The following is a 56,106-nucleotide window of genomic DNA, read 5'->3' as shown; positions in this document are numbered from 1 at the left end:
GTGGGTGTCCCGCGTACAATGCGCGGTTCCGCTGATCGATCTACAGGCTGGAGAGCCCATGGCCCGCATCACCGTTGAAGACTGCCTGCAAGTGGTGGACAACCGCTTCGAGCTGGTCCTGATGGCGTCCAAGCGCGCCCGGCAGCTGTCCAAGGGGGCCGAGCCCACCCTCGACAACAGCGAGGCCGACGACAAGCCGACCGTCCTTGCCCTGCGCGAGATCGCCGCCCGCACGGTCGATCAGGCCCTGATCGACGCGGTCGAGAAGGCCGAGCGCGAGCGCGCCGAGCGCGAGGCGATGGAGTGGGCCGCCGCCGAGGTGGTCGACGACGACAAGGGCGGTGACGACCTGTAAGCGCCCGTCCGGGCCCGTTGCCCGCTGTGGCAGCCCCGCGTAGGCTGCCTGCATGCCTTCCGCCGAGTCCGCACCCAGTGGCTGTAGCGACGTCCTGCCGCAGGACGTCGTCGCGCTCGAGCGCAAGCTGGCCGACTACCTTGACGCCGAGCAGATCGGCAAGGTGCGCCGCGCCTACCGGCTAGGCGCCGAGGCGCATGCCGGCCAGACCCGCAAGTCCGGCGAGCCCTACATCACCCACCCGGTGGCCGTGGCCGGCATCCTCGCCGACCTGAGACTCGACTGGGAAACGCTCTGCGCCGCCATCCTCCACGACGCGCTGGAGGACACCCCCTTGCCGCGCAGCGCCATCGCCGCGGAGTTCGGCGAAACCGTGGCCGACCTGGTCGACGGCGTCACCAAGCTCGACAAGCTGCGCTTCGGCAGCCGCCAGGAAGCCGCCGCGGAGAGTTTCCGCAAGATGCTGCTGGCGATGGCGCGCGACCTGCGCGTGATCCTCATCAAGCTCGCCGACCGGTTGCACAACATGCGCACGCTCGACGCGATGGCCGACGAGGCGCGCCGCCGCATCGCCCGCGAGACGCTGGAGATCTACGCCCCGATCGCCCAGCGGCTGGGCATGAACCGGATCAAGAGCGAGCTGCAGGATCTCGGTTTCCGCGCGCTCTATCCGTGCCGCCATGCGGTCCTGAAAAAGCGCATCCAGGCGCAGCCGGTGGTGCGCCGCGAGGCGATGAGCAAGATCGAGGCGCAACTGGCGCAGAAACTGGCACAGGAAGGTCTGCCGCACCGGCTGGTCGGGCGCGTCAAGACGCCTTGGAGCATCTACACCAAGATGCGCACCGAGCAGAAGACGCTCGACCAGGTGATGGACGTGTTCGGCTTCCGCATCGTGGTGCAGAACGTGATGCAGTGCTATCACGCGCTCGGCGCGGTGCATTCGCTGTACAAGCCGCTGGATGCGCGTTTCCGCGACTTCATCGCCATTCCCAAGGCCAACGGCTACCAGAGCCTGCACACGGTGCTGTTCGGGCCTTACGGTTCGCCGATCGAGGTGCAGATCCGGACCGAGGAGATGGATCTGATCGCCGAGCGCGGCATCGCCGCGCACTGGGCCTACAAGTCCGGCGAAGCCGGCAGCAACAGCGCGCAGAGCCGCGCCCACGACTGGGTGCGCAACCTGCTCGAATCCCAGCAGGTGGCCGGCTCCTCGCTGGAATTCCTTGAGAACGTCAAGGTCGACCTGTTCCCCGACGAGGTCTACCTGTTCACCCCGCAGGGCGACATCCTCGCCCTGCCGCGCAACGCCACCGTACTCGACTTCGCCTACGCGGTGCACACCGATGTCGGCAACCATGCCGTCGCCGCGCGCGTGGACCGCAAGCTGGTGCCGCTGCGCAGCAAGCTCGTGTCCGGCCAGACGGTGGAGGTGATCACCGCGCCGTCGGCCGCGCCGAGCCCGCAGTGGCTGGACTACGTGGTGTCCAGCAAGGCGCGCACCGCGATCCGCCACCACCTCAAGCGGCTGGAGCACGAAGACGCGGTCGAGCTCGGTCACCGCATGCTCGACCGCGCGCTGGAGGCGCTCGACAGCTCGCTCGACCGGGTGCCGTCGGAGCACATCGAGCAGTACCTCGCCGAGCAGCGTTACCGCCGGCTGGAAGATCTGCTCGCCGATATCGCGCTCGGCAACCGCATGCCTGCACAGGTGGCGCAGGCGCTCACCCGCGTCCAGGGCGAGCTGCCGTCGCCGGAACCGATGCCGGCCGCCGGGGAGAAGATCTCGATCACCGGCGCCGAGCGCGGCGTGCTCACGTTCGCCGCCTGCTGCCATCCGATTCCAGGCGACGAGATCATGGGCTATCTCACCGCCGGCAAGGGCGTGGTGGTGCACCGTCTGGAATGCCGCAACGTGCCCGAGTACCGCAAGTCGCCCGAGCGCTGGGTGCCGATCGACTGGGACCGCAACGTCGAGGGCGACTACCGCGCCGGCCTGCGCATCGAGGTCGACAACAAGCCCGGCGTGCTGGCGCAGGTGGCGGCGGCGGTCGCGGCGGCCAATTCCAACATCGACAGCGTCGAGTACCGGGAGCGCGACCTCACCGTGGCGGTGCTCGACTTCGCCATCGAGGTGCGTCATCGCAAGCACCTGGCCGACGTGATCCGCCGGGTGCGCCGGCTGGGCGTGGTGCATGGGGTGCAGCGGCTGTAGGGAGGCCGACTCAAACGCGGGTAGCCGGTAGCAGGAGAGCAGGAGCGGCATTCCGTACACCTTTCCGGTTTCCGGTTTCCGGTTGAGGTGGCGCAGTCGCCGGCCGATTTCCGAACCGCGGGCGCGCCGATAGAATCCGAGGCCTGCCCGTCCGGAAGCGCCCCATGTCCCGCCAACCCGTCAGCACCGAGCACGCCCCCGCCGCCATCGGCCCCTATTCGCAGGCCGTGCGCTGCGGCAACACGCTCTACTTCTCTGGCCAGATTCCGCTCGACCCGGCGACGATGGCACTGGTCGAGGGCGACATCGCCACCCAGGCACGGCGCGTGTTCGACAACCTCAAGGCGGTCTGCGAGGCGGCCGGCGGCTCGCTGTCGCAGGTGGTGCGCGTCGGCATCTACCTCACCGACCTGGGCAACTTCGCCGCCGTCAATGCGGTGATGGCGGAGTATTTCAGTGAGCCATATCCGGCGCGCTCGACCATCGGCGTCGCCGCGCTGCCCAGGGGCGCGCAGGTGGAAGTGGACGCCATTGCCGTGCTCGACTGACGGACGCATCGCGGCGTGAACCGCGCAGCCCGCGGCCGGCCCGAGACCACGCTCGCCGCTGGCGAGGCGCCGGTGGCGACGTTGCCCGGCGCCGGCCCGCGTGTTGCCGAGCGGCTCGCCGCGCGCGGCCTGCGCACGCTGCAGGATCTGTGGCTGCATCTGCCGTTGCGCTACGAGGACCGCACCCGGCTCACACCGATCCGCGAACTCAGGCCAGGCGAAACCGCGCAGGTCGAGGGTCGGGTGGAAGCCGTCGAGCGCGGCTTCCGCTACCGGCCGACGCTGCGAGTGGCGATCGGCGACGACTCGCGGGCGACGCTGGTGCTGCGCTTCTTCCACTTTCGCTCCGCGCAGGCGGCGCAGTTCGCGCCCGGCCGGCGTATCCGTGCCTACGGCCAGGCGCGGCCCGGCAGCCACGGGCTGGAAATGGTGCACCCCAGTTATCGCCTGCTGTCCGACGAGGACGATGGCGAACTGCGCGATTGCCTCGATCCGGTCTACCCGGCGGTCGAGGGTGTCGGCCCGGCGCTGATCCGGCGCCTGATCGACGAAGCCCTCAAGCGACTGCCGCCGGCGCCCGAGCTGGAGCTGCTGCCCGACGCGCTGCGCGATGCATTGTCCCTGCCGACCTTGCGCGAGGCGCTGCTGGCGGTGCATCGGCCGCCCCCGGGCGCCGATCTCGCGCAGCTCGCGCTCGGCCTGCATCCGGCGCAGCGGCGGCTGGCGCTGGAGGAGCTGCTGGCCCACCACCTCAGCCTGCGTCGTCAGCGTGTCGCGCTGCAGCGCCATGGTGCCGAGCCGATCCGTGTGAAGGGCGCACTGGCCAAGCGCCTGCGCGAAGCGCTGCCGTTCGCACTGACCCGCGCGCAGCAGCGGGTGTTCGCCGAAGTGCGCGCCGACCTGGCGCGCGCCGAGCCGATGCTGCGGCTGGTGCAGGGCGATGTCGGCAGCGGCAAGACCGTGGTCGCCGCCCTGGCCGCGCTGCTGGCGGTCGAGGCCGGTCGCCAGGTCGCCTTGATGGCGCCGACCGAGCTGCTGGCCGAACAGCACCTCAACCACTTCCGCGCCTGGCTGGAGCCGCTCGGCGTGCGCGTGGCCTGGCTGGCCGGCAAAGTCGGCGGCAAGGCGCGGCAGGCGGTGCTGGCCGACATCGCCTCGGGCGCCGCGCAGGTGGTGGTCGGCACCCATGCCCTGATGCAGGAGGCGGTGGCCTTCGACGATCTGGCCTTGTGCATCGTCGACGAGCAGCACCGCTTCGGCGTGCACCAGCGCCTGGCCCTGCGCGACAAGGGGCGCAGCGGCGCGCACGTGCCGCACCAGCTGGTGATGACCGCCACGCCGATACCGCGCACGCTGGCGATGACCGCCTATGCCGACCTCGACGTGTCGGTGATCGATGAGCTGCCGCCCGGCCGTACCCCGGTGCAGACCGTGGCGGTCAGCGCCGAGCGCCGGCCGGAGGTGATCGAGCGCATCCGCGCCGCCTGCGCCGAAGGGCGGCAGGCCTACTGGGTCTGCACCCTGATCGAGGACAGCGAGGAGGTCGCCGCGCAGGCCGCGCAGAGCACCTACGAGTCGCTGTCGCAGCAGTTGCCCGGCCTGCGTGTCGGTCTCGTGCACGGCCGGATGAAGGCAAGGGAGAAGCAGGACGCCATGCGTGCCTTCAAGGACGGCGCGATCCAGTTGCTGGTCGCCACCACCGTGATCGAGGTCGGCGTGGATGTGCCCAATGCCTCGCTGATGCTGATCGAGAACGCCGAGCGGCTGGGGCTGGCGCAGCTGCATCAGCTGCGTGGCCGCGTCGGCCGCGGCGCCGCCGCATCGACCTGCGTGCTGCTCTACCAGCCACCGCTGTCGGCGATGGCGCGGGCGCGCATCGAAACCATGCGCCGGACCACCGACGGCTTCATCATCGCCGAAAAGGATCTGGAACTTCGCGGCCCCGGCGAGCTGCTCGGCACCCGCCAGACCGGCCTGGCGCAGTTCCGCGTCGCCGACCTGTCGCGCGACGCCGGCCTGCTGCCGCAAGTGCGCGACAGCGCCGACCGGCTGCTGGCCGAGGCGCCGGCCCTGGCCGAGGCGCTGGTGAAACGCTGGGTCGGCCACGCCGCCGAGTACGCGGGCGCGTGACGGTGTGGTGACTGGAGTACGCTCTGCCCGACTCCCGACTCCCGACTCCCGACTCCCGACTCCCGACTCCCGACTCCCGATTCCCGGAATGAAAATCCCCCTGCTGATCGACACCGACCCCGGCGTGGACGACGCGCTGGCGCTGCTGATGGCCTTCGCCGATCCGGCGCACGAGGTGGTCGGGCTGAGCATCGCCGCCGGCAACGTCGGCCTGGCGCACACCGTCGCCAACGCGCTCAAGTTGTGCGAAGTGGCCGCTGTCGAGGTGCCGGTGTTCGCCGGCTGCCCGGTGCCGCTGGTGCATGCCGCTGCCGATGCCGCCTATGTGCACGGCCGCGATGGTTTCGGCGACACCGGCTACCTGCCGGCCACGCGCCGTGCCGAGGCCGAGCATGCGGCGCTGGCGATCGTCCGTCTGAGCCACGAGCACGCCGGCCGGCTGCGGCTGGTCACGCTCGGGCCGCTGACCAATCTCGCGCTGGCGCTGCGACTCGACCCGGCGCTGCCCTCGCGCATCGCCCGGCTGGTGGTGATGGGGGGCGCGGTCACCGGACGCGGCAACACCAGCATTCCGGCCGAGTTCAACATCGGCTTCGATCCCGAGGCGGCGCACATCGTGTTCGAGAGCTTCGCGCACTTCGATCTGGTCGACTGGGAGGCGGTGCTGCGGCATGGTCTGTCGCAAGCCGAGTTCGGGCGCTGGCTGACGGCGGGCGACCGACGGGCGCGCTTCTATGCCGCGATTTCGCGTCAGAACCGCGACTGGTCGTCCGATCGCCGTGGCACGCAATGGCTGGCGGCCGATGCGTTGGCGATGGCGCAGGCGCTGGACCCGGCCGGGGCGCTCGAATGCGAGGAGCGTCGCGTGCACGTGGAGCTGGAAGGCCGGCTCAGCCGTGGCGCCACCGTGGTCGACTGGGATCGCCGCCACGGCCATCCGCCCAATGCCCGCATCCTGCTGCGTTACGACCAGTCCCGCTTCGAGGCGCAGGTGCGGCGGGCGTTGGGAGCGGGCTGAGGGCCGGACAACGGCAACAGCAACGACACGCACGGAGCAGAGCGGAGAAAAGGGGAGTACACGGAGAATTCTTGGTTCATAGGCCTTCCGTGTCCTCTGTCTGTCTCCCGCCTTTCTCCGTGCGTGCTTTCCACGCGCTACACATTCAGCCTCCCGCCGGCGCCTCGTCCGCCCGCGGCGGCAGGTCGCGGACGTGGATGTCCAGCTGCGGGAAGGCGATCTCGATGCCGTGTTCGGCGAACAGCTCGGCGATCCGGCTGTTGAGGTCGTTGAGGGTGCGCAGGCGGTCGGCGATCTCGCTCACGAACACCCGCAGCTCGAACTCCAGCGCGCTGGCGCCGAAGGCCATGAACCAGCTGCGCGGCGCCGGCTCGGCCAGCACTTTCGGATGCTCTTCGGCGGCCTGCATCAGCAGCCGGTGCACCAGTGCCGGGTCGCTGCCGTAGGCCACGCCGACCTTGACGATGATGCGGGTGCGGGTGTCGCTGAGCGTCCAGTTGACCAGCTGGCCGGTGATGAAGGTCTTGTTGGGGACGACGATCTCCTTGTTGTCGAAGTCCACCAGGGTGGTGGCGCGGGTGCGGATGCGGGTGACGGTGCCGGTGAGGTCGCCGATGGTGATGATGTCGCCGACCCGGAACGGCCGCTCGAACAGCAGGATCAGGCCGGAGACGAAGTTGGCGAAGATCTCCTGCAGGCCGAAGCCCAGGCCCACGGTCAGCGCCGCGGCCATCCACTGCAGCTGGCTCCAGCGCACGCCGAACAGGGACAGGCCGGTGAGCAGGCCGACGATGACGATCAGGTAGCGGCTGACGCTGGTGATCGCATAGCGGGTCGGCGCATCGACCTGGATCTTCGACAGCAGGCCGATCTCGACCAGGCCGGGCAGGTTGCGTGCGGCGACGAAGGTCAGCGCCAGTACCAGCGCGCCGAACAGCAGGTCCTGCAGGCTCACGGCCAGGCGCACCGGACGGCCTTCGGCGTCGACGTCGGCGATGTGCCAGAGCGCCAGCTCGTCGAGCCGGCTGATGGCGGGCAGGGTGTCGATCCACGCCCAGACCAGGGCGGCCGCCAGCAGGCTGAGGGTGAAGGCGCGCTGCAGGCGGCGGGTCTGGGTGTTCACGCTGTGCAGATTGATCTCCTCCGGCTCCACCTCCGGCAGCGCTTCGCCGGTATCGGCGGGGTGTTCCTCACCGGCCTCGTTCTCCGCTTCCCGGCGGGCTTCGTAGCGGCGCAGCGCCAGGCGGCGTTCGCCCAGCAGCAGCCAGCGTGACACCAGTCCGTGCAGCAGCGCCACCGCGAGCACGAGCAGGAAGCTGAGCCAGAGATTGCGCAGCAGCACGCCGGCGGTCAGCAGGTAGCCGGCCAGGGCCAGCAGCGCCAGCGCCACCAGGCCGGCCGGCAGCAGCCCGCGCAGGACGCGCCGCAGCAGGCTGTCCGCGCCGCGCCGTCCCGGCCACAGGCCGTCGGGAGCGAGCAGCCGCCAGGCCAGCCAGGCGTAGATCAGGGCGAGGCCGGCGAGCATCATGCGCCCGGCGGTTTCCAGGGCCGGATCGACGTTGCGCAGGAAGGCCAGATTCACCAACAGGTGCAGCGGCAGCAATGCCCACAGCAGCCAGGGCCGCAGCCAGGCCAGGGCGGCGAGGGTGCCGGCGGACCAGCGCAGGTGCGTGGGCAGCAGGCCGCGCTCGCGCAGCATCAGGCCGAGCAGCGAGTACAGGTAGGCGGTCGGGGCGGCCAGCAGCAGCGCGCGGCCCAGCGAATGGCTGAAGCGCCCGGCTTCGCCGGCGACGCTGAACAGCCAGCCGGCACCGGCCAGCAGCACGGCGAGCGGGGTCGCTGCCAGCAGGGTAAGCAGCAAGGCCCGCAGCGTGTGGCGGTAGGCGTCCTGGCGCACGCTGCGCAGCGGGCGGGCGCAGCGCTCCAGCTCGTCCGGCAGGCGACGCCGCAGCCACAGGCCGAGAGCCAGCGCGGACAGCAGGACGAGCGTCTGCGGCCAGCGCTCCAGGGCGGCGCGGCCGCCCAGCCGCAGGGCGGTGAGATAGCGGGAGGGCTTGAACAGGTCGGCCCAGCCGGCCGGCACGCGGCTCAGCCAGGCCGGGTCGACCGGCGCATGGCTGCGTACCCACAGCAGGCGGCGGTCGAGCATGGTCGAGAGCGTGCGGGTCGTTTCCAGTTGCGCCTGCAGGGTGCGTTCGAGTTCGCCCAGCACGGCGGCCAGCTGGCGGGTGGTGTCGACCAGTTCCGGCAGCAGCTCGGCGCGGGTGCCGAGCAGACGGTAGTAGGCTTCGCGTCGCTGCGCGATGACATCCTCGTCGGCCACATCGTCCTCGTGACCGGCGAGACGGCGGTCGACCGCTTCGGCGAGGTTGTCCAGCTCGCTGCTGCGCTCGGCCAGGTCGATCAGGCTGAGCCGGGCAGCGGCGTAACGGCGGCGCACCGTGTCGAGCTGGCGCTGCAGGCGCGCCGGATCCGCCAGGCGCCGGCGCTCGCCGAGCAGCAGCAGGCCGAGGGCTTCGTCGCTGCCGCCCAGGGCGAGGCGGGCGCGGGTGTTGCGCAGCGACTCCTCGGCCTGCAGCAGCTCGCGTGCCGAAGCGGCGGCGGCGCGGCGCTGGGCGAACAGTTCGTTTTCCAGCGCCAGCAGCTGCTCGCCCAGGGCCTGGTTCTCCCGCGCCAGCGTCTCGGCCTCGGGCGAGCTGCCGGCGAACTCCTGCCGTTCGGCTTCCAGCCGCAGCCGCAGCGCCTCGGCGAGGCTGGCGCGGCGCTCTTCCAGTCGCGTCTGCAGTACGGCCAGTTGCTGTTCGGCCAGGTTGAGCTCGCGCTCGCGAGCGCGCCGGCGGGCCTCCCACAGGCGCTGCCGGGCGGGCAGTGTCTCCTGCTCGGTTTCGAGCCGGTGCAGGGTGGCGAGCGCCAGGCGCAGGGCGGCCTCCGCCGCCAGCGCCCGTGCCTGGGCGACTGGGCTGTCGCTGCTGCGTGCCAGGGCGCGGGCGGCGTCGGCCGCATCGCGCCGCTCCTCGACCAGGCGGCGCTGGTCGGCAAGCTCGCCCGCCAGGGCGAGCGAGGTGGTGGTCAGGGCGTCGAGGGCGGCATTGGCCGCATTCAGCGATTCGCGCTGGCTGCCCAGGCGGCTGCGGGTTTCCTCGATCCGCCGGGTCAGCGCGTCGAGGGATTCGCGCGGCGGCAGGCGTTCCTCCCATTCCCGCAGCACGGTACGCAGTGGACGGCGCAGGGCCGCCTCCAGTCGCGGCAGCTCGTCGCCGGCCTGGCTGGCCTCCGCCTGCAGGGCGGCGCTCGCGGCCAGGGCTTCGTCGGCGGCACGATCGTCGGCGCGCGCCTGGGCGAGCTGCGCCTCCACGCTGCTGCGGCTGGCGTCGTCGAGCCGGGATTCGCCCAGCCGGCTCTCCAGGCGTGCGATGTCACCAGCGAGCGGGGCAGGGATGCCGGACGGGCCGGCCGCCAGCGCCGGCACGACCGGCAGACACAGGGCCAGCAGCAGGAGCGGAAGACGGGAGATCATGTGCATGCGGCCTCTGGGTCTGACTTGCATTCCTGGCTGAGCGGAAGTTAACATAGCCGTCTTTTCCCCGAGACTCCCAGCGGACTTTCCCCATGAAGGCCGATATTCACCCGAAGTATCAGGAAGTCGTGTTCCAGGACGTGTCCTGCGACTTCGCGTTCCTCACCCGCTCCACGCTGACCAGCAAGGAGACGATCAAGTGGGAGGACGGCAACGAGTATCCCCTGATCAAGGTGGAAATCTCGTCCCAGTCGCACCCGTTCTACACGGGCAAGCAGAAGATCGTCGACACCAGCGGCCGCGTCGACCGCTTCCGCAAGCGTTACGCCAAGTAATCGCCGCGCGTCCTTCGCCGGGCCGGCCGGTGTCCTCGAAGCCCCGCTCACGAGCGGGGCTTCGTGCTTTGGGCGCAGCCCGGATCCGGTGGCTCCGGCTCGATCGGCGTCGGCGGGACGGCCGCGTCGCGGCTGTCGGGGCATGTGGGGCTGTGCGATAATCGCACGATGGCTTGGGCCTGAGCGCACGGGCCAGCGCCGAATTCCCCGGCATCGAGCGCCGCCCTGTCGGTGGCCGCTCATCCTCCCCCGCAGACCCCCTTTCAAGGAGACCGCCCGTGTCCCAGAGCAAGAGCGTGGTGCTCACCGATTCCGCCAGCGGCAAGTCCATCGAACTGCCGGTGCTGCACGGCAGCCTCGGTGCCCCCTGCGTCGACATCGCCAGGCTGCCGAAGGAGACCGGCTACTTCACCTACGACTCGGGCTTCACCGCCACTGCCAGCTGCAAGTCGGCCATCACCTACATCGATGGCGACGCGGGCGTGCTGATGTACCGCGGCTATCCCATCGAGCAGCTGGCCGAGCAGTCGAGCTTCCTGGAGGTCGCCTACCTGCTGATGAACGGCGAGCTGCCGACCAAGGCGCAGTTCGACAGGTTCGAGCACCAGGTGACGCACCACACGATGATGCACGAGGCACAGAAGCACTTCCTGCAGGGCTTCCGCCACGACGCGCATCCGATGGCGATGCTGTGCGGCATGATCGGCTCGCTGGCGGCCTTCTACCACGACTCGCTGGACATGGACGATCCCGAGCAGCGCGAGCTCGCCGCGATCCGCCTGCTGGCCAAGGTGCCGACCATCGCCGCCGCCGCCTACCGCCACTCGATCGGCTGGCCGATCCGCTACCCGCGCAACAACCTCGAGTACGTCACCCGCTTCCTGCACATGCTGTTCGAGGTGCCGGCCGAGCCGCTGGAACTCAAGCCGGTGGCGGCCAAGGCGATGGACCTGCTGTTCATCCTGCACGCCGATCACGAGCAGAACGCCTCCACCTCGACCGTGCGCCTGGTCGGCTCCACCGGTGCCAATCCCTACGCCTGCGTCGCCGCCGGCATCGCCGCCCTGTGGGGGCCGGCGCACGGTGGCGCCAACGAGGCGGTGCTCAAGATGCTCGAGGAGATCGGCACGCCCGACCAGGTCGGCAAGGCGGTCGAGAAGGCCAAGGACAGGAACTCCGGCTTCCGCCTGATGGGCTTCGGCCACCGCGTCTACAAGAACTTCGACCCGCGCGCCAAGATCATCCGCGAGATGTGCCACAAGGTGCTCAGCGAGCTGGGCATCGACGACCCGCTGCTGGAAGTGGCCATGCGCCTGGAAGAGGCGGCGCTCAAGGACGAGTACTTCATCCAGCGCAAGCTCTACCCGAACGTCGATTTCTACAGCGGCATCATCTACAAGGCCCTGGGCATTCCGACCGAGATGTTCACCGTCATGTTCGCCCTGGCGCGCACCGCCGGCTGGGTGTCGCACTGGCTGGAGCAGCAGGTCGATCCGGAGGCGAAGATCGGCCGCCCGCGCCAGATCTACACCGGCGCGACCAGCCGCGACTACGTGCCGATGGCCCAGCGCGGCTGATCCATCGCGACAATGGGTGCGGCGACGTCGCCACCGCCGGCGTGGGCGCAACGCGCCTTCGCCGGTTTCAAGTGGTGTGTGTACGCACTGCTGGCGGCGAACGTCCTGCTGTATTCGCTGCACGGCACCCTGGCCGAGACGGTCGATACCGCGGCCTGGGTGGTGCTCTTGCTGCTGTTCGAGTGGGAAACCGGGGGCTGGTCGATGGGCGACGGCCAGCGCCGGTTCGCCCATGGCCTGCGTCTGTGCGCGACCCTCGCGGTGATCTGGGCCTGCGTCAGTTACAGCCTTGACGGCGAGTGGCTGGACTTCGCCAATGCCTGCGCCTGGCTGGGCGTGGTGGTCGCGCTGGAGTCCGAGCTGCGGGTCGATGCCGGCTTCCGCCGATTCCATCGGCTGCGCCGCGGTGCGACGCTCGGGCTGTATGCGCTGCTGGCGGCGTTCGCACTGGCCTGGTTGTGGCAGGGTGAGTGGCTGGACGCCTGGGATGCGGCGTTGTGGCTGATCGCCTTCGTGGCGATCGAGCTGAACGTGTTCGGGCTGGCCGGCACGAGCAGGTCGGCGGCGGGCTAGTCTGCGGCCTCGAAGCCGGCAATCTCCTCGGCCACCAGCAGTCGCCGTACCGCCTCGATGCCGGCGCGACGCATCGGCCGGTCGTCGATCCGGTCGAGCGGGGCCTGGCGGAGCGCGTCCAGCGGCAGCACGGTCAGGTCGAAGGGCGTGTCCTCGGCGCTGAACACGTACACCGGGAATTCGGCGCTGCGCTCGCGGTCCAGCCGCAGCCGGCGTGTCTGCGTTTCGACGGGAATCCGGTGTTCGAGCAGAAAGCGCGGCACGGCCTCGGCGTCGTCGGTGTACAGGTGCAGGCAGACCGCCGAGTGCCGGTCCGCGGTGCCCTGCAGTACCGGCCCGACCAGGCGCGGCTGGAAGCGCTCGAAGAAGACCATCGCCCGCAGCGCGGCCTGGCGCCGGTCGTGCAGCAGCGTGGCCTGGGCCTCGCCGAGGAACAGCCGCTGATGTTCGCGCAGCGCCTGCTCGATCTCGCTGTTGCGCGGGAGCGACTCGTCGTCGTGGATGCCCAGACGCTGCGCGGCCTTGAGCTTGGCGCGATGGAAGTCGCGGATGCCGCTTTCGATCATCAGCCGTGCGGCCTCGATGGCCAGGCGCTGGCGGCGTTCGCGGGCACGGGTCTGGGCGTGGCGCTGGGCGTGGCGCATGTCGCGGCCCTCGTGGAGGCGCCGGGCAGGCCCGGCCCCTTCAATGTACGGTCTCCGGCACGAAATCGAAAATCCGCCGCCCCCCGGTTCCCGGCTCGCCCCTCAGAAGATGTCGAATGCCTCGTCCTCGGCGACGCGCATCTCGCGCGCCGTGTTGCGCTGCTCCAGCCGCGCGATGTCCTCGAGCTTGAAGAATTCGGTGAGCGCGCCGGGTGTGCCGGGCTGGGCCAGCCAGCCGGTCTCCGGATCGATCCAGGCGGTGACGATGCCATTGGGCAGGGCGAAGTCGTTTTCGGGCTCGTCGGCGAGCGCGGCGCGCATGAACTCGGTCCAGATCGGCAGTGCCGCGCGGGCGCCGAACTCGCCATTGCCCAAGGTGGTGAAATCGTCCATGCCGACCCAGGCCGCCGCCACCAGCGGGCCGCCGAAGCCGGCGAACCAGGCGTCGCGGTGCTCGTTGGTCGAGCCGGTCTTGCCGCCGAGGTCGCTGCGACCGAGGGCGAGGGCGTTGCGGCCGGTGCCGCGGCGGACCACGTCGCGCAGCAGCGACTGCACCAGGTAGGCGGTGCGCTCGTCGATGGCGCGCGGGGCCAGCAGGTATTCCGGCGGGCCGACCGGCTCGCCGGCTCCGGCGGCGGCCGGGTCCGAGGTCGGCGCCATCGCCGGGCCGAGGTCGAAGCCGTCGGCGGAACCGCCGCCGCGGGCCTCGACCCGCAGCCGCTCGGGGCACTGGCGGCAGGCGCGCAGCGGGTACTCGCGGGCGATGGTCACACCCTCGCGGTTTTCGACACGCTCGACGACGTAGGGCTCCACCAGAAAGCCGCCGTTGTGGAACACGGCATAGCCACGCGCCAGCGCGAGCGGCGGGATCGAGCTGGTGCCCAGCGACATCGACAGGTTCTCCGGCAGGCTCTGCGGCGCGAAACCGAAGCCCTGGATGTAGCGATGGGCATAGCTCACGCCGATGGCGTCGAGCAGCCGCACCGAGACCAGGTTGCGCGAGGTGACCATGGCCTCGCGCAGGCGCATCGGGCCGGCGAAGGTCTGGTTGTCGTTCTGCGGTGTCCAGGTGTTGCCGGCGCGGTCGCGGAAGATCACCGGGGCATCCAGCACGATCGAGGCCGGCGTGAAGCCGCGCTCGAATGCCGCCGCATACACGAACGGCTTGAAGCTCGATCCGGGCTGCCGCTGCGCCTGGGTGGCGCGGTTGAACTTGTTGATGGCGAAGCTGAAGCCGCCGACCAGGGCGCGGATCGCGCCGTCCTCCGGATCGAGCGCGACGAACGCAGCCTGGGCCTTGGGGATCTGCGCCAGCCGGTAGCCGTCGTTCTCGCTGTCGGGCTGCAGGCGCACCAGGTCACCGCGGGTCAGCACGTCGCTGGCGCGGGTCGGGGCCGGACCGCGGCGATTGGCGTCGATGTAGGGGCGCGCCCAACGCATCCGTTCCAGCGGCAGCTCCACCGTCTCGCCGTTGCCGAGCAGCAGGCGGGCCGCGTCGCGGTCGGCGGACAGTACCAGCGCCGGCAGCAGCCCGGCGATGGTCGAAACGCCGCGCACGCGCCGCTGCAGGGCGGCGAGGTCGGCGTCGTCGGGGATCTCCCAGTGCGCCTCGGCGCCACGCCAGCCGTGGCGGCGGTCATAGTCGAGCAGGGCGGTGCGGACGCCCCGGTTGGCGGCTTCCTGCCCATGCCCTTCGATGGTGGTGTAGGCGCGGTAGCCGTGGGTGAGGGCGTCGGCGCCGTAGCGCTCGACCATCCACTGGCGGACCATCTCGGCCACATAGGGCGCCTCGACCTCGATCGGCGGCTCGTGCGGTTCGGCACCGAGGGGTTCGGCCAGGGCCGCGTGCATTTCGTCGGCAGTGATGTAGCCGACCTCGTGCATCCGCTCGATCACGTAATTGCGCCGGATCAGCGCACGCTGCGGGTTGACGATCGGGTTGCCGCTGGAGGGGAACTTGGGGATCGCGGCCAGGGTGGCGGCCTCGGCGATGCTCAGCTCGTCGAGCCGCTTGCCGTAGTAGAACTCGGCCGCGGCGGCGATGCCGTAGGCGCGGTTGCCGAAGAAGCTCTTGTTCAGGTACAGCCCGAGGATCTCGTCCTTGCTCAGCTCGCGCTCCATCTTCAGCGCCAGGAAGATCTCGGTCAGCTTGCGGGTGTACGAGTACTCCGAGCTGAGGAAGAACTGCCGGGCCACCTGCTGGGTGATGGTGCTGCCGCCCGGCACCCGGCGGTCGTCGGTGGTCGCCAGCAGCCAGATCGCGCGGGCGATGCCGCGCCAGTCGATGCCCGGGTGCTCGTAGAAACGGGCGTCCTCGATCGCCAGCACGGCCTGCTTGACCCGCTCGGGAACCTCCTCGATCCGCACCGGGTAGCGGCGGGTCTCGCCGAACTGGGCGATCAGGCGGCCATCGCGGGTGTAGACCGACAGCGGTACCTGCAGCTCGACGTCGCGCAGGGTCTGCACGTCGGGCAGGCGCGGGGCGATCAGGTAGTAGGCCGTGCCGACCGCCGCGAGCCCGAGCACAGCCAGCAGCAGCAGCAGGACCAGGGCCCACCGCAGCAGGCGAACAGTTCGGGTCATCCGTGGGGATCCGGCGGTTTACAGAACAGGGTGCGAAGAGTATAGAACGGTCATGCCTTCGGCCGGATATCGCCGATATCGCGAGGCCGGGCGCCACGATGGATTGCGTATGCTCGGCTGGGGACCGACGCGCCCGAGGATCCGTCAACAGGGGACATTCTGCGCGACGGTTGCCATACCGGTCATGACCGGTATTTAATGTGATTACGCAGTAATCGCGCGTAAGCGCCCGTGGGAAGGGGAGAAACCGTGGGACTGTTCGGATCGAAGGCGCCGCCCCTGGTGGGAATCGACATCAGTTCGACGGCGGTCAAGCTGCTCCAGCTCAGCCAGTCCGGCGGGCGCTACCGCGTCGAGCACTATGCGGTCGAGCCCCTGCCGCCCAATGCCGTGGTCGAGAAGAACATCGTCGAGGTCGAGGCGGTCGGCGAGGCCATCAAGCGCGCCGTGGTGCGCTCGGGTACCCGCTTGAAGCATGCCGCCGCGGCGGTCGCCGGTTCGGCGGTGATCACCAAGGTGATCCCGATGCCGGGCAATCTCGACGAGGACGAGCTGGAGGACCAGATCCAGCTCGAGGCCTCCCAGTACATTCCCTATCCGATCGAGGAAGTCAGCCTCGACTTCGAGGTGCTCGGACCGGTGCAGGGCAATCCCGACATGGTCAATGTCCTGCTGGCCGCCTCCCGCACGGAGAACGTCGAGGTCCGGCAGTCGGCCCTGGAACTGGGCGGCCTGACCGCCCGGGTGATGGATGTCGAGGCGTTCGCGATGGAGAACGCCTTCGCGCTGATCGCCGATCAGCTGGCCGTGCCCAGGGACGCCATCGTGGCGCTGGTCGACGTCGGCGCCACCATGACCACCCTCAACGTGCTGCGCGCCCAGCGCAGCATCTACACCCGTGAACAGGTCTTCGGCGGCAAGCAGCTCACCGACGAGGTGATGCGGCGTTACGGCCTCTCCTACGAGGAGGCCGGCCTGGCCAAGCGCCAGGGCGGCCTGCCCGAGAGCTACGAGATCGAGGTGCTGGAGCCGTTCAAGGAGGCCATGGTCCAGCAGGTCAGCCGCCTGCTGCAGTTCTTCTACGCCGGCAGCGAGTTCAACCGGGTCGACCAGATCGTGCTGGCCGGCGGCTGCGCCTCGATTCCCGGCATCGCCGAGATGGTCGAGGAACAGCTCGGCGTGCCGACCATCATCGCCAACCCGCTCGCCACCATGTCGCTCGGGCCGCGCGTCCAGGCGCATGCGCTGGCGCAGGACGCCCCGGCCCTGATGATCGCCTGCGGCCTCGCGCTGAGGAGCTTCGACTGATGGCCAGAATCAATCTCCTGCCCTGGCGGGCCGAGCGCCGCAAGCAGCGCCAGAAAGAGTTCTACGCCATGCTCGGCGCGGCCGCCGTCGGTGCGCTGGCGCTGTCCTGGTTCATCGTCGCCTACTACGGCGGCCAGATCGACGGCCAGAACGCGCGCAACGCCTATCTGCAGCAGCAGATCCGCATGGTCGACCAGCAGATCAAGGAGATCGAGGAGCTCGACCGCAAGCGCGCCCGCCTGCTGGCGCGCAAGGAGGTCATCGAACAGCTGCAGGCCAACCGCTCGCAGATGGTGCACCTGTTCGACGAGCTGGTGCGGACCATTCCCGATGGCGTGCAGCTGACCTCGATCAAGCAGACCGGCAACCTGCTCACCATCGACGGCCGCGTGCAGTCGAACGCGAGAGTCAGCTCGTACATGCGCAACATCGAGGCTTCGGGCTGGATGACCAACCCGGACCTGTCGATCATCGAGGCGCGCGACGGCGACAGGGCCCTGCCCTACGTCTTCACACTGCGGGTGACCATGACCACGCCCAAACCGGCCGAGGGCGAGGGGACGGCCGCGACTGCCGGAGGTGCGCAATGAGCAAGAAGGTCGACCTGCGCAATCTCGACTTCAACAACGCCGGCGCCTGGCCGACCGGCCTGAAGCTGGCCTTCTGCGGCATCGTCGCCTTGGTCATCGTCGGGCTGGCCTGGTTCCTGTTCGTCGCCGACCGCCGCACCCAGCTGGAGTCATTGGAACGGCAGGAGCAGAACCTGCGCGCCGAGTTCGAAACCAAGCAGGGCCGCGCGTCCAACCTCGAGCCGCTCAAGCAGCAGCTGGCGCAGATGGAGACCATGCTGCTGCAGCTGCTGCGCCAGCTGCCGAGCAAGACCGAGATGCCCGACCTGATCGTCGACATCTCCCAGACCGCGCTGGCCAGCGGCATCAGCAACGAGTTGTTCCAGCCGCTGCCCGAGGTGCCGAAGGAGTTCTACGCCGAAAAACCGATCGCGCTGCGCATGATCGGCACCTACCACCAGTTCGGCGCCTTCGTCAGCGGGGTGGCCTCGCTGCCGCGCGTGGTCATCATGACCATGCACGACATCTCGCTGCGGCCGCGCGAAGGCCGCGGCATCACCTCCAGCGGCCCGCTGGTGCTGGAAGGCACCGTCAAGACCTACCGCTACCTCGACGACGACGAGGCGGCCGGCAGCGCCGCAGGGAGTCCGTGACCATGACGGCGAACACGATCAGGATGACTCTGTCCCGTGCCCTGCCGCTTGGGCTGTGCGTGTTGCTGCTGGCCGGCTGCGGCCGCGGCACGGCCGACCTGGAGGCCTGGGTGGCCGAGGTGAAGAACCGCCCGCCGCCGCCGCTGGATCCGCTGCCGGTGATGCAGCAGTTCGAGACCTTCGAATACGCCGCGCAGGCGCTGCGCGATCCGTTCAGCCCGCCGGTCGGCGATCGCGCCACCGGCGCCGCCACGGGGCCGCGTCCGGACCCGGACCGCCGCAAGGAAACGCTCGAGACCTTCCCGCTCGACAGTCTGGACATGGTCGGCACGCTCGGCAGCGGCGGGCAGTTGTGGGCGCTGGTGCTGGCGCCGGACCGTGTCGTGCATCGTGTCCGGCCCGGGAATTACCTGGGGCAGAACGACGGCCGCATCACGGCCGTGTACGAAGACCGCATCGAACTTGTCGAATTGGTGCCCGACGGCGCAGGTGGCTGGCAGGAACGCCGGGCTTCCATCGCCCTGGACGAACAGTGATTGGGGGATAGCACGATGACCGCGATGAACATCAATCGCCAGCAAGCGCGGCACGGCCGCTACGCCCGCCTCGTCGGCCTCGGAGTGTGGCTGTGCGCGCTGGCCCTGCCGGCCTGGGCGCAGCAGAACACCCTGCAGGACATCCGCTACCAGGCGGGGGCCGGCGGCAAGGTCGACATCGTCCTGCAGCTCGCGCGGCCGATGAGCGAGGTCCAGGCCTTCACCACCGACGACCCGCCACGGATCGCCATCGACCTGCCCGATACCGCCAACGCGCTCACCCAGCGCCGCGTCACGATCGGCAGCGGCGCCACCAGCGCCGTGTCCGCCGTCGAAGCCGGTGGCCGCACCCGCGTGGTGATCGACCTGTTCCGCGCCGCCGCCTACGAGACCCGCGTCGAGGGCAACAACCTGATCGTTTCGGTCGCCGGTGGCGCCGGCACCGTCGCCGCCGCTGCCGCGGCCAACCCGGTCGACCCGGCCAAGCGCCCGCCGGCCGCGGTCAATCTCGCCAACATCGATTTCCGTCGCAGCGAGGAGGGTGCCGGCCGCATCGTGCTCAGCTTCGACGGCGAGGGCGCCGCGGCCGACATGCGCAGCGAGGGCGGCCGTGTGGTGATCGACGTGGTCAACGCGCACATCCCGGAGAATCTTCGCAAACGCCTGGACGTGGTCGATTTCGCCACCCCGGTGCAGACCATCGACGCGCGCAGCAATGCCGGCGGCACCCGCCTGACCGTCAACGCCAGCGGCGCCTTCGAGACCCTGGCCTACCAGACCGGTAACGAGTACGTGGTCGAGGTGGTGCCGGTGCGCGAGACGCAGGCGGTGGCCGGCACCATCGGCGCGCTGCCGGTCAAGCGCTACACCGGCCGGCCGGTGACCTTCAACTTCCAGGACATCCCGGTGCGCACCGTGCTGCAGCTGGTCGCCGAGGAGTCCAACCTCAACGTGGTGGCCGCCGATTCGGTGCAGGGCAACGTCACCCTGCGGCTGGTCAACGTCCCCTGGGACCAGGCGCTGGACATCGTCCTGCGTGCCAAGTCGCTGGACAAGCGCCAAGAGGGTAACGTCATCTGGGTGGCGCCGCAGGCCGAGCTGGCCGCCTACGAGCAGGCCAAGGAAGACGCCCGCATCGCCATCGAGCAGCGCAGCGAGATGATCACCGAGTACATCCCGGTGAACTACGGCAGCGCCGAGGACATCGCCAGCCTGCTCACCGACGAGAGCAAGAGTGCCCAGGGAGGCGCGGCCGGCGGCGCGGCCGGCGTCGTGTCACGCGGCTTCCTCTCGCCGCGTGGCAGCGTCAGCTTCGACCGCCGCACCAATACCCTGCTGGTCATCGACATTCCCAAGAAGGTCGAGGAGGTCAAGCAGCTCGTGGCCCTGCTCGACCGCCCGGTCGACCAGGTGCTGATCGAGGCGCGCATCGTCATCGCCACCGATGACTTCGCCCGTGATCTGGGCGCGCGGTTCGGCATCAGCGGCAACAAGGACAACGCCTACTTCAGCGGCAACCTCGAAACCAATAGAGACAACCGCAATTCCGACGTCAGCACAGCGATCGAGAACGCCAACCGCCTGCGGCAGTGGGAGATCGAGCGCCAGACCAACCCGGGCGCCCCGCCGCCGGTCCTGACCGCGCCGAGCATCACCCGCGGCCTCAATGTCAACCTGCCGCTGCAGAACCAGGCCGGCGCGCTGGCCTTCTCGATCCTCAACGCCGGCTACCTGCTCGACCTGGAACTGGCCGCGATGCAGACCGAGGGCCGCGGCGAGGTCATCTCCAACCCGCGCATCATCACCAGCAACCAGCGCGAGGCGGTGATCCGCCAGGGCGACGAGGTCGGCTACGTCACCATCTCGCCGCAGCAGGGCGGCAACAACATCCCGATCCCGAACGTGCAGTTCAAGGAAGTGCTGCTGGAGCTGAAGGTCACCCCGACCATCACCCAGGACGGCCGCGTCTTCCTCGACATGGGCGTGAAGAAGGACGAGATCGCCAGCTTCGTGTCCACCTCGATCGGCGACGTGCCGCAGATCAACACCCGCGAGGTCAACACCGCAGTGCTGGTCGAGAGCGGCCAGACGGTGGTGATCGGCGGTGTGTACGAGTTCAAGTCGCGCGAGGACGTGAGCAAGGTGCCGTTCCTGGGCGACGTGCCCATGCTCGGCAACCTGTTCAAGCGCAAAGGCCGCAGCAACCAGAAGGCCGAGCTGCTGATCTTCGTCACCCCGCGCATCCTCAACGTCGCCCCGCGCCCCTGACGGAGGGTCACGGACGCGCAGACACGAAGGGCCGCATTGCGGCCCTTCGTCTTTCCGGGCTTCGTTGCCGGACCGGTCGCCGCGCCGCCGCGGCCGCCGGCTGCGGCCGTCTTGCGGGAGCGGCCATGGCCGCAGCCGGCGCCCTGGCGGTGCATGCACCGCCACCATGGCGGCTCCCACAAAGAGGGCCGCAGCGACCATCAGACCCGTCCGGCTGCAGGAGGCGTAAGCCGCGATCCCGAAACGAGGAGTGAGTGCAGATGAGTGGGAAGTGAGCGAAAGCGTCGGCTGGTCGAAGTCAGCTTTTCTCTCACTTCTCGCTCCTCTCCACTCGTTTCCGGCTTCGGGGCAACGTCCTCTGCCGTCGGTGGGGCAGCTTTCGTCACTTGCCACGGGGGCAGCGAGCGCCGAGGCTGACGGTTCCGGCGCCGGGGTGGCGTTCGTCGTGTGAACCCGCGCCCCGACCGCTGGTCAATCCCCACCGGTACCCGACAGACTCGCCACATGGACATGCCCACCCAAGACGCCGCCGCGCTGCACGCGGCCTTCCGCGCGCTGCGCGAGGACCTGGCCCGCAGCATCGTCGGCCAGGCCGGGCTGATCGACCGCCTGCTGATCGCCCTGCTGGCCGACGGCCACCTGCTGGTCGAAGGCGCGCCCGGCCTGGCCAAGACCACGGCGGTGAAGGAACTGGCCGCGCGCATCGAGGCCGACTTCCATCGCGTCCAGTTCACCCCGGACCTGCTGCCGGCGGACCTGACCGGCACCGAGATCTGGCGCCCGCAGGACGGCCGCTTCGAATTCCAGCCCGGCCCGCTGTTCCACAACCTGCTGCTGGCCGACGAGATCAACCGCGCCCCAGCCAAGGTGCAGTCGGCGCTGCTGGAGGCGATGGGTGAGCGGCAGATCACCGTCGGCCGCGTCACCTACCCGTTGCCGGCGCTGTTCTTGGTGATGGCGACGCAGAACCCGATCGAGCAGGAGGGCACCTATCCGCTGCCCGAAGCGCAGCTCGACCGCTTCCTGATGCACGTGCGGATCGGCTATCCGCAGGCCGAGGCCGAGGTCGAAATCCTGCGGCTGGCGCGGGAGCGTGCGCGCGCCGAGATGCAGCGTGCGCCGGCCGCCGCGCAGCGCCTGTGCCAGGCCGAGATCGTCGCCGCCCGCGAGGCGGTGCTCGATCTGTATCTGGCCCCGGCCTTGGAGCGCTACATCGTCGAACTGGTGCTGGCCAGCCGCGACGCCGCCGCCTACGACGCCACGCTCGCCCGCCGCATCGCCTGGGGCGCCAGCCCGCGCGGGTCGATCGCGCTGGAGCGCTGCGCCCGCGCCCGTGCCTGGCTGGACGGCCGCGACTATGTCGCGCCCGAGGACGTGCAGGCGGTCGCGCCGGACGTGCTGCGTCATCGCATCCTGCCGAGCTATGAGGCCACCGCCGAGGGCTGGGACGGCGACCGTCTGGTCGCCGAGCTGCTGGCGCGCGTGCCGTTGCCGTAGGCCAGCGACGCTGAGGTCGCCAGCTCGATGCAAGTGCAGCGCACAGGCCGCAGCGAGTCTGGCCCGCATGCCGGGAAGCCCGTGATCACGCTTGCTCCGAGTCCCGAGTCCCGATGAGTGAACTCCCCGCCACCGCTTCCGGCCTGCGCCCCGATCTGGCCGAACTGATCGCACTGCGTGAGGCGGTGCGCGCCTGGCCGCCGGCGCGGCGGGCGGCGCGGTCGACCCACGGGCCAGCCAGTTCGGCGCTGCGCGGGCGCGGCATGGAGTACGCCGAGTCGCGGCCGTATTCGCCGGGCGACGAGGTGCGGCACATCGACTGGCGCGTCACCGCCCGCACCGGGCGCGCGCATACCAAACTCTTCCACGCCGAGCGCGAACGGGTCACGTTGCTGGTCTGCGACACCGATCCGCGCCTGTATTTCGGCACCCGCGCACGCTTCAAGTCGGTGCAGGCGGCGCGCGCCGGGGCGCTGCTGGCCTGGGCCGCGCAACGCGCCGGCGACCGCGTTGCCGCGCTGCGCGGCAGTCGCGGCGAGGCGCCGGTGGCGCCGGCCGGCGGCGCGCGCGGCGTGCTGCATGTGCTCGGCGCGCTGGCGCGCTGGTATGCCGGACCGCCCGCAGCCGACGACGGGCTCGACCACGCGCTGCGCAATGCCGCCCGCCTGCTGCACCCGGGCGCGCGCGTGCTGTTGCTGGCCGACCCGCACAGTCTGCGGGACGTGCCCGACGCACGGCTGGCCGCGCTGTCGGCGCACATGGACGTGGCCTGCGTGCTGCTGGCCGATCCGCTGGAACTCGACCCGCCCGTCGCGCGCCTGCCGATCCAGGCCGCGCAGCGCCACGAACTCGACCTGGGCGATGGGCGGGTGCGCGCGGCGTGGATGGAGACCTTCGCCGCCCGCCTCGATGCCGCGCAGGCGCGGCTGACGCGCCTGCGCGTCGGCTGCCGCGTGCTGCGCAGCGACGACCCGATCGAACCGCTGCTCTCGCTCTGGCAGGCCCGCCAGGCGGAGGTGGCATGAACCTGCCGCCGCTGCGCGACATCCATCTGCCGCCCGAGCCGGGCCTGTGGCCGCCCGCGCCCGGGTGGTGGGTACTGATCGCGCTGGCGCTGATCGTCATCGTCGCGCTCGCTCGCCGCGCCTTGCGCGCCTGGCGCCGCCGCCGCCGTCGTCGCGCGCTGCTGGCCGAGTTCGACACGGCATTGGCCACCGCGCGCGACGCCGCCGAGGAAGCCGCCGCGCTGTCCTCGCTGCTGCGCCGCGCCGCGCGCCTGCGCGACCCGGCCGCGGCCGCCCTGGCCGGCGAGGCCTGGCTGCGCTTCCTCGATGGCGACGACCCGCGCCGCGCGTTCTCGCAGGGCGTGGGGCGTGCGCTTTTGGAGGCGCCGTTCCGCCCGTCCGCCGGCGACTGGCCGCGCGAGGCGCTGCGTGCGCTGGTTCGAGACCGGCTGCTGACACTGGCGGAGCCGGGTGATGCCTGAGTTTGTCTGGCCCTGGCTGCTCGCCCTGCTGCCGCTGCCGTGGCTGTGGCAGCGGCTGCTGCCGGCCGCGCGCAGCCACGCCGCGGCGCTGCGGCTGCCGCATCGCCAGGAGATCGCCGCGCTCGCCGGCATCGCGCCCGGTCGCGCCGGCCTGCGTGGCGCGCCGCGCTGGCTGTGGCTGGTGTGGGCGTTGCTGTGCGTGGCGCTGGCGCGACCACAGGCGCTGGCCGAGGCCGACATGCCGCCGCGCAGCGGCCGCGACCTGATGCTGGCGGTGGATCTGTCCGGCAGCATGAGCGAGACCGACATGCGTCTGGCCGGGCGGCCAGTGGATCGGCTGACCGCGGTCAAGGCGGTGCTCGCCGACTTCCTCGACCGCCGCGCCGGCGACCGGGTCGGCCTGGTGCTGTTCGGCCAGCGCGCGTACGCGGTCACGCCGCTCACCTTCGATCTGGAAACCGTACGCCAACAGGTGCTCGACAGCGTGGTCGGCCTGGCCGGTCGCGAGACGGCCATCGGCGACGCGCTGGCGCTGTCGGTCAAGCGGCTGCGCGAGCAGGCCGATCCCGAGCGCCCGAACCCGAACCGGGTGATCATCCTGCTCACCGACGGGGTCAACAACGCCGGTGTGGTGCCGCCCGAGAAGGCGGCCGAACTGGCCGTACTCGAGCGTATCCGCGTCCACACCATCGGCTTCGGCGGCGAGGTGCGCAGCGGCGCGTTCGGGCTGCCGTTCGGGCGCAGCGAGCCGGAGATCGACGAGGATGCGCTGCGCGCGATCAGCGCGCGGACCGGCGGCCGCTTCTTCCGCGCCCGCGACACCGACGAACTGGCCGGCATCTACGCCGAGCTCGACCGGCTCGAAGCCATCACCCACGAAGGCCGGCCGCAGCGCCCGCGGCGCGAGCTGTATCCCTGGCCGCTCGGCACGGCGCTGGTGCTGACCTTGCTGGCGCTGGCGGTGCCGCGGCGGGAGGCGCGCGCATGAACCTCACCGCGCTGTGGCCGCATTTCCTCCGCCCGGAATGGTTCTGGGCGGTGCCGGCGTTGCCTGTCGTCGTCTGGCTGTGGCGGCGTCGCCAGACGCGGGACGACGTGTGGCGGCGGGCCGTCGATCCGCACCTGCTGCCGGCCCTGCTCGAAGCCGCACCGCCGCGCCGTCGCCACCTCGGCCTGTTCGGCATCGTGCTGGCCTGGACGCTTGCGGTGACCGCGCTGGCCGGCCCGGCCTGGCGGCAGCAGCCGGTCGAACTCTGGCAGAGCGACGCGCCATTGGTGGTCGCGTTGGAGCTGTCGAGCGCGATGTCGGCGGCCGATACGCCGCCGAGCCGGCTGCTGCGCGCACGCCTCAAGCTGGCGCAACTGCTCGAACTGCGCCAGGGCGGGCCGATCGCGCTGCTGGCCTACGCCGGCGATGCCTTCACCGTCGCCCCGCTGACCGACGACGTCGGCAACCTGCGCAACCTGCTCGACGCGCTCGATCCCACGCTGATGCCGGTCGACGGCCAGCGCGGCGACCGCGCCATCGCCCATGCCCGTACGCTGCTCGCCAATGCCGGCCATGCGCGCGGCGACATCCTGCTGATCGCCTCGGCTTTCGACGACCCCACCGCCGTCGTGGCGTCCGCCCGCGCGGCGCATGCCGCCGGTATCCGGGTCTCCGCGCTTGCCGTCGGCACCCCGGAAGGCGCACCGGTGCGGCAGGCCGACGGCGGTTTCGTCACCGATGGCGCAGGCCGGCTGCGCATCGCGCGGCTGGACGGCGACGCGCTGCGCGCCGTGGCCGAGGCCGGTGGCGGACGCTTCGCCGTCCTGCAGGCCGACGCCTCCGATCTGCAGACGCTGGATGTGCTCGACCCGCGCGCCGCGCAGGCGCAGGCCGGCGGGGGCGAGGCGCTGCGCTGGCACGACGCGGGCTACTGGCTGCTGCCGGCCTTGCTGGCGCTGGCGCTGCTTGGCTTCCGCCGCGGCGTGCTGATGGTGCTGCTGGTGGGCGCGCTGTGGCTGCCGGCGCCGCCGGTGCAGGCGGTCGACTGGGCTGCGCTGTGGCTGCGCGACGACCAGCGCGCCTGGCGCGCCCTGCAGGACGGTGACGCCGAACAGGCGCGCCGGCTCGCCCACGATCCGGCATTGGCCGGCGCCGCCGCCTATCGCCAGCAGGACTGGGAGGCCGCCATCGCCGCCTGGTCGCAGCGCGACGATGCCGTGTCGCATTACAACCGCGGCAATGCGCTCGCGCAGGCCGGGCGGTTCGACGCCGCCCTGCAGGCCTACGACGAAGCACTGGCGCGCGATCCCGACTTCGCCGATGCCGCCGCCAACCGGCAGGCCCTGCGGGACTGGCTGGCGCAACAGCCGCCGCCGGAAGCGGGCGCGGGCGGCGAGGGCGAGCCCGGCGAACCCGACGAGAAATCCGAGCGCGCGCAGGGCGAGAAGGGTGACGCTTCCGGCGAGTCTTCGCCGCCGGAGGAGGGCGACGACTCGTCGGGCGAATCCGGTCCGCAGCAAGGCGCCGAAGGCGAGCAGGACTCGCCGCTGAGCGAGGAGGAGGCCGCCGCTGCCGAGCAGGCGCTGCGCGAGGCCATGCAGCAGGCGCTGGAGCAGGGCCGGTCGCCGGCTGAGGACGAATCTCCGCTCGATGCCGCCGCGCTCGCCGAGGAGGAGCAGCGCCGCGCCATCGAACAGTGGCTGCGCCGCGTGCCGGACGATCCGGGCGGCCTGCTGCGGCGCAAATTCGCGCTGGAATACCAGCGTCGACTCAGCGAAGGACACCCGCCCCGATGAAGCGGTCGCTATTTCCGACGTTATCGCTGGCGCTCGCGTGCCTGCTGCTGTCCATCGACGCCACCGGTGCCACCCCGCGCGCCTGGCTCGACCGCGACCGCATCGAGCTGGGCGAGACGGTGACGCTGAACATCGAGGTCACCGACAGCATGGCGCGGCCGGATTTTTCGCCGCTGGCCGCCGACTTCGACATCCGTGGCAGTTCCAGCCGCAGCGAGGCCAGCATCGCCAACGGCCGCGCCGTCACCCGCGCGCTGTGGGCGGTGGCGCTGGAGCCGCGCCGCATCGGCGAACTCACCATTCCGCCGATCGCCGTCGGCAGCGACCGCACTGCGCCGCTCACCCTCACCGTGACCGCGCCACGCCCCCGCTCGGCCGCCGCCGGCGACCCGGTGTTCCTCGAAACCGAAATCGAAACCACCACGCCCTACGTGCAGCAGGCGGTCGTCTACACCGTGCGCCTGCATTACACCGTCACCCTGCTCGAAGGCCAGCTCGACGCGCCCGAGCCGGCCGGCGCCGTGCTGCGCCGGCTCGGCGAGGACAGCAACTACGTGCGCGTGCTCGACGGCATCCGCTACACCGTCGTCGAGCGCCGCTACGTGCTGATCCCCGAACGCAGCGGTGCGCTGGAGCTGCCGCCGGCACGTTTCCGCGGCCGCACCCTCGGCGGCGCCGGCTCGCGCTTCGGCACCGGGCAGATCCTCAACGCGCTCGGCGAGCCGTTCGTGCTCGAAGTGCGGCCGCGCCCGCCCGCTGCCGCCCGGCCCTGGTTGCCGGCACGGCGCATCGAGCTGCGCTTCGAGGACGCGCCGGACACCGCCCGCGCCGGCGAACCGTTCACGCTCACCGTGCGCGCCGAGGCCGAAGGCATCACCGCCGAGCAGTTCCCGGAAATCGCACTGCCCGCCATCGACGGCGTGCAGATCTATCCCGAAGCCCCGGCCGTGCGCGAGCGCGTGCGCGACGGCCGTCCCGTGGTCGAGTGGACGCGCCGTTTCGCGGTCGTCGCCGCCCGGCCGGGCACGCTCGCGATTCCCGCGTTCGGCATCGACTGGTGGGACGTGGAGCATGACCGCGCCGCGCGTGCCGAACTGCCGGCGTTGCGCATCGCCCTGCAGCCCGGCATCGGCGTCCCGGTCGCAACGCACGCGCCGCCCACGGCGGCGGTGCCCGCTGCCGAGCCGACGGACGCGCCCCGGACCGATGCGCCGGCCTCCGCCATCGGGCTGCCCTGGCCGTGGCTCACCGCCGGACTGGCGGCGCTGTGGCTGGCGACCCTGGTTTGGGGCTGGCGCCGGGGGCGCGCGACGGTGTCGGCGTCGCGCAGCCGCGATGCCGGTGCGGCGTCGCCATCGCGACCTCCGCCGGTGTTGCGGCGCGCACTGGCGCAGGGCGATTTGCCGGCCATCACCGAGGCCCTGCTCACCGCCGCCCCGCCGCCGCGTCCGCACGGTCTGACGGCGCTGGCCGAAAGGTTGTGCGACCCCGCACAGGCCGAAGCCGTGCGCGCGCTCGATGCCGCGCGCTGGGGCGGTGGCGATGGCGAGGTCGCGCTGGCGCGGCTGCGGGAGGCTTTCCGTCGGCCGCCGGCGTTCGCTGCCCCGGCGGGGCGGATGAGCGGCGAGGCCGCATTGCCGCCGCACTACCCGGCGCACCGGCGCGGCGAGTGACGGCGCCCGTCGTGGTTGCACTGCAACATCGCCGGCCCGACCCGCGGCACTGAGCCGGCCGGGACGGCTGGTGTATGCTCCGGGGCTTCGTGTGAATTCCCAAGGGGACGGTCGAATGCTGTATCGCCTGCTTGCCGCGGTTTCCGCGCTCCTCGCAGTCCTTCCGACGCCGGCCGCCGGGGCGGGCCTGGACGAGCGCATCGATGCCGCCGTCGCACCGGTCGCCGACGCCATCTCGTCCGCGATCTTCTATGCGGTGCCGGTGAACGGCAACCAGTTCCCGCTGATCGTCGGCTGGCTGATCCTGGCCGGCATCGTCTTCACCCTGTACTTCCGCTTCATCAACATCCGCGGCTTCGCGCACGGCTTCCGCCTGCTGCGCGGCGACTACACCGACCCGAAGAATCCCGGCGAGGTGAGCTACTTCCAGGCGCTGACCTCGGCTGTCTCCGGCACGGTGGGCCTGGGCAACATCGCCGGCGTGGCGGTGGCGATCACCATCGGTGGGCCGGGCGCGACGTTCTGGATGATCCTGGCCGGCCTGCTGGCGATGTCGACCAAGTACGTCGAATGCACGCTGGGTCTGATGTATCGGCTGGAAAAGGCCGACGGCACGATCTCCGGCGGCCCGATGTACTACCTCAGCCGCGGCCTGGGCGCGAACTATCCCAAGCTCAAGACCTTCGGCTGGGTGCTCGCCATCGTCTTCGCGGTCTGCACCATGCTTGGCGCGATCGGCGCCGGTGCCATGTTCCAGGCCAATCAGGCCTATTCGCAGATGCTCGCCGCCACCGGCGGCGCGACGGGTTTCCTGGCCGGCAAGGCCTGGCTGTTCGGCCTGGGCTACGCGGTGCTGGCCGGCGTGGTCGTGATCGGCGGCATCACCCGCATCGGCAACGTCACCGCCAAGCTGGTGCCGAGCATGGCCGCGCTCTACATCCTCGCCTGTCTGGTGGTGCTGTTCAGCAACGTCGGCCAGATTCCTGCCGCGATCGGCGCCATCCTCGACGGCGCCTTCACCGCCGAGGGCGTCACCGGCGGCGTGCTCGGCGCGCTGATCGTCGGCTTCCGCCGCGCGGCGTTCTCCAACGAGGCCGGCCTGGGTTCGTCGGCCATCGCCCACTCCACGATCAAGACCAAGGAGCCGGTCACCGCCGGCATGGTCGCGCTGTGGGAGCCGTTCGCCGATACCGTGGTGATCTGCACCATGTCGGCGCTGGTCATCATCATCACCGGCGCCTACATCGGCGGCGAGGGCGTGGAAGGCGTGCAGCTGACCTCGGCCGCGTTCGCCACGGTGATGCCGTGGTTCCCGCCGGTGCTGGCGGCGATCGTGTTCCTGTTCGCCTTCTCCACCACCATCACCTGGGGCTACTACGGCGCCAAGGCGGCCAGCTTCCTGGCGCGGGAGTCCAAGGCCGTGCTGTACGGCTTCAAGTTCTTCTACCTGGCGATGGTGGTGGTCGGCTGCACGATGCAGCTCGGCAGCATCGTCGATCTGGCCGACGGCCTGCTGTTCATCATGGCGATCCCGAACCTGATCGGCGTGTACCTGCTGATGCCGGTGGTCAAGCGCGAGACCGACCGTTACTGGGCGCGGCTGCGCTCGGGCGAGATCCGCAGCTACCGCCGGGCCAGGGCGGCCGCACCGGAAGCCTGACCGGACGCCGCCGATGTCCCCGCAGTCCGCCTCCCCTTCGCACGCCGGCATGCCCCTGCACACGCGGATGCTGGTCGGCTTCCTCGTCGGCGCCGGCGCCGGCATCGCGGCGAACGTGTTCGCCGTCGATGCCGGCTGGCTCAACGCGCTGATCGGCTACGTCACCGATCCGGTCGGCCAACTGTTCCTGCGCCTGCTGTTCATGCTGGTGATTCCGCTGGTGTTCTCGGCGCTGGTGCTGGGCGTGGTGGAGATCGGCGATCCACGCGCGCTGGGCCGGATCGGTGGCAAGACGCTGGTGTGGATCCTGGTGGTCACCGCCTGCGCGGTCACCATCGGCCTGGTCGCGGTCAATCTGCTCAAGCCCGGCCAGGGCTTGCCGCCGGAGGTCGGGCAACAGCTGCTCGCCGAGGCTTCCGAGCGCGCCGGCGAGATCGCGGCGCGGCGCGAGGACATCTCCGGCATCGCCATCCTGCTCAACATCGTGCCGCGCAACCCGGTGGCCGCCGCCGCCAACGGCGACCTGATCGCGGTGATGTTCTTCGCGCTGATGTTCGGCATCGCCGCCACGGTGGTGCGCAGCGAGGGCACGCGCAGCTTCGTCGGCGCGGTGCAGGGCGTGTACGACATCTGCCTGAAGCTGATCGGCTGGGTGATCCAGCTGGCGCCGTACGCGGTGGCCGCGCTGCTGTTCTCGATCACCGCCAAGCTCGGCTTCGACGTGCTGGTGCAGCTGGCGCGCTATGTCGGCACGGTGGTGCTGGCGCTGGCGATCCACTTCTTCGTCGTGTTCCCGCTGCTGCTGCGCGCCTTCGGCGGGATGTCGCCGCTGGCCTTCTTCCGCGGCGCCGAGCCGGCGTTGCTGACCGCGTTCTCCACCTCGTCGAGCAGCGCCACGCTGCCGACCACGCTGGCGGTGACCGAAGAGCGGCTCGGCGTGCCGCGCCGGGTGGCGCGTTTCGTCTGCACCCTGGGCGCCACCGCCAACATGAACGGCACGGCGCTGTTCGAGGGCGTGACGGTGCTGTTCCTGGCGCAGTTCTTCGGCGTCGAGCTGACCCTGCTGCAGCAGGTGATGATCCTGGCGCTGTGCATCCTCGGCGCGGTCGGCGCGGCCGGTGTGCCGGGCGGCTCGCTGCCGGTGATCGCGATGATCCTGGCGATGTTCGGCATCCCGCCCGAGGGCATCGGCCTGATCCTGGGCGTGGACCGCTTCCTCGACATGTGCCGCACCGTGGTCAACGTCGGCGGCGACATGGTCGGCTCGGTGGTGATCGCCCGCAGCGAGGCCCGCGCCGAGGAGCTGCAGGAAGTGGCCTGACCGGCAGCCAGGAGCGACAGCACGCACGGAGAAGGCGGAGAAAACCCGAGGGCGCGGAGCAGGTCGAAGCGTGTCGACAGGGGCCTCAGAGGCGACCCTAAACCTCAGGCGGCCCTAGGTATGCCCTTTCTCCCGCTCTCCCGCTTTCTGTAGCGTTCTCCGTGCGTGCTGTTGCTTGAGTTTTCGGCCTAGCACTGCATCCGCCACGCCGGCAACCGCGACAGCGGCGGCGGCGAATGGGACAATAGGCCGCCCGTCGCGCGACGGGCATCGCCCTCCGACGCCCTGCTGGCGCTTTCCGCGCCCGCCCGAGACGTGCCCGATGCCATGACGACGCCTTCCCGCCGCGAACTCGCCAACGCCATCCGCTTCCTCGCCATCGACGCCGTCGAGGCCGCCAAGTCCGGCCATCCCGGCATGCCGATGGGCATGGCCGACATCGCCGAGGTGCTCTGGAACGACTTCCTCAGCCACAACCCGAACAATCCGGATTGGCCCAACCGCGACCGCTTCGTGCTCTCCAACGGCCATGGCTCGATGCTGCAGTACGCGCTGCTGCACCTGGCCGGCTATGACCTGCCGCTCGACGAGCTCAAGCGCTTCCGTCAGCTCGGATCGAAAACGCCGGGCCACCCCGAGAACTTCATGACCCCGGGCGTGGAGACCACCACCGGCCCGCTCGGGCAGGGCTTTGCCAATGCGGTCGGCAAGGCGCTGGCGGAGAAGCTGCTGGCGCAGCGCTTCAACCGTCCCGGCTTCGAGATCGTCGATCACCACACCTGGGTGTTCCTCGGCGACGGCTGCCTGATGGAGGGCATTTCCCACGAGGCCGCCTCGCTGGCCGGCACCTGGGGCCTGGGCAAGCTGATCTGCTTCTGGGACGACAACCGCATCTCCATCGACGGTGACACCGCCGGCTGGTTCACCGACGACACGCCGGCGCGTTTCGAGGCCTATGGCTGGCAGGTGATCCGCCATGTCGACGGTCACGATCCCGACGAGATCGCGCAGGCGATCCGCACCGCCAAGGCCGAGACCGCGCGCCCGACCCTGATCTGCTGCCGTACCGTGATCGGCTTCGGCGCGCCCAACAAGCAGGGCAAGGAGAGCACCCACGGCGCGCCGCTCGGTCAGGACGAGGTCGCCGCCGCCCGCGCCCATCTGAACTGGCCATACGGCCCGTTCGAAATCCCCGAGGCCATTTACGCCGGCTGGCGCGCCAACGACCGCGGCGCCGCGCGCGAGGCGGCGTGGAACCGGCTGTTCGACGATTACGCCAGGCAGCATCCCGAGCTCGCCGCCGAGTTCGGCCGCCGCCTGCGCGGCGAGCTGCCGACGGGTTTCGCCGCCGGCGCCGACGCCTACATCGCCCGGCTGCAGGCGGAAGGCCCAACGGTCGCCTCGCGCAAGGCCTCGCAGATGGCGCTGGACGCCTACGGCCCGCTGCTGCCGGAGCTGATCGGCGGTTCGGCCGACCTGGCGCATTCCAACCTCACCCTGTGGAAGGGCAGCAAGCCGGTCACCTCCGGCGACCCGGACGCCAACTACGTCTACTACGGCGTGCGCGAGTTCGCGATGACCGCGATCTCCAACGGCATCGCCCTGCATGGGGGCTTCATCCCCTACGACGCCACCTTCCTGGTGTTCAGCGACTACGCCCGCAACGCGGTGCGCATGAGCGCACTGATGCACGCGCACGCGATCCACGTCTACACCCACGACTCCATCGGCCTGGGCGAGGACGGCCCGACCCACCAGCCGGTCGAGCACCTGGCCTCGCTGCGCTACATCCCGAACAACGATGTCTGGCGCCCCTGCGACGCCGTCGAATCGGCGGTGGCCTGGAAGGCCGCGATCGAACGTCGCGAGGGGCCGAGTTGTCTGGTGTTCTCGCGCCAGAACCTGGTCCACCAGCACCGCACTGCCGCCCAGCTCGCCGACATCGCGCGCGGCGGCTACGTGCTGCTGGATCCGCCCGAGGCGCGCTTCGACCTGATCCTGATCGCCACCGGCTCGGAGGTGGAGCTGGCGATGCAGGCGGCGCGCCAGCTCGATGCCGAGGGGATCCGGGCGCGGGTGGTGTCGATGCCGTCCACCGAGGTCTTCGACCGCCAGCCGCTGGAATGGCGCGAGGGCGTGCTGCCGTCGTGGTGCCGCAGGCGCGTGGCCATCGAGGCCGGTGTCGGCGACTACTGGCGCAAGTACGTGGGCCTGGACGGCGCGGTGATCGGCATCGACACGTTCGGGGCCAGCGCGCCCGGCGACGTGCTGTTCAGGCATTTCGGCTTCACCGTCGAGCGCGTGGTCGAGGTGGCGAAAGCGCTGCGCTGATCATTGTCGGTGCGACAGAGAGCAGAACGGCGCCCGAGGGCGCCGTTCTGCTCTTCATGACCGCATCCGCGGCGGCTCGATGCCCGGATGCCGATGCCGCTCAGAACCGATAGCCGAGATACAGCCCGTACACCAGCGGGTCGACGTTGGCGGTGCCGATCTTGGCGCCGTCGAGCTTCACGTCGGCGTCGATGTCGATCCAGCGTGCCTCGGCGACCACGTCCCAGCGATCGCTCAGCTTGAACACCAGGCCGGCCTGCGCCGCCAGCCCCCAGCTGTTGCCCAGACCCACGCTGGCGCCGGCCACCGGGCCGGTTTCGCGCTCGCTGTAAGTCCAGGTGTAGTTCACGCCCAGTCCGACGAACGGGTTCACCTGGCCGTCGGGCGCGAAGTAATACTGCAGGCTCAGCGTCGGCGGCAGGTGCTTGAAGTCCACCGCGCGCGCGCCGTTGAGCGAGACCGTGTGTGAGAACGGCGTGGCGGCGAGCAGCTCGACCGCGATGTTCGGCGTGAAGTGGTAGCCCAGGATCAGGCCGAGCTGGGTGTTGCTGTCGATGTCCACGCGCAGCGCGCCGCCGGCAAGGCTGCCGTTGTTCGATTTGGGTTCGACGTGCGCCGGGCCGACGCGGACGAACCAGTCGTCGGCGTGGGCCAGGCCACCGGCGAGCACGAGCGCCGTGGCGAGCAGGGTGCGAGGGAAGGTGTGCATGTGCATGTGTCGTCCTCGTGGGGATGGGAGCGGCACGCAGTATGCGTGCGTGCGGACGACGCTGTTTTGAGGATGATCAAGGCCGGGCGCGATGCCGGTGGCGGGTGCGTCAGCCCTTGCGCTGCTGCAGCGGCAGGCCGTGGTCGAGCCAGGCGATCATCCCGCCGCGCAGGTTGAAAAGACGCATGTCCGGGCAGGTCGAGAGCAGGGCCATCGCCGCGCGCGAGCGCGCCCCGCTGCGGCAGACCAGCAGCAAATCCTGGCGCTCCGGCGACAGGCCGCGGCGGTGCAGTGCGGTCAGGCCGAGGCTGCGGATCTCGCCCAGCGGGATGTGGGTGGCGCCGCGCAGGCTGCCGGCGGCGAATTCGTCGGCCTCGCGCACGTCCACGATCAGCGCGCCGTCGTCGATGCGGCGCACGGCGTCGGCCGGGGACAGGTCGCGCGGGTCGCGCGCGAACAGCGCGCGCAGGCGTTTGAGCATGGCGGCGCGTCCGTCAGGGGCAGGTCGACCCGCCACCGCAGTAGACCCGGTGCAGCACCTGGATGATGTCGTGCACCGGGCCTTCGGCCAGCGAATAGTAAATGGTCTGCGCCTCGCGGCGCGTGTTCACCAGCCCTTCTTCGCGCAGCACCGCCAGATGCTGCGACAGGGCCGACTGGCTGAGGTCGAGCCGTTCGTTCATCTCGCCCACCGACAGCTCGCCCTCGGCGAGCATGCACAGCACCAGCAGCCGCCGCTCGTTGGCCAGGGCCTTGAGCAGGCGGGCGGCGTCGCCGGCATGGGCGCGCATGGTTTCGGCGTCGGGAAGTGTGGCCTGGGTCGGGTGTGTGCGCATCGGCGGGGAGGTTTGCTCAGCGAAGGTGCAGAGGCAGGCCCTGCTCGCGCCAGGCGGTGATGCCGCCGGCCAGCGAGCGGACCCGGGTGAAGCCCATCCGCTGCAGATTGTAGGCGGCCAATGCGGAGCGCCCACCGGTACGGCAGTAGACCACGATGTCGCGGTCGCGCGCCGACAGTGCCGGGTCGGTGACGCAGGCGACGGCCGGATGCGCCTCCACCTGGAACTCCAGCACGCCACGCGGAATGTTGATGGCACCGGGCAGGTGGCCGGTCTCGAACTCGGCCGGCTCGCGCACGTCGATCAGGACGATGTCGTCGGCCAACCGCGGGGCCAGTGCCTCCGGGGTCAGTTCACGGATCCGCGCACGGGCTTCGGCGACGAGGGTGTTGGCGCTGAGGGTCATGGGGCTTGCCTTGAGTATCAGTTGACACTAATATAAGCATCAGCTAATTTAGTGTCAACTTTACATGCAGCGTCGGGCTTGACTCCCGTCGACGCCCGCGGCCGGCAAGGGGCGCAAGCTCGGGCCACGGGTATCCGCCAACCACAGGAGATGGGCATGGCCAGGATCGTCGTGATCGGCGCCGGACTCGGCGGCATGAGCGCCGCCTATGAGTTGCGCGAAACCCTCGGCAAAGACCACGCGATCACCGTGGTCGGCGATGGCGACCGTTTCAGCTTCACGCCATCCAACCCATGGGTGGCGGTGGGTTGGCGCAAGCCCGAGCAGATCACCCTGCCGGCCGGCGAATACCTGGGCAAGCACGGCATCGCCTTCACCGGCAGTCCGGCCGCACGCATCCTGCCCGAAGAGAAGGCGGTGGAAACCGCCGACGGCCAGCGGCTCGACTACGACTACCTGCTGATCTGCACCGGCCCGCAGCTCGCCTTCGACGAAGTGCCGGGGCTGGGGCCGGACGGCGGCCATACCCAGTCGGTGTGCACCACACCGCATGCCGAGCACGCCTGGCGGGCGTGGGAGAAATTCCTTGAGAACCCCGGCCCGGTGGTGGTGGGCGCGGTGCAGGGGGCGAGCTGCTTCGGCCCGGCCTACGAATTCGCGATGATCCTCGACGCCGACCTGCGCCGCCGCAAGTTGCGCGACAAGGTACCGATGACCTTCGTCACCAGCGAGCCTTACGTCGGCCACATGGGCCTGGGAGGCGTCGGCGACTCCAAGGGACTGATGGAGTCGGAATTCCGCCAGCGCCACATCAAGTGGATCACCAACGCCAAGGTTGCCGCTGCCGGCGAGGGCCGGCTCCAGGTCATCGAGCACGACGACGAAGGCCAGCCGAAGAAGGAACACGTGTTGCCGTTCGCCTACGCGATGCTGCTGCCGGCCTTCCGTGGCGTGCCGGCGGTGGCGGCGGTGGAGGGGCTGTGCAACCCGCGTGGCTTCGTGATCGTCGATGCGCATCAGCGCAGCCCGAAATACCCGGAGATCTTCGCCGCCGGCGTGTGCGTGGCGATCCCGCCGGTGGAGCCGACGCCGGTGCCGACCGGCGCGCCCAAGACCGGCTTCATGATCGAGTCGATGGTCACCACCATCGTGAAGAACATCGAGGCCGAGCTGGAGGGGCGCCCGCCGGACTACCAGGGCACCTGGAATGCGGTGTGCCTGGCCGACATGGGCGATACCGGCGCCGCCTTCGTCGCGCTGCCGCAGTTCCCGCCGCGCAACGTCACCTGGGCCAAGGTCGGCAAGTGGGTGCACCTGGCCAAGATCGCCTTCGAAAAATACTTCCTCTACAAGATGCGCCACGGCACTTCCGAGCCGGTCTATGAGAAATACGTGCTCAAGGCGCTGGGCATCGAGCGGATCAAACCCCAGGGCTGAGCGCGACGCGGGCCGAGCGATCGGCTGCCGGCCCGCGGCTCCCTCACCCGTCACCGACATCCTCAAGGAGCAAAGCCATGAACCTCGACCGTGCCGTCCTCGCCTTCGCCGGCGTGATGATCCTGATCAGCGTCGCCCTGGTGTATTTCGTGTCGCCGTGGTGGCTGCTGCTGACCGCTTTCATCGGACTGAACATGCTGCAGGCCGCGTTCACCGGTTTCTGTCCGGCCGCGAAGATCTTCGCCGCCTTCGGCGTCAAGTCCGGCTGCGCCTTCCGTTGAGGTCGACATGATGCTACGCACGTTTGCGTTGGTGGCGCTGGCGGTCGGACTGGCCGCCTGCGGCCGGGATCAGGCGGCCGAGGTGGCCAGTACCGAGCCCCCGCTGGCCACCTTGACCGTCGAGCCGGGCGCGGCCCCGCGTGAGCGGGTTTGGGATGGCGTGGTCGAGGCGGTGGACCAGGCCACGCTGTCGGCGCAGACCGGGGGGCGCGTCACCGAGTTGCCGTTCGACGTCAACGACTACGTCAAGGCTGGCGAGGTGGTGGTGCGCTTCACCGATGTCGAGCAGCAGGCCGCCCAGCGGCGCGCACAGGCGGCATTCAATGCCGCCGAGGCGGCCTTCCGGGAGGCCGAGGCCGATTACCGGCGCATCGCCGAGATGTACGAACGGCAGCTCGTCTCGCGCGCGCAGTTCGATCAGGCCACCGCCCGTCGCGATGCCGCCCGCGCCCAGCTCGACGCCGCCCGCGCCGCACTGCGCGAGGCCGGCGAGCAGGTCGACTACACCGTCATCCGTGCGCCGTACTCGGGCATCCTCACCGAGCGCCATGTCCGTGTCGGTGAAACCGTGCGCCCGGGGCAGCCGCTGGTGTCGGGGCTGTCGCTGGCGAGGCTGCGCGTGCATGTGGATGTGCCGCAGAGCGACATCGATGCGCTGCGCGAACACGGCAAGGCGGCGGTGCTGCTGCCCGATGGCCGCCGCATCGAGGCCGAGAGGGTGACCGTGTTCCCCTACGCCGACCCGGCCACGCACAGCTTCAAGGTGCGGCTGGATCTGCCCGAGATCGAAACCGGCCTGCACCCGGGCATGACCGTGAAAGCGGCGTTCGTGCTCGGCGAGTCCGAGCAGTTGCGGGTGCCGGTATCGGCGCTGGTGCGGCGCAGCGAGGTCACCGCGGTGTACGTGGTGGACGGCGCGCGGGTAAGCCTGCGCCAGGTGCGGCTGGGCCATCGCGTCGGCGAGGAGGTGGAGGTGCTGGCGGGGCTGTCGCCCGGTGAGCGCATCGCCGCCGATCCGCTGGCTGCACGCCTGTGGCTGGCGGGTGCGCTGACGGAGCGTGACGATGGCTGAGCGCATGGGTATCTCCGGGCGCCTCGCCGCCGCCTTCCAGGCCAATCCGCTCACGCCGATCCTGGCCATCGCCGGCCTGCTGCTGGGTCTGGTCGCGGTGATGATCACCCCGCGCGAGGAAGAGCCGCAGATCGACGTGACCATGGCCAACGTGTTCGTGCCCTTCCCGGGCGCGCCGGCCGAGGACGTCGAGAACCTGGTCACCTACCCGCTGGAGCAGGTGCTCTCGGAGATCGAGCAGGTCAAGCATGTGTACTCGACCAGCCGCCCCGGCATGGCGGTGATCACGGTCGAGTACGAGGTCGGCGTGCCGCGCCAGACCGCCATCGTGCGGCTCTATAACCAGGTCTATTCCAATGCCGACTGGGTGCCGCCGGGCCTGGGGGTCGGCCAGCCGCTGGTGCGGCCGATGGGTATCGACGACGTGCCGGTGATGAGCCTGACGCTGTGGACCGACGACCCGCAGCGTGGCGCCACCGAGTTGGCCGAAGTCGCCCATACCCTGGAAACCGAACTCAAGCGCGTGCCTGGCACCCGCGACGTGTACACCATCGGCGCGCCCGACCGCGCCGTAGTGGTGCAGCTCGATGCCACCCGGCTGGCCGCCTACGGGCTGGCCGCCGAGGACATCGCCGGCGCGTTGCAGGCGGCCAACCTGGTCGTGCAGGCTGGTGAGCGCGTCAGCGCCGAGGGCGTGCGGCCGATGACGGTCGGCACCTTCCTGGCCGACGCGCAGGAGATCGCCGAGCTGACCATCGGCCTGCACGAGGGCCGGCCGGTGTACCTGTCGGACGTGGCGCGGATCGAACGCGGCGCCGACATTCCCTTGCGTTATGCCTGGCATGGCGCGCCGGCCGGGCGCGACGCGCGACCCGCCGACGGCATCGCCCCGGCGGTGACCATCGCGGTCGCCAAGAAGCCCGGCAGCAACGCCGCCGACATCACCTCGGCGATCGCCGAGCGTGTCGAGCGCCTCAAGGGCAGCCTGATTCCCGAGGGCGTGGAGGTCACGCTCACCCGCGACTACGGCTACACCGCCACCGACAAGGCGATGAAGCTGATCCAGAAGCTGGTGTTCGCGACCATGTCGGTGGTACTGCTGGTGCTGGTCGCGCTGGGCTGGCGCGAGGCGGTGGTGGTCGGCACGGCGGTGATCATCACCCTGGCGCTGACGCTGTTCGCCTCCTGGGCGATGGGCTTCACCATCAACCGCGTGTCGCTGTTCGCGCTGATCTTCTCGATCGGCATCCTGGTCGACGACGCGATCGTGGTGGTCGAGAACATCCACCGCCACATGCGGCTGGGCGGCAAGACCCTGCGCGAGGCGATTCCGCCGGCGGTGGACGAGGTCGGTGGCCCGACCATCCTCGCCACTTTCACCGTGATCGCCGCGCTGCTGCCGATGGCCTTCGTCAGCGGCCTGATGGGACCGTACATGCGGCCGATCCCGATCAACGCCTCGGCCGGCATGCTGCTGTCGCTGCTGGTGGCGCTGATCGTGACGCCGTGGCTGTCGCTCAAGCTGCTCTCGCGCCATCTGCAGGCGCACGGTGCGCATTCGCCGGAAAGCGAGGCCGTGCGCGCCTCGTGGCTGCACCGTCTGTTCGAGCGGGTGATGACGCCTTTCCTCGGCCGCGGCCGCGACGCCGGCAGGCGCCGCCTGGGCATGTACGGCGCAATGGTCGTGCTGGTCGGTCTGGCGGCCGGCCTGGCCGTGGTGCAGTGGGTGGTGCTGAAGATGCTGCCGTTCGACAACAAGTCCGAGCTGCAGGTGGTAGTGGACCTGCCCGAGGGGCGCACGCTGGAGGACACCAACCGCCTGCTGCTGGAGCTGGCCGCCGCGCTCGACGAGGTGCCCGAGGTGCTGCACTACCAGGGCTATGCGGGCACGTCCGCGCCGGTCAATTTCAACGGCCTGGTGCGCCAGTACTACCTGCGCAGCGGCGCGACCATGGGCGACCTGCAGGTCAACCTGGTCGATCGCCGCGAGCGCAAGCGCAAGAGCCATGACATCGCCCGCGCCGTGCGTCCGGCCCTGGCGGCCATCGGCGATCGCCATGGCGCCTCGGTGAAAGTGGTGGAGGTGCCGCCCGGCCCGCCGGTGATGGCGCCGCTGGTGGCCGAGATCTACGGCCCCGATTACGCGGTGGCCCGCGAGATCGGCCGCGCGCTGGAGCAACGTTTCCGCGCCACCGAGGGGATCGTCGACGTCGACAGCAGTGTCGAGGCCGAAGCCGAGCGCGAGCTGGTGGTGGTCGATCGTGCCCGTGCGGCACGCCTCGGCGTGAGCCAGGCGGCAGTGGCGCAGACGCTGCAGATGGCGCTGTCCGGTCACGATGCCACCTTCCTGCGCGACGGCGCCTCCAAGTACGCGGTGCCGGTGCGCCTGCGGCTGCCGGCCGGCGATCAGGCCAGTCTCGACCAGTTGCTGGCCTTGCGGGTGCGCGCGAACGACGGCCGGCTGGTGCCGTTGTCGGAGCTCGTGCAGGTCCGTCGCGATGCCTGGGAGGGTGCGATCCACCACAAGGATCTGCTGCCGGTGGTGTACGTCACCGCCGACGAGGCCGGCGCGCTCGACAGCCCGCTGTACGGCATGTTCGATCTGGTCGGCCAGCTCCGCCGCGAGACGGTCGCCGGCCATTCGCTGACGCAGCACTTCTTCGCGCAGCCGGCCGACACCGACCGTTTCGCGATCAAGTGGGACGGCGAATGGCAGATCACCCTCGAGACCTTCCGCGACATGGGCCTGGCCTATGCCGCCGGCATCGTGCTGATCTACCTGCTGGTGGTCGGCCAGTTCCGCAGCTACGTGGTGCCGCTGATCATCATGGCGCCGATCCCGCTGACCGTGATCGGCGTGATGCCGGGTCATGCCCTGCTGGGTGCGCAGTTCACCGCCACCTCGATGATCGGCATGATCGCGCTGGCCGGCATCATCGTGCGCAACTCGATTTTGCTGGTGGACTTCATCAACCACGCGCTGGTGCAGGGCCAGTCACTGGAGTCGGCGGTGATCGACGCCTGCGCGGTGCGCGCGCAACCGATCGTGCTGACCGCGTTGGCGGCGATGGCCGGTGCGTTCTTCATCCTCGACGATCCGATCTTCAACGGCCTGGCCATCTCGCTGATCTTCGGCATCCTGGTCTCGACCGTGCTGACCCTGGTCGTCATTCCGCTGCTCTACTACGGCTGGCTGTGCCGCGGGCACGTGCCGGCCAAGGAGGCCGCATGAACCGTCATCTGCTACCGATCATTCTGGCCGCGACCGTGCTGATGGCCTGCCAGCCGGCCACCGATCCCACGCCCGCCGAGCCGCAGGTCGGACCACCCGATGCCGACGAGGCGTCGCTGGCGCGCGCCGAGGCGGCCATCGGCGAATTGGGCATGCGCCTGCGCGCTGCATTGCAGGGGCGCATGCAGGCCGAAGGCCCACTCGGTGCGATCGACTTCTGCACCGTACAGGCGCCGGTGATCGCCAGCGAAGTGATGCAGGCGCATGGCGTGCGGCTTGGCCGCACTTCCGAGCGCGTGCGCAATCCGGCCAACGCCGCCACCGAGTGGCAGGCGGCGGTGCTGCGCGATTTCGCGGCCAACGTCGCCGCTGGCGAGGCGCCCGAGGCGCAGCGCGCCGTGTTGCGCGACGGCTTACCCGACGGCGTGGCCTTGCGCTTCATGCGCGGCATCCGCGTCGAGGCGCCGTGCACGCTGTGCCACGGTCGCGAGATCGACCCGGGCATCGCCAAGGCGATCGCGGCCAACTACCCGGACGATGCCGCCACCGGCTACCGCGAGGGCGAGCTGCGCGGCGCGTTCTGGGTCGAGGTGCCCGCCGGTATCCATTGACGGCGTGCTACAGCAAGCCACGCACGGCAGACGAACGCATCACGAGGACAGACCATGAGCGAAACCCGAGACGTTCGCATCCGCATCGAGCAGGAGGCCGGCTACGCCTTCCGCATCGAGTTCCCCGACACCGCCATCGCGGCACTGCACACCGACGAGGGCCCGCCGCTCGGCGGCGGTACCGGTCCGGACCCCTCGCGCTTGCTGCTGGCCGCGCTTGGCAACTGCCTGAGCGCCAGCCTGTTGTTCGCCCTGCGCAAATTCAGGAACGAACCCGGCCGCTTGCGCGCGGACGTGACCGCGACCATCGCGCGCAACGCCGCCGGGCGCTGGCGCATTCCCAAGGCCTGGGTGGAGCTGCACCTGCCCGAGGGCGGCGAGCAGTACCAGCAGCTCGAGCGCATCCTCGGCCAGTTCGAGGACTTCTGCATCGTCACCCAGAGCGTGCGCGACGGCGTCGAGGTCGAAGTCACCGTCAAGGACGCCCATGGCCGGGTGCTGCTCGGCGACAAGCATTTCGAGGCCGGTGCATGAATACGCATCCGCACGATGCCACCCTGGAGCTGCCCTGCCCGCACTGCGGCACCACCAACCGGGTGCCGCAGGCACGGCTGGGCGATGCGCCCAACTGCGGCCGTTGCCACCGGCCGCTGTTCTCCGGCCATCCGGTCGCGCTGACGGTGGACGACTTCGAGCGTCATGCCCGTGCCGGGCTGCCGCTGCTGGTCGATTTCTGGGCGCCGTGGTGCGGCCCGTGCAAGGTGATGGCGCCGCATTTCGAGCGCGCCGCCGCCGAGCTGGAGCCGTTCGTGCGGCTGGCCAAGGTCGATACCCAGAGCCAACCGGTGCTGGCCGACCGGTTCGCCATCCGCAGCATTCCGACCCTGGTGTTGTTCGTGCGCGGACAAGAGCGCGCCCGCCAGGCCGGTGGCATGGCCACGCCCGACATCGTGCGCTGGACGCGCGCCGCGCTGGCGCGGTGAAACCATTCCCCCATCCCCCCATTCCCCGAGGAGCCCATGCCCGAGTCATTTCCGTCGCTGATCGACGATCTCGACACCGCCATCGCCAGCCTGCGCGCCGGTGCGCCCGGCCCGATGCGCGCCTTCAGCCAGCTCGCCCGTGAGGCACTCGCCCCGGCCGCGCTCGACGTCAAGACCAAGGAGCTGATCGCGATCGGCATCGCCATCGCCGGTCGCTGCGACGGCTGCATCGGCTTTCACGTCAAGGCCGCGTTGCGCGCCGGCGCCACGCGGCAGGAAGTGCTAGATACCTGCGCGATGGCGATCTACATGGGCGCCGGACCGTCGATGGTGTATGCCGCCGAGGCGCTGCGCGCCTTCGACGAGCTCGCCCAGCCGGCAGAGGCCGCCGGAACCGTGGCCTGAGCCGGCAGTCGATACAGTTGCAGGCAGCCCCGCCGTATCCCGTACAACCACAGGAGGAAGCCGCATGTCCCGCCACCGTCGTCCACCCTGGCTGATCCTTCCCGTTCTCGGCATCGCGCTCGCCGGCTGTGCCGGCGCACCGGTGCCGCCGTCGGTGGCGTTGCCGCCGGGACAGCCCGTGACTGCGCCGGGGCAGGGCGAAGGCGCGCTCCTCACCCTGCCTTCCGGTGTCGTGTTGATGCGCACTCCGGACGGGGTGTGGGTGGGCGCGCAGCCGGCGGCCGAAGACTGGCCGGCGTTGGCGGCCCTCGGGGTGCGGCGGGTGATCAGCCTGCGCACCGAGGCCGAGCTGGGCGGACGCGATCCGGCCACCGAGGCGGCGGCAGCCGGGCTGGAGCACCAGCAGATCCCGGTGCAGGGCGCCGAAGGGCTTGATCTGGACAAGGCGGACCGGCTGCGCGAAGCCCTGCGCGGAAACGAGCAGCAGACCCTGCTGTACTGCGCCAGCGGCAATCGTGCCGGCGCCCTGCTGGCGCTGGCGCTGGCGCGCGACGGACAGCCGGTCGAGGAAGCGATCGCGGCCGGTCGTCAGGCCGGCATGCGCAGCACCGAACCGCGGGTGCGCGAGCTGCTCGGGGTGCCGGACTGCCCCGAGACCGGCTGTCCCTGAGGCGCGACCGGCTCAGAGCCGGTCGATCGGCAGCTTGAGGTAACGCACGCCGTTGTCCTCCGGCGGCGGCAGCGCGCCGGCGCGGATGTTCACCTGCACCGCCGGCAGGATCAGGGTCGGCATCGCCAGGGTGGCGTCGCGCGCGGTGCGCATGGCGACGAACTCGGCCTCGCTCACGCCTTCGCGGATGTGGATGTTGCCGCGCTTCTGCTCGCCGAGCGTGGTCTGGCAGCGCACTTCGCGCCCGCCCGGGGCGTAGTCGTGGCAGACGAACACGCGGGTGTCGTCGGACAGCGTGTACAGGCGCTGGATCGAGCGGTACAGCGTGGCGGCGTCGCCGCCGGGGAAATCGCAACGCGCGGTGCCGCCATCGGGCATGAACAGGCTGTCGCCGACGAACAGCGCATCGCCGATCAGGTAGGCCACCGAGTCGCTGGTGTGGCCGGGGACGGCGATCACCCGCGCCTGGATGCCGCCGACCATGAAGCGCTCATCGTCGGCGAACAGGTGGTCGAACTGCGAGCCGTCCACCGGGAAGTGCTCGCCGAGGTTGAAGATCGGGCGGAAGGTCTTCTGCACCTGGCGGATGCCCTCGCCGATGGCCAGCCTGGCGTCGGGGAGGTGTTGCCTGAGCCAGTGGCCGGCGCTCAGGTGGTCGGCGTGGGCGTGGGTTTCGAGGATCCAGGCGACGCGCAGACCGTGGCCGCGGACATGGGCCAGCACCGCCCCGGCCGAGGTCGTGGACGTGCGGGCGGCCTTGGGGTCGAAGTCGAGCACCGGATCGACGATGGCCGCCTCGCCGCTGGCCGGGTCGGCGACCACGTAGGTCCAGGTGCTGCTGTCGGCGTGGAAGAAGGGTTGGACGGTCGGCGTCATGGCAGGCTCCGTGCAGGTTCCGTGGGTCGCCGCCGTTTATATTAGCATAATCTAATCAAAGTCGGGCCGGCCCGGATCCAAGGTGGCGTTGAGCAGGGCAGCCAGCCGCGCGCCAGCCTGGCGCAGGCGCAGCTCGGCGAAGGGGCGGTGGCGTTCGAGGTAGTCGCGTCCGATCAGGCGCTGGTCCTCGGGCGGGTAGATCGCCCGGGCGCGGATCGCGCGGCAGGATTCCAGTGCCCAGGCCAGTGGTGCGAAATCGGTGGGCGGCCCGTCCTCGCCCCAGGGGCGCGGCGCCAGCTCCTCGACATGGATCCGCCAGTCCGGCTGATGGCTGTTGAGGATGGCGAAATCCCAGATCGCATGCAGATTCCACTGCCGCTGGCGGAAATCGACCAGGGTGTTGTTGCCGCCCCGGTCGGCGCGCAGGCCGGCATGCATCGGCTGGTGCACGTCGCCGACGAAGTGCACCACGAACTTCAGCGCCTCGGCGCGCTGCTGGCGGCTGTAGCCGTAGTCGCCCAGCACCGCGGCCTGGCGCGCGATGGCCGCGACGATGCAGTCGCCGTTCGGGCAGTGGCGCTCGGGGAGGTACTCGCAGTCGAGGCTGTCGAAGTTCACGTAATGCCAGGGCCGGCTGTAGCCGTAGGCCTCGCTGCCGCGGACGTCGTCGGCCCACTTGGCCACGCCGGCGAGGGTCGGGTCGGCCTCGTCGATCAGCAGGGCGGCGACCGCGGCGCGGGCGCCCGGGGTCAGCTGGCGCTCGGCCAGCTCGCCGACGATCCGGTGCCCGGCGTCGCCCCAGCCCAGCGCGACGGCAGGCAGGCAGGCGAGGGCGAAAACGGCGGCGCGCAACAGCATGGCGGGTTCCGGGGGGGCGTGGAGCTGGCTAAAATATTGGATTCCGGTGACAACCGCACCCTTCGCGCCGCCCCGGCGCCCCAACCCCAGGAGTCAGACATGGCGATCAAGGTCGCGATCAACGGCTATGGCCGCATCGGCCGCAACATCCTTCGCGCGCTGTACGAATCCGGTCGCACCGGCGAGATCCAGGTGGTCGCGATCAACGACCTGGGCGACGCCGAGACCAACGCCCACCTCACCCAGTACGACACCGCCCACGGCAAGTTCCCGGGTGCGGTGTCGGTCGACGGCGGCGACCTGATCGTGAACATGCCTGGTCAGAATCAGGGCGACCGCATCAAGGTCTGCGCCGAGCGCGATCCGGCCAAGCTGCCGTGGGGCGAGCTGGGCGTGGACGTGGTGCTGGAGTGCACCGGCCTGTTCACGAGCAAGGCCAAGGCCGGCGCGCACCTGGCCGCGGGCGCGAAGAAGGTGATCATCTCCGCGCCGGGCGGCGCCGACGTCGACGGCACCTTCGTCTACGGCGTCAACCACGACCAGATCAAGGCCACGCACACGGTCATCTCCAACGCCTCCTGCACCACCAACTGCCTGGCGCCGCTGGCCAAGGTGCTGCACGAAAAGATCGGCATCGTCCACGGCCTGATGACGACCATCCACGCCTACACCAACGACCAGGTGCTGACCGACGTCTACCACTCCGACCTGCGTCGCGCCCGCAGCGCCACCATGAGCCAGATCCCGACCAAGACCGGTGCCGCCGCCGCGGTCGGCTTGGTGCTGCCCGAGCTCAACGGCCGGCTCGACGGCTTCGCCATGCGCGTGCCGACCATCAACGTCTCGGTGGTCGACTTGAGCTTCGTCGCCGCCCGTCCGACCAGCAAGGACGAGATCGACGCCGCCATCCGCGAGGCCGCCGAGGGCGCGCTCAAGGGCATCCTCGGCATCAACACCAAGCCGCTGGTGTCGGTGGACTTCAACCACGACCCGCGCAGCTCGGTCTACGACGCCACCCAGACCCGCGTCATGGGCGGCACCCTGGTCAAGGTGCTGAGCTGGTACGACAACGAGTGGGGCTTCTCCAACCGCATGCTCGACATGACCGTGGCGCTGATGACGGCCAAGTGACCGGCAAGTCAAGCTGTCCGACAGTCCCCGAAGCCCCGGTCTGCCGGGGCTTCGTCGTTGCGGCGCCTCGCGGGCGAGTCGCCGCAGGGTGGAGAACGGCCGGATGCGGCCCGTTCCGGGCGGCACTTGTTGGCCGCCGTGTCGATGGGCAGGATGCGCTCCCCGGGCGATGACGATGCGCGAGGCGAGGATGGGAAAGGACGTGCTGTTCCTGCTGGCGCCCGGCTTCGAGGACGGGCCGGGCACGTCGTGGTTCTGCCCGTACTGCATCAAGGTCGAGGGCCTGCTGGCCTGCTTCCCGGCGGTCGCCGAATGCGTCGAGGTGCGCCGGATCGGCTTTGCCAAGCCGCGCCGGGAACTGGTCGCCCTGCTCGGCGAGCAGGCGCAGGCCTGTCCGGTGATCGTGCTGGCCGATGCGCACGCCGCGCATCCGGCGGCCCGGCGCAGCACCGCGACCGGACGCGCCTACATCGCCGACTCCGATGCCATCCTCGCCTACCTGGCCGAATCCTGCGGCACGCCGCGCCCGCATTTCTGAGCGCGCGAGCACGCCTTGCGCCTAGCCGGCGCGGCCCAGCCAGCCGTCGAACTCGTCGTCCGGCACCAGCAGTCCGCCGGTCGTCCACAGCAGGTGGGTGGCCTGCGCCAAGCGTCCGGTCAAGGCATGCCGGGCCAGATACTCGCGACCGGCCGGGCTTTCGAGCAGCCAGCGCGGGCCGGGGAAGCCGGCCGCGGCCGAGGGTTCGATGCGCAGACCGGTCGCCGCGTCCAGCCGGCGCAGGTGGTAGAACAGCGCCGCGTCCTCGACGGTGAACACACCCGACACCAAGTGCTGCATCAGGCCGAAAACCCGCTCGGAGGCGCGCGGTACCGCCAGCCCGTCGGCTTGGGTGCGGTTGTCCAGGCCGAACTCGTAGACCGAGCGCGGACGGTCCGGAAAGGCCAGCCGCAGCAGCATCGACGGCGTCGCACAGGGCTGGGCGAAGAACAGGTGCACGTGGTCGCCGAAGACGTGCTTGAGGCCGAAGCCGACGCCGCCCGGCGCACTGCCCACGCCGCAGGGCAGGTAGACGAACAGTGGATGCGCGGCGTCGACGGTAATGCCGGCCTGCGCCAGTTGCCGCGCCAGCGGCTGCGCCGCCGCCGCATAGCCGAGCAACAGTCGCAGCGAATCCTCGTCGTCGACGAAATAGCTCGCCGGGTCGGCGTGCGATGCCGCGCGCCCCGCCGCGACCGCCGCCGCGTAGTCGCCGGTGTGTTCGATCACCGTCGCGCCGCGTTCGCGCAGGCGCGCCTTCTTCCATGCCTTCGCTTCGGCCGACATGTGCACCACGGCGCGGAAGCCGAGGGCGGCGGCGAGGGTGCCGATGCCCAGGCCGAGGTTGCCGGTGCTGCCGACCGCGACGGTCTGGCGCGCGAACAGCGCGCGCGCCCTCTCGCGCAGCGGCCAGAGGGTATCGTCCGGGTCGAACACGCCATGCGCGCGCGCCAGGTCTTCGGCATGCATCAGCACCTCGGCGATGCCGCCGCGCGCCTTGACCGACCCGGCAACCGGCAGCGCGTGGTCGCACTTGAGCCATACCATGCCGGATGGCGAATGGCCGAGCACGGCCTGCGGATCGTCCAGTCGTAGCAGCGGCGACTCGATACGACCGCCGCTCGCCGCCAGCGCCGGGAACAGCGCCGCCAGCGCCGGCGCCCAGCGCGCCAGCAGCGCCTGCGTGGCGGCGATCTCCGCCGCGCCGACCGGCAGCCGCGGCAGCGTTCCGGCTGCCGGCGAGAGTGCGGGATTGAGCCACAGCAACGGTTCGCGCCGCCGCAGGGTCTGGATCAGCGGGTGTTCGACGGTGACGGCCGTGCCGGAAGTCATGTCGTTCATGGCAATGCAAATGGGAAACAGTGTGCCGGTTCCGTTGCGACGTGCGGCCGCTGCGGTCCGTCATGCGAAGCCTTGCGGGACTTTCCGCACTGGCGGGTCATGGCCTGCGCCGACGAGCATCCGCGTTCTACAGCCGCGGTGCCGCCGGACGCCCGCGAACGGCGGCGCGTGCGGCCTGTCGGGAAAACACCCGCGTGCCTGTCGGCAATCAGCGGATCGTGATGGACAGAACAGCCCGAGACAATGCTCGCATGGACCAGACGCTTCCGGATGCCGGCGAGCGACGGCCCGGTCCGCGCAGGCAGCGCGCCACCCGCCGTCGCGGCGAGCGGACCCGTCAGGAGATTCTCGATGCCACCCTGCGCGTGATCGCCCGCGATGGCGTGCGTCGCGTCACCCACCGCGCGGTGGCGCAGGAGGCCGGCGTCAACCTGTCGCTGACCACCTACTACTTCGTCGACCTCTCCGACATGATCTGCCGTGCCTTCGAGCGCTTCGTCGACATCGGCTATCCCGAGGTCGAACGGCGCTGGGAGGAAGTCTTCGGGCATCTGGAAGCGCTGGACCCGGCCTGGCGCGACAGCGAGACGAGCCGCATCCGGGTGCGCGATCACGTCATCGACCGCATGGTCGACGACATCGGCGGCAAGCTGGCCACGCAGCCCGATTGGATCGCCGCCAAGCAGCACTTCTTCTTCGAGGCGCTGCTCGACCCGCGCCTGGCTGCGCTGGCCGAGGACTACCGCCGGCGGCTGGTCGCGCCGTTCGAGCGGCTGTGCCGCATCCTCGGCTCGGCCGATCCGGAACTGGACGCCGAGCTGCTGTTCGCCAACTTCGTGCGCTTCGAACACGAGGCGCTGTCGGACAGCGGCAACGGCCGGCTCGACCGCGAGTGGGTGCGCCGCGCGCTGGCGCGCATGCTCGACTGGATACTGCGGCACGGCTGAGCGATGCTGTGGGTGAGGATCGCCCATGACGCTCGACGCTCCCGACCTGCTGCAGACCCGCCTGTTCATCGATGGCGCCTGGCGCGATGCCCGCGCCGGCAAGCGTTTCCGTGTCGACGACCCCGCCAGCGGCGACACCGTCGCCGAAGTCGCCGATGCCGGCGCGGCCGATGCCGCCGACGCCATCGCCGCCGCCGAACACGCACTGCCGGGCTGGCGTGCGCTGAGCGCGACCGAGCGCGGCACCTTGCTGCTGCGCTGGTGGCGGCTGATCGACGAGCACGCCGAAGACCTCGCCCGGCTGATGACCCGCGAGCAGGGCAAGCCGCTGGCCGAGGCGCGCGCCGAGGTGAGCTACGGCAACGGCTTCGTGCGCTGGTTCGCCGAGGAGGCGCGGCGCGTCTACGGCGACATCATCCCGGCGCCGGCCGGCGACCGCCGTGTGCTCGCACTCAAGCAGCCGGTCGGCGTGGTGGCCGCGATCACGCCGTGGAATTTCCCGGTGGCGATGATCACACGCAAGATCGCGCCCGCGCTCGCCGCCGGCTGCACGGTGGTGGTCAAGCCGCCCGAGCTCACCCCGCTGTGCGCGCTGGCGCTGGCCGAGCTGGCGCGTCGTGCCGGCTTCCCGGCCGGTGTGCTGAACATGGTGACCACGTCCGACGCGCCGGCGATCGGCGAGGTCTTCACCACCGATCCCAGGGTGCGCAAGCTCAGCTTCACCGGCTCCACCGCCGTCGGCAAGCGGCTGATGGCCGCCTGCGCCGGCACGGTCAAGAAGGTGTCGCTGGAGTTGGGCGGCAACGCGCCCTTCATCGTCTTCGACGATGCCGACCTCGACGCCGCCGTGCGCGGCCTGATCGCCTGCAAGTTCCGCAACGCCGGCCAGACCTGCATCAGCGCCAACCGCGTGCTGGTGCAGGACGGCATCTACGACCGCTTCGTCGCCTTGCTGTGCGACCAGGTCGCCGCGCTCACGGTCGGCAACGGCTTCGACGAGGGCGTGCGGATCGGCCCGCTGATCACCGAGCGCGCGCGGGAGAAGGTCGAGCGGCTGGTCGCAGACGCGGTGGCCAAGGGCGCCCGCATCCGCCTCGGCGGCCGCGCATTGCCCGAGCTCGGCACGCGCTTCTACGCGCCGACCGTGCTGGAGAACGTCGACCCGGCGATGGCCTTGAGTTGCGAGGAAATCTTCGGCCCGGTCATTCCGCTGCAGCGCTTCGCCAGCGAGGACGAGGCCATCGCCCGTGCCAACGCCACGCCCTACGGCCTGGCCGCGTACTTCTACGCGCAGGGCCAGGCCCGCACCTGGCGCGTCGCCGAGGCGCTCGACTACGGCCTGGTCGGTGCCAACGAGGCGGTCATCTCCAACGAGATGGCGCCGTTCGGCGGCATGAAGGAATCCGGCATCGGCCGCGAAGGCTCCAAATACGGTATCGCCGAGTTCCTGGAGATCAAATACGTCTGCCTGGGCGGCCTGGGCTGAGCGCGCGCGTCGCCGCGTATCCTTTTTTCCCGCCGCTCCGTCCTGTCGTGGGCAAGCTGTCGCTTGTCCCGCCATATCCACGGAGTGCGCATCCATGCCGAATCTGTCCCTTCCGCTCTCCGCCGCGCTGGGCGCGGCGGTCATCGCCGCATCACCGACCGTGACGGTTGCCGACAGCGTGCCGAGGCCGCAGTCGCGCGAGGACGAGATCGCGCTCGCCGAGAGCGCTGCGCCCGCACACGTGGCCCGCGATGCCACGATCTACGTGCTCGGCGAGAACGGCTACACCGTCGCCCGTCATGGCGACAACGGCTTCACCTGTCTGGTGGAGCGCTCCCATCCGGCCAGTCTGGAGCCGGTCTGCTACGACGCCGAGGGCAGTCGTGCCATCGTTCCGCGCATGCTGGAGGTCGCCGCATGGCGGGCGCGCGGTCTGGACGAGGCCGCCATCGCCGCGCGCGTGACCGAGGGCTATCGCAGCGGCCGTTTTCGCGCGCCGCGGCGGACCGGCGTCGCCTACATGCTCTCGACCCGCATGTACTTCCACGATCCGGCCACCGGCGCGGTGGAGCGTGGCCATCCTCACCTGATGTTCTACGCGCCCTATCTGCGGAACGCGGACATCGGCTCGCCCGGGGAGGCGAACCTGCCGCATCGATCGGTCCCGTTCGTGATCGAGGAAGGCACGCCGCATGCCTATGTGATCGTACTGGTCGATCCGCCCGAGGCCGGAGGACAGACCAGTCATGCACGGCAGTCGCCGGAAGGCGGTCGGCCATGACCGGTGGAGCGGATCGGCGCGCACCCGGTCCCGTGCCAGCCGGATTTCGTCCCCGCCCGGCCATTGTCGATCCCGCGATCGGGGGTGGCGGGGGCTGGCGGCAGGCAGACTGCCTGCCAGCCATGCCGGCCGATGTGGCGGGTTGCGGTGTCCTGCTGCCGGCATGCCGGCACGTGCGCGGAGGGGCTGTGCGATGAGCCGGGAGTTGACCGACATCTGCGAGCCGCTGCGCGAGTTGCGCAGCCGTTTCCAGGCCCACGTCGAGCCGCACCGGCGTGCGCTCTGGGGCTACTGCCTGCGCCTGACCGGGTCGGTCTGGGATGCCGAGGATCTGGTCCAGGACACGCTGCAGCGCGCTTTCGCGGGTCTGGCCAACCTTTGGCAGCCGGTCAACGCGCGCGCCTGGCTGTTCCGCATCGCCAGCCATGCCTGGATCGACTGCTGCCGGGCCGAGGCCGGCGCCGAGCTCTGTGCGCTCGACGAGACGGCGCTGGTGGACGATACGCCGCCCGAGCATCGTGTGCTGGCACGCGAAGCGGTCGAACGTCTGGTGCACGCGCTCACGCCCCTGCAGCGGGTCGTGTTTCTGCTCAGCGAAACCCTCGACTACCGCGCCCACGAGGTCGCCGCATTGCTGGACACCACGCCGGGCGCGGTCAAGGCCGCGCTGCACCGGGCGCGGGGCGCGCTCGCCGCGGCGCCGGCGCGTGAAGCCTCGCCGCGCGCGGCGCTGTCCGGGCCGCGCGCGCATGCCGATGTGGTTCGCCGTTACATCGCCGCCTTCGATGCGCGCGACCCCGATGCCCTGGCCGCGCTGCTGCACGAACGGGCGGTCACCACCATCGTCGGCAGCGCGGTCGAGCTGGGGCGCGACACCAGCCGCCGCAATTCGCTGGCCGAATGGGCGCTGGAGCCGCTGCCGCAATGGGTGAAGGCCGGCGTGCTGGACGGGCGCGATGTACTGTTCGTGTTCGCCGGCGATACGCGGCAGCGGGCGGTGCTGCATTCGGTGATCGCGCTGGAGATCGGCGACGGCGCCGTGCTCGCCCAGCACACGTACTACTTCACGCCGGAGCTGCTGGAACTGGCTGCCGAGGCGCTCGGCGTGCCGGCCGGTACGCATGGCTATCAGTACGATTTCACGGGGGTGGTATGGACAGGCTGATGCTGGCGTTGTTGCTCACATTCGCAGGAACCAGCATGGGAGCGGCGGTGGTCGAACCGGCCGAGGTGGCCCTGGCCAGACAGGACGTGGTGGACGAGGTCGTGGCTTTCCTCGGCGACTACTACCGCGGCTTCGAACTGGCCGACCTGGACCGGATGGAGGCAGGCATGAGCGCCGACTTCACTGCCACCCTGGTGATTCCCGGCCGCGGCGATGCGCCGATCCACTACGATCGCGCCGCTCTGCTGGACGGGTTGCGGCAGGCCTTCGCGTACTATGCCGGCAAGCGGCCGCGCATGGAGATCCGCGACGTGATCGTGCTGCCGCGCTCGCGCGACGAGGCGGTGGCCTTCTTCGCCATGCACTTCCACCAGGACGGTCGCTTCGTCGACGCCGCCCTGTCCATTGCCGACCTGCGCCGGGAGGACGGGCGCTGGAAGCTTTCCCGGCTGTACGAGAACAAGCGCCGCTGAGCTCGACTGGAAACGCTGCATGACCCTGGTCCACCACCTCGCGTTGACCGCGGCCGACCTGCCGGCCAGCATCGCCTTCTACGACGGCCTGCTGGCACATCTGGGCTGCCGCCGCACGCATGCCGACGCGCGGCTGGCGGTCTGGCAGCGGCCGGATTTCGAGTTGATCGTCTATGCCGCCCGCGACGGACTACGCGAGCACCGGCACCGGCTCTACCAGCCCGGCTTCCATCACCTCGCGCTGCGCGCCGGGCGGCGCGATCAGGTCGACGCGGTGCACGACTGGCTGCGCGTGCACGGCATGAAAGTGCTCGACCCACCGCGCGAGTACCCGCAGTACGCACCGGGCTACTACGCGCTGTTCTTCCTCGATCCGGACGAGCTCAAGCTCGAGGTCGTCCACGATTGAGGGGCGGCCATCGTCGCTGTTTCGGGCGCTGTGTGTATGCTGAGGCGCATGGTTCCGGAGCCTCCCGTGCCTGCTCTCCGATCCCGCCGCCGTCCCGCCGGTCCTCGCCGGAGCCGTCCGCGATGAGCGCCGTGCCGCCCGACGCGCCCGCTGGCCGTACGCACGCGCCGGTGCTCGGCGCGCGTGCGCTGTTCGTCGTCGGCACCGGCATCGGCGCGCTGCTGTTCCTGCGCTCATGGCTGGACGAGCTGGCGGCCAGCGGCCGGGCCAATGCCGGGATCAAGCTGCTGGAGGAATTCAGCGGCGCCTATCTGGCGGTGCTGCTGGTGCCGCTGATCGTACGCGCCGCGCGGCGCTTCCCGCTGCGTGGCCGCGGCGCGCTGTTCAACCTGCCGGTGCACCTGCTCGGCGCGCTCGCCTTCGCCGCCACCCACACCACGCTGATGTGGTTGAGCCGCAGCCTGCTGGCGCCGCTGTTCGGCCTGGGCGTCTATCAGTACGGCCACCTGCCGACCCGCTACCTGATGGAGCTGCCGATGCAGCTCGCCATCTACGCCGGCACCGTGCTGCTCACGCTCGCCTTCGACCGTTACCGCCGGCTGCGCGACGCCGAGGTCGAGGCCGCCACCCTGCGCGCCCAACTCACCCAGGCCCAGATCGAGGCGCTGTCGCGGCAGATCGAGCCGCATTTCCTGTTCAACACGCTCAATGCCATCTCCGAGCTGATGTATTCCAGCCCGCGCGTCGCCGACGAGATGATGTCGCGCCTGTCTGAGCTGCTGCGACACGCCTTCCAGCAGCGCAATGCGCCGGAGGCGACGCTGGCCGAGGAGCTGCGCCTGCTCGAGCTGTACCTGGCGATCATGCGGCTGCGCTTCGGTGAGCGATTGGGCGTGCGGATCGACGTGCCCGACGCGCTGCGCGGCGCGCAGGTACCGCGCTTGCTGCTGCAGCCGCTGGTGGAGAACGCGCTGCAGCATGGCGTCGATCCCGCCACGCAGACGGTAGACGTCGAGATTTCCGTCGCAGCGGAGGCGGACGATCTGCTGATCCGCGTGCGCGACCATGGCCCCGGCCCCGGTCGCAGCGAGCGCGGGGGCGTCGGTCTCGACAACACCGCCGCGCGCATCGCCCGCCTGTACGGCGCGGTCTACGGCCTGCGCCTGCGCAATGCCGAGGGCGGCGGGGCGGAGGCCGAAGTGCGGCTGCCGCTGGCGCGCACGCCGGAGGCCGACTGATGCTGCGCGCGCTGATCGTCGACGACGAAGCGCTGGCCCGCGCCAAGCTGCGCCGCTACCTCGACGGCGAGCCCGGCATCACCGTCGTCGGCGAAGCCGCCGGCGGGCGCGAGGCCGTGCGGCGGCTGCGCGAGCTGCGCCCGGATGTGGTCTTCCTCGACGTGCAGATGCCCGACCTCGACGGCTTCGGCGTGCTCGCCGAGCTGGGGCGCGACGCGCCGCCCGACATCGTCTTCGTCACCGCCCACGACGACTACGCCCTGCGCGCCTTCGACGTGCACGCCTTCGATTACCTGCTCAAGCCGGTCGGCCCCGAACGCTTCCAGCGCATGCTCGAACGGCTGCGCGAGCGTCACCGCGATGTTTCGCGCGACGCCCTGCTGGCCCGCCTCGCGCCGCTGCTGGACGCGCTGCCGCAACGCCCCGGGCCGCTGCGGCGCCTGCTGGTGAGCGACGGCGACGTGCAGCGGCTGATCGACGTCGCCACCATCAGCCGCATCGAATCCGACCGCAACTATGTCAACGTGCATTCGTACGGGCGCGCCTACCAGCTTGTTGAAATTCTCCCGCGCCAGAGCTTGCTTTCAAGCCCTCTGTTTGCGATATCGACCTCAGCCATAGTGAGGGTGTGGGATGCGTGGTG

Annotated in this window: 50 protein-coding genes and 1 pseudogene; 41 read left to right on the top strand and 10 right to left on the bottom strand. The window is 70.5% G+C overall.

Annotation, left to right across the window (positions count from 1 at the left end; translation table 11 throughout):
* Nucleotides 1-58: 58 nt before the first annotated feature.
* The 5 genes from rpoZ to HNQ58_RS09975 all read left to right on the top strand — a co-directional run bounded on the left by rpoZ (nt 59) and on the right by HNQ58_RS09975 (nt 6,263).
* Nucleotides 59-355 carry a DNA-directed RNA polymerase subunit omega gene (gene rpoZ / locus HNQ58_RS09995; protein WP_183948778.1) on the top strand — a complete coding sequence of 99 codons (297 nt, stop codon included), beginning with the start codon at nt 59-61 and terminating at the stop codon, nt 353-355.
* Nucleotides 356-407: 52 nt separating this feature from the next.
* Nucleotides 408-2,567: a RelA/SpoT family protein gene (locus tag HNQ58_RS09990; RefSeq protein WP_183948777.1), complete on the top strand. Its 2,160-nt coding sequence runs from the start codon at nt 408-410 to the stop codon at nt 2,565-2,567.
* A gap of 164 nt (nt 2,568-2,731) precedes the next feature.
* Entirely contained in the window at nt 2,732-3,115 is a 384-nt protein-coding gene (locus HNQ58_RS09985) for a RidA family protein (protein ID WP_183948776.1), read from the top strand.
* 15 nt (nt 3,116-3,130) lie between these two features.
* Entirely contained in the window at nt 3,131-5,245 is a 2,115-nt protein-coding gene (gene recG, locus HNQ58_RS09980) for an ATP-dependent DNA helicase RecG (RefSeq protein WP_183948775.1), read from the top strand.
* Between the two features lie 88 nt (nt 5,246-5,333).
* Entirely contained in the window at nt 5,334-6,263 is a 930-nt protein-coding gene (locus HNQ58_RS09975; RefSeq protein ID WP_183948774.1) for a nucleoside hydrolase, read from the top strand.
* 145 nt (nt 6,264-6,408) lie between these two features.
* On the opposite strand, the gene HNQ58_RS09970 is transcribed toward HNQ58_RS09975, so the two are convergent.
* Nucleotides 6,409-9,780 carry a mechanosensitive ion channel domain-containing protein gene (locus tag HNQ58_RS09970; RefSeq protein WP_183948773.1) on the bottom strand — a complete coding sequence of 1,124 codons (3,372 nt, stop codon included), beginning with the start codon at nt 9,778-9,780 and terminating at the stop codon, nt 6,409-6,411.
* Between the two features lie 92 nt (nt 9,781-9,872).
* Between HNQ58_RS09970 and HNQ58_RS09965 the strand changes: the two genes are divergently transcribed.
* The 3 genes from HNQ58_RS09965 (at nt 9,873) to HNQ58_RS09955 (ending at nt 12,265) form a co-directional block, all read left to right on the top strand.
* Entirely contained in the window at nt 9,873-10,115 is a 243-nt protein-coding gene (locus tag HNQ58_RS09965; RefSeq protein WP_183948772.1) for a type B 50S ribosomal protein L31, read from the top strand.
* Between the two features lie 296 nt (nt 10,116-10,411).
* A complete protein-coding gene (locus HNQ58_RS09960; RefSeq protein ID WP_409617830.1) occupies nt 10,412-11,692 on the top strand; it encodes a citrate synthase in 1,281 nt (426 codons plus the stop codon).
* A gap of 12 nt (nt 11,693-11,704) precedes the next feature.
* The gene (locus tag HNQ58_RS09955; protein WP_183948770.1) at nt 11,705-12,265 is read left to right on the top strand and encodes a hypothetical protein; all 561 of its coding nucleotides are present in this window, start codon (nt 11,705-11,707) and stop codon (nt 12,263-12,265) included.
* Here the strand turns inward: HNQ58_RS09955 and HNQ58_RS09950 are convergent.
* Complete coding sequence (locus tag HNQ58_RS09950) at nt 12,262-12,909, bottom strand: hypothetical protein (RefSeq protein WP_183948769.1); 648 nt, start codon at nt 12,907-12,909, stop codon at nt 12,262-12,264. The genes HNQ58_RS09955 and HNQ58_RS09950 overlap by 4 nt on opposite strands.
* Before the next feature lie 102 nt (nt 12,910-13,011).
* On the bottom strand, nt 13,012-15,492 hold the full coding sequence (locus tag HNQ58_RS09945; RefSeq protein WP_183948768.1) for a penicillin-binding protein 1A: 2,481 nt from the start codon (nt 15,490-15,492) through the stop codon (nt 13,012-13,014).
* Nucleotides 15,493-15,741: 249 nt separating this feature from the next.
* On the opposite strand from HNQ58_RS09945, the gene HNQ58_RS09940 reads away from it, so the two are divergent.
* The 14 genes and pseudogenes from HNQ58_RS09940 to tkt all read left to right on the top strand — a co-directional run bounded on the left by HNQ58_RS09940 (nt 15,742) and on the right by tkt (nt 33,578).
* Nucleotides 15,742-16,800, top strand: a complete 1,059-nt coding sequence (locus HNQ58_RS09940) for a type IV pilus assembly protein PilM (RefSeq protein WP_183948767.1) — start codon at nt 15,742-15,744, stop codon at nt 16,798-16,800.
* Nucleotides 16,800-17,375: pseudogene (locus HNQ58_RS09935) on the top strand (PilN domain-containing protein); the annotation flags it as partial. The gene HNQ58_RS09940 and the pseudogene HNQ58_RS09935, both read left to right, overlap by 1 nt.
* Before the next feature lie 11 nt (nt 17,376-17,386).
* The gene (locus HNQ58_RS09930; RefSeq protein ID WP_183948765.1) at nt 17,387-18,022 is read left to right on the top strand and encodes a type IV pilus inner membrane component PilO; all 636 of its coding nucleotides are present in this window, start codon (nt 17,387-17,389) and stop codon (nt 18,020-18,022) included.
* Nucleotides 18,023-18,045: 23 nt separating this feature from the next.
* Nucleotides 18,046-18,558: a pilus assembly protein PilP gene (locus tag HNQ58_RS09925; protein WP_183948764.1), complete on the top strand. Its 513-nt coding sequence runs from the start codon at nt 18,046-18,048 to the stop codon at nt 18,556-18,558.
* Between the two features lie 15 nt (nt 18,559-18,573).
* Complete coding sequence (locus tag HNQ58_RS09920; RefSeq protein ID WP_246417292.1) at nt 18,574-20,826, top strand: type IV pilus secretin PilQ; 2,253 nt, start codon at nt 18,574-18,576, stop codon at nt 20,824-20,826.
* Nucleotides 20,827-21,330: 504 nt separating this feature from the next.
* Nucleotides 21,331-22,323 carry an AAA family ATPase gene (locus HNQ58_RS09915; RefSeq protein ID WP_183948763.1) on the top strand — a complete coding sequence of 331 codons (993 nt, stop codon included), beginning with the start codon at nt 21,331-21,333 and terminating at the stop codon, nt 22,321-22,323.
* 113 nt (nt 22,324-22,436) lie between these two features.
* Nucleotides 22,437-23,348: a DUF58 domain-containing protein gene (locus HNQ58_RS09910; protein ID WP_183948762.1), complete on the top strand. Its 912-nt coding sequence runs from the start codon at nt 22,437-22,439 to the stop codon at nt 23,346-23,348.
* Complete coding sequence (locus tag HNQ58_RS09905) at nt 23,345-23,809, top strand: DUF4381 domain-containing protein (protein ID WP_183948761.1); 465 nt, start codon at nt 23,345-23,347, stop codon at nt 23,807-23,809. Before HNQ58_RS09910 ends, HNQ58_RS09905 begins: the two co-directional genes overlap by 4 nt.
* A complete protein-coding gene (locus HNQ58_RS09900; protein WP_183948760.1) occupies nt 23,802-24,797 on the top strand; it encodes a vWA domain-containing protein in 996 nt (331 codons plus the stop codon). The genes HNQ58_RS09905 and HNQ58_RS09900 overlap by 8 nt, the downstream gene beginning before the upstream one ends.
* Nucleotides 24,794-26,593 carry a VWA domain-containing protein gene (locus HNQ58_RS09895; protein WP_183948759.1) on the top strand — a complete coding sequence of 600 codons (1,800 nt, stop codon included), beginning with the start codon at nt 24,794-24,796 and terminating at the stop codon, nt 26,591-26,593. The genes HNQ58_RS09900 and HNQ58_RS09895 overlap by 4 nt, the downstream gene beginning before the upstream one ends.
* A complete protein-coding gene (locus tag HNQ58_RS09890; RefSeq protein ID WP_183948758.1) occupies nt 26,590-28,266 on the top strand; it encodes a BatD family protein in 1,677 nt (558 codons plus the stop codon). Before HNQ58_RS09895 ends, HNQ58_RS09890 begins: the two co-directional genes overlap by 4 nt.
* 115 nt (nt 28,267-28,381) lie before the next feature.
* Complete coding sequence (locus HNQ58_RS09885; protein ID WP_183948757.1) at nt 28,382-29,926, top strand: alanine/glycine:cation symporter family protein; 1,545 nt, start codon at nt 28,382-28,384, stop codon at nt 29,924-29,926.
* A 49-nt stretch (nt 29,927-29,975) separates the two neighbouring features.
* A complete protein-coding gene (locus HNQ58_RS09880) occupies nt 29,976-31,247 on the top strand; it encodes a dicarboxylate/amino acid:cation symporter (RefSeq protein ID WP_221301248.1) in 1,272 nt (423 codons plus the stop codon).
* Nucleotides 31,248-31,574: 327 nt separating this feature from the next.
* Complete coding sequence (tkt, locus tag HNQ58_RS09875) at nt 31,575-33,578, top strand: transketolase (RefSeq protein WP_183948755.1); 2,004 nt, start codon at nt 31,575-31,577, stop codon at nt 33,576-33,578.
* Nucleotides 33,579-33,678: 100 nt separating this feature from the next.
* Here the strand turns inward: tkt and HNQ58_RS09870 are convergent, their stop codons facing one another.
* The 4 genes from HNQ58_RS09870 to HNQ58_RS09855 form a co-directional block, all read right to left on the bottom strand.
* Nucleotides 33,679-34,287, bottom strand: a complete 609-nt coding sequence (locus HNQ58_RS09870) for an OmpW/AlkL family protein (protein WP_183948754.1) — start codon at nt 34,285-34,287, stop codon at nt 33,679-33,681.
* 109 nt (nt 34,288-34,396) lie between these two features.
* Nucleotides 34,397-34,768, bottom strand: coding sequence for a rhodanese-like domain-containing protein (locus HNQ58_RS09865; protein ID WP_183948753.1), 372 nt, complete (start codon nt 34,766-34,768; stop codon nt 34,397-34,399).
* A gap of 13 nt (nt 34,769-34,781) precedes the next feature.
* Nucleotides 34,782-35,123 (bottom strand): ArsR/SmtB family transcription factor, encoded by a 342-nt coding sequence (locus HNQ58_RS09860; RefSeq protein ID WP_221301247.1) that lies wholly within the window; start codon nt 35,121-35,123, stop codon nt 34,782-34,784.
* A gap of 16 nt (nt 35,124-35,139) precedes the next feature.
* Nucleotides 35,140-35,529, bottom strand: coding sequence for a rhodanese-like domain-containing protein (locus HNQ58_RS09855; protein ID WP_183948752.1), 390 nt, complete (start codon nt 35,527-35,529; stop codon nt 35,140-35,142).
* 156 nt (nt 35,530-35,685) lie between these two features.
* Here HNQ58_RS09855 and HNQ58_RS09850 point away from each other — a divergent pair, with 156 nt between their 5' ends.
* The 9 genes from HNQ58_RS09850 (at nt 35,686) to HNQ58_RS09810 (ending at nt 44,220) form a co-directional block, all read left to right on the top strand.
* Nucleotides 35,686-36,966, top strand: a complete 1,281-nt coding sequence (locus HNQ58_RS09850) for an NAD(P)/FAD-dependent oxidoreductase (RefSeq protein WP_183948751.1) — start codon at nt 35,686-35,688, stop codon at nt 36,964-36,966.
* Between the two features lie 77 nt (nt 36,967-37,043).
* The gene (locus HNQ58_RS09845; RefSeq protein WP_183948750.1) at nt 37,044-37,247 is read left to right on the top strand and encodes a YgaP family membrane protein; all 204 of its coding nucleotides are present in this window, start codon (nt 37,044-37,046) and stop codon (nt 37,245-37,247) included.
* A gap of 7 nt (nt 37,248-37,254) precedes the next feature.
* Nucleotides 37,255-38,319 carry an efflux RND transporter periplasmic adaptor subunit gene (locus HNQ58_RS09840; protein ID WP_183948749.1) on the top strand — a complete coding sequence of 355 codons (1,065 nt, stop codon included), beginning with the start codon at nt 37,255-37,257 and terminating at the stop codon, nt 38,317-38,319.
* Complete coding sequence (locus HNQ58_RS09835; protein WP_183948748.1) at nt 38,312-41,551, top strand: efflux RND transporter permease subunit; 3,240 nt, start codon at nt 38,312-38,314, stop codon at nt 41,549-41,551. The genes HNQ58_RS09840 and HNQ58_RS09835 overlap by 8 nt, the downstream gene beginning before the upstream one ends.
* Entirely contained in the window at nt 41,548-42,162 is a 615-nt protein-coding gene (locus HNQ58_RS09830) for a Tll0287-like domain-containing protein (protein WP_183948747.1), read from the top strand. The genes HNQ58_RS09835 and HNQ58_RS09830 overlap by 4 nt, the downstream gene beginning before the upstream one ends.
* 54 nt (nt 42,163-42,216) lie before the next feature.
* A complete protein-coding gene (locus HNQ58_RS09825; RefSeq protein WP_183948746.1) occupies nt 42,217-42,696 on the top strand; it encodes an OsmC family protein in 480 nt (159 codons plus the stop codon).
* On the top strand, nt 42,693-43,145 hold the full coding sequence (gene trxC, locus HNQ58_RS09820) for a thioredoxin TrxC (protein WP_183948745.1): 453 nt from the start codon (nt 42,693-42,695) through the stop codon (nt 43,143-43,145). Before HNQ58_RS09825 ends, trxC begins: the two co-directional genes overlap by 4 nt.
* Before the next feature lie 36 nt (nt 43,146-43,181).
* Nucleotides 43,182-43,550 (top strand): carboxymuconolactone decarboxylase family protein, encoded by a 369-nt coding sequence (locus tag HNQ58_RS09815; RefSeq protein WP_183948744.1) that lies wholly within the window; start codon nt 43,182-43,184, stop codon nt 43,548-43,550.
* Nucleotides 43,551-43,614: 64 nt separating this feature from the next.
* Nucleotides 43,615-44,220, top strand: coding sequence for a protein tyrosine phosphatase family protein (locus HNQ58_RS09810; protein WP_183948743.1), 606 nt, complete (start codon nt 43,615-43,617; stop codon nt 44,218-44,220).
* A 12-nt stretch (nt 44,221-44,232) separates the two neighbouring features.
* On the opposite strand, the gene HNQ58_RS09805 is transcribed toward HNQ58_RS09810, so the two are convergent.
* Together HNQ58_RS09805 and HNQ58_RS09800 are read right to left on the bottom strand one after the other, a co-directional pair.
* A complete protein-coding gene (locus HNQ58_RS09805; RefSeq protein WP_183948742.1) occupies nt 44,233-45,096 on the bottom strand; it encodes an MBL fold metallo-hydrolase in 864 nt (287 codons plus the stop codon).
* A 51-nt stretch (nt 45,097-45,147) separates the two neighbouring features.
* On the bottom strand, nt 45,148-45,954 hold the full coding sequence (locus HNQ58_RS09800) for a S1/P1 nuclease (protein WP_183948741.1): 807 nt from the start codon (nt 45,952-45,954) through the stop codon (nt 45,148-45,150).
* A 99-nt stretch (nt 45,955-46,053) separates the two neighbouring features.
* Here HNQ58_RS09800 and gap point away from each other — a divergent pair, with 99 nt between their 5' ends.
* Nucleotides 46,054-47,085 (top strand): type I glyceraldehyde-3-phosphate dehydrogenase, encoded by a 1,032-nt coding sequence (gene gap / locus HNQ58_RS09795; protein ID WP_183948740.1) that lies wholly within the window; start codon nt 46,054-46,056, stop codon nt 47,083-47,085.
* 190 nt (nt 47,086-47,275) lie between these two features.
* Nucleotides 47,276-47,623: a DUF3088 family protein gene (locus tag HNQ58_RS09790; RefSeq protein WP_183948739.1), complete on the top strand. Its 348-nt coding sequence runs from the start codon at nt 47,276-47,278 to the stop codon at nt 47,621-47,623.
* Nucleotides 47,624-47,644: 21 nt separating this feature from the next.
* Here HNQ58_RS09790 and dsdA read toward each other — a convergent pair whose 3' ends face one another.
* The gene (dsdA, locus tag HNQ58_RS09785) at nt 47,645-48,964 is read right to left on the bottom strand and encodes a D-serine ammonia-lyase (RefSeq protein ID WP_221301246.1); all 1,320 of its coding nucleotides are present in this window, start codon (nt 48,962-48,964) and stop codon (nt 47,645-47,647) included.
* Between the two features lie 251 nt (nt 48,965-49,215).
* On the opposite strand from dsdA, the gene HNQ58_RS09780 reads away from it, so the two are divergent.
* The 8 genes from HNQ58_RS09780 to HNQ58_RS09745 all read left to right on the top strand — a co-directional run.
* On the top strand, nt 49,216-49,911 hold the full coding sequence (locus HNQ58_RS09780) for a TetR/AcrR family transcriptional regulator (RefSeq protein ID WP_183948738.1): 696 nt from the start codon (nt 49,216-49,218) through the stop codon (nt 49,909-49,911).
* Between the two features lie 25 nt (nt 49,912-49,936).
* On the top strand, nt 49,937-51,397 hold the full coding sequence (locus HNQ58_RS09775) for an NAD-dependent succinate-semialdehyde dehydrogenase (protein WP_183948737.1): 1,461 nt from the start codon (nt 49,937-49,939) through the stop codon (nt 51,395-51,397).
* Nucleotides 51,398-51,491: 94 nt separating this feature from the next.
* Nucleotides 51,492-52,178, top strand: coding sequence for a hypothetical protein (locus HNQ58_RS09770; RefSeq protein WP_183948736.1), 687 nt, complete (start codon nt 51,492-51,494; stop codon nt 52,176-52,178).
* A 193-nt stretch (nt 52,179-52,371) separates the two neighbouring features.
* Nucleotides 52,372-53,343 (top strand): sigma-70 family RNA polymerase sigma factor, encoded by a 972-nt coding sequence (locus HNQ58_RS09765; protein WP_183948735.1) that lies wholly within the window; start codon nt 52,372-52,374, stop codon nt 53,341-53,343.
* Nucleotides 53,331-53,816: a nuclear transport factor 2 family protein gene (locus HNQ58_RS09760; RefSeq protein WP_183948734.1), complete on the top strand. Its 486-nt coding sequence runs from the start codon at nt 53,331-53,333 to the stop codon at nt 53,814-53,816. The genes HNQ58_RS09765 and HNQ58_RS09760 overlap by 13 nt, the downstream gene beginning before the upstream one ends.
* A gap of 19 nt (nt 53,817-53,835) precedes the next feature.
* Nucleotides 53,836-54,225, top strand: coding sequence for a VOC family protein (locus HNQ58_RS09755; protein ID WP_183948733.1), 390 nt, complete (start codon nt 53,836-53,838; stop codon nt 54,223-54,225).
* A 122-nt stretch (nt 54,226-54,347) separates the two neighbouring features.
* Nucleotides 54,348-55,463, top strand: coding sequence for a sensor histidine kinase (locus tag HNQ58_RS09750; RefSeq protein WP_183948732.1), 1,116 nt, complete (start codon nt 54,348-54,350; stop codon nt 55,461-55,463).
* On the top strand, nt 55,463-56,106 hold a 644-nt coding region (locus tag HNQ58_RS09745), incomplete at its 3' end, for a LytR/AlgR family response regulator transcription factor (RefSeq protein WP_183948731.1). The genes HNQ58_RS09750 and HNQ58_RS09745, both read left to right, overlap by 1 nt.

Source organism: Rehaibacterium terrae, from assembly GCF_014202935.1.
GTDB classification, from domain to species: domain Bacteria; phylum Pseudomonadota; class Gammaproteobacteria; order Xanthomonadales; family Xanthomonadaceae; genus Rehaibacterium; species Rehaibacterium terrae.
This window is presented reverse-complemented; position numbering and strand designations above follow the sequence as displayed.

What these genes read in the sequence shown, in the direction of transcription:
- HNQ58_RS09755 (WP_183948733.1), top strand. Translation starts at nt 53,836, where the DNA reads ATGACCCTGGTCCACCACCTCGCGTTGACCGCGGCCGACCTGCCGGCC.
- HNQ58_RS09830 (WP_183948747.1), top strand. Translation starts at nt 41,548, where the DNA reads ATGAACCGTCATCTGCTACCGATCATTCTGGCCGCGACCGTGCTGATG.
- HNQ58_RS09805 (WP_183948742.1), bottom strand. Translation starts at nt 45,096, where the DNA reads ATGACGCCGACCGTCCAACCCTTCTTCCACGCCGACAGCAGCACCTGG.
- trxC (WP_183948745.1), top strand. Translation starts at nt 42,693, where the DNA reads ATGAATACGCATCCGCACGATGCCACCCTGGAGCTGCCCTGCCCGCAC.
- HNQ58_RS09840 (WP_183948749.1), top strand. Translation starts at nt 37,255, where the DNA reads ATGATGCTACGCACGTTTGCGTTGGTGGCGCTGGCGGTCGGACTGGCC.
- HNQ58_RS09880 (WP_221301248.1), top strand. Translation starts at nt 29,976, where the DNA reads ATGCCCCTGCACACGCGGATGCTGGTCGGCTTCCTCGTCGGCGCCGGC.
- dsdA (WP_221301246.1), bottom strand. Translation starts at nt 48,964, where the DNA reads ATGAACGACATGACTTCCGGCACGGCCGTCACCGTCGAACACCCGCTG.
- HNQ58_RS09770 (WP_183948736.1), top strand. Translation starts at nt 51,492, where the DNA reads ATGCCGAATCTGTCCCTTCCGCTCTCCGCCGCGCTGGGCGCGGCGGTC.
- HNQ58_RS09815 (WP_183948744.1), top strand. Translation starts at nt 43,182, where the DNA reads ATGCCCGAGTCATTTCCGTCGCTGATCGACGATCTCGACACCGCCATC.
- HNQ58_RS09925 (WP_183948764.1), top strand. Translation starts at nt 18,046, where the DNA reads ATGACTCTGTCCCGTGCCCTGCCGCTTGGGCTGTGCGTGTTGCTGCTG.
- HNQ58_RS09990 (WP_183948777.1), top strand. Translation starts at nt 408, where the DNA reads ATGCCTTCCGCCGAGTCCGCACCCAGTGGCTGTAGCGACGTCCTGCCG.
- HNQ58_RS09930 (WP_183948765.1), top strand. Translation starts at nt 17,387, where the DNA reads ATGAGCAAGAAGGTCGACCTGCGCAATCTCGACTTCAACAACGCCGGC.
- HNQ58_RS09765 (WP_183948735.1), top strand. Translation starts at nt 52,372, where the DNA reads ATGAGCCGGGAGTTGACCGACATCTGCGAGCCGCTGCGCGAGTTGCGC.
- HNQ58_RS09920 (WP_246417292.1), top strand. Translation starts at nt 18,574, where the DNA reads ATGACCGCGATGAACATCAATCGCCAGCAAGCGCGGCACGGCCGCTAC.
- HNQ58_RS09915 (WP_183948763.1), top strand. Translation starts at nt 21,331, where the DNA reads ATGGACATGCCCACCCAAGACGCCGCCGCGCTGCACGCGGCCTTCCGC.
- HNQ58_RS09825 (WP_183948746.1), top strand. Translation starts at nt 42,217, where the DNA reads ATGAGCGAAACCCGAGACGTTCGCATCCGCATCGAGCAGGAGGCCGGC.
- HNQ58_RS09975 (WP_183948774.1), top strand. Translation starts at nt 5,334, where the DNA reads ATGAAAATCCCCCTGCTGATCGACACCGACCCCGGCGTGGACGACGCG.
- gap (WP_183948740.1), top strand. Translation starts at nt 46,054, where the DNA reads ATGGCGATCAAGGTCGCGATCAACGGCTATGGCCGCATCGGCCGCAAC.
- HNQ58_RS09905 (WP_183948761.1), top strand. Translation starts at nt 23,345, where the DNA reads ATGAACCTGCCGCCGCTGCGCGACATCCATCTGCCGCCCGAGCCGGGC.
- HNQ58_RS09965 (WP_183948772.1), top strand. Translation starts at nt 9,873, where the DNA reads ATGAAGGCCGATATTCACCCGAAGTATCAGGAAGTCGTGTTCCAGGAC.
- HNQ58_RS09955 (WP_183948770.1), top strand. Translation starts at nt 11,705, where the DNA reads ATGGGTGCGGCGACGTCGCCACCGCCGGCGTGGGCGCAACGCGCCTTC.
- rpoZ (WP_183948778.1), top strand. Translation starts at nt 59, where the DNA reads ATGGCCCGCATCACCGTTGAAGACTGCCTGCAAGTGGTGGACAACCGC.
- HNQ58_RS09790 (WP_183948739.1), top strand. Translation starts at nt 47,276, where the DNA reads ATGGGAAAGGACGTGCTGTTCCTGCTGGCGCCCGGCTTCGAGGACGGG.
- HNQ58_RS09780 (WP_183948738.1), top strand. Translation starts at nt 49,216, where the DNA reads ATGGACCAGACGCTTCCGGATGCCGGCGAGCGACGGCCCGGTCCGCGC.
- HNQ58_RS09885 (WP_183948757.1), top strand. Translation starts at nt 28,382, where the DNA reads ATGCTGTATCGCCTGCTTGCCGCGGTTTCCGCGCTCCTCGCAGTCCTT.
- HNQ58_RS09895 (WP_183948759.1), top strand. Translation starts at nt 24,794, where the DNA reads ATGAACCTCACCGCGCTGTGGCCGCATTTCCTCCGCCCGGAATGGTTC.
- HNQ58_RS09890 (WP_183948758.1), top strand. Translation starts at nt 26,590, where the DNA reads ATGAAGCGGTCGCTATTTCCGACGTTATCGCTGGCGCTCGCGTGCCTG.
- HNQ58_RS09900 (WP_183948760.1), top strand. Translation starts at nt 23,802, where the DNA reads ATGCCTGAGTTTGTCTGGCCCTGGCTGCTCGCCCTGCTGCCGCTGCCG.
- HNQ58_RS09910 (WP_183948762.1), top strand. Translation starts at nt 22,437, where the DNA reads ATGAGTGAACTCCCCGCCACCGCTTCCGGCCTGCGCCCCGATCTGGCC.
- HNQ58_RS09800 (WP_183948741.1), bottom strand. Translation starts at nt 45,954, where the DNA reads ATGCTGTTGCGCGCCGCCGTTTTCGCCCTCGCCTGCCTGCCTGCCGTC.
- HNQ58_RS09750 (WP_183948732.1), top strand. Translation starts at nt 54,348, where the DNA reads ATGAGCGCCGTGCCGCCCGACGCGCCCGCTGGCCGTACGCACGCGCCG.
- HNQ58_RS09810 (WP_183948743.1), top strand. Translation starts at nt 43,615, where the DNA reads ATGTCCCGCCACCGTCGTCCACCCTGGCTGATCCTTCCCGTTCTCGGC.
- HNQ58_RS09855 (WP_183948752.1), bottom strand. Translation starts at nt 35,529, where the DNA reads ATGACCCTCAGCGCCAACACCCTCGTCGCCGAAGCCCGTGCGCGGATC.
- HNQ58_RS09950 (WP_183948769.1), bottom strand. Translation starts at nt 12,909, where the DNA reads ATGCGCCACGCCCAGCGCCACGCCCAGACCCGTGCCCGCGAACGCCGC.
- HNQ58_RS09865 (WP_183948753.1), bottom strand. Translation starts at nt 34,768, where the DNA reads ATGCTCAAACGCCTGCGCGCGCTGTTCGCGCGCGACCCGCGCGACCTG.
- HNQ58_RS09985 (WP_183948776.1), top strand. Translation starts at nt 2,732, where the DNA reads ATGTCCCGCCAACCCGTCAGCACCGAGCACGCCCCCGCCGCCATCGGC.
- HNQ58_RS09850 (WP_183948751.1), top strand. Translation starts at nt 35,686, where the DNA reads ATGGCCAGGATCGTCGTGATCGGCGCCGGACTCGGCGGCATGAGCGCC.
- HNQ58_RS09970 (WP_183948773.1), bottom strand. Translation starts at nt 9,780, where the DNA reads ATGATCTCCCGTCTTCCGCTCCTGCTGCTGGCCCTGTGTCTGCCGGTC.
- HNQ58_RS09760 (WP_183948734.1), top strand. Translation starts at nt 53,331, where the DNA reads ATGGACAGGCTGATGCTGGCGTTGTTGCTCACATTCGCAGGAACCAGC.
- HNQ58_RS09860 (WP_221301247.1), bottom strand. Translation starts at nt 35,123, where the DNA reads ATGCGCACACACCCGACCCAGGCCACACTTCCCGACGCCGAAACCATG.
- HNQ58_RS09845 (WP_183948750.1), top strand. Translation starts at nt 37,044, where the DNA reads ATGAACCTCGACCGTGCCGTCCTCGCCTTCGCCGGCGTGATGATCCTG.
- HNQ58_RS09775 (WP_183948737.1), top strand. Translation starts at nt 49,937, where the DNA reads ATGACGCTCGACGCTCCCGACCTGCTGCAGACCCGCCTGTTCATCGAT.
- HNQ58_RS09870 (WP_183948754.1), bottom strand. Translation starts at nt 34,287, where the DNA reads ATGCACACCTTCCCTCGCACCCTGCTCGCCACGGCGCTCGTGCTCGCC.
- HNQ58_RS09835 (WP_183948748.1), top strand. Translation starts at nt 38,312, where the DNA reads ATGGCTGAGCGCATGGGTATCTCCGGGCGCCTCGCCGCCGCCTTCCAG.
- HNQ58_RS09945 (WP_183948768.1), bottom strand. Translation starts at nt 15,492, where the DNA reads ATGACCCGAACTGTTCGCCTGCTGCGGTGGGCCCTGGTCCTGCTGCTG.
- tkt (WP_183948755.1), top strand. Translation starts at nt 31,575, where the DNA reads ATGACGACGCCTTCCCGCCGCGAACTCGCCAACGCCATCCGCTTCCTC.